The organism is Flavobacterium plantiphilum, from assembly GCF_046000495.1.
Classification (GTDB): Bacteria; Bacteroidota; Bacteroidia; order Flavobacteriales; family Flavobacteriaceae; genus Flavobacterium; species Flavobacterium plantiphilum.
Map to the genome: position 1 here is coordinate 274,540 of NZ_JBELQA010000003.1, position 57,671 is coordinate 332,210.

At 34.6% G+C, this 57,671-nt stretch carries 55 protein-coding genes and 2 tRNA genes (1 of these 57 running past the window's edge); 37 read left to right on the top strand and 20 right to left on the bottom strand.

Going from position 1 to position 57,671, the window contains the following annotated elements; translation table 11 throughout:
- The first annotated feature begins 1 nt into the window (after position 1).
- Positions 2-74, top strand: a tRNA-Gly gene (locus ABS764_RS06595).
- A gap of 34 nt (positions 75-108) precedes the next feature.
- On the opposite strand, the gene pepE is transcribed toward ABS764_RS06595, so the two are convergent.
- On the bottom strand, positions 109-816 hold the full coding sequence (pepE, locus tag ABS764_RS06600) for a dipeptidase PepE (RefSeq protein ID WP_408081006.1): 708 nt from the start codon (positions 814-816) through the stop codon (positions 109-111).
- A 133-nt stretch (positions 817-949) separates the two neighbouring features.
- Between pepE and ABS764_RS06605 the strand changes: the two genes are divergently transcribed.
- The 5 genes from ABS764_RS06605 (at position 950) to ABS764_RS06625 (ending at position 3,639) form a co-directional block, all read left to right on the top strand.
- Positions 950-1,123, top strand: a complete 174-nt coding sequence (locus ABS764_RS06605; RefSeq protein ID WP_408081007.1) for a hypothetical protein — start codon at positions 950-952, stop codon at positions 1,121-1,123.
- 47 nt (positions 1,124-1,170) lie between these two features.
- Positions 1,171-1,896: a carboxypeptidase-like regulatory domain-containing protein gene (locus ABS764_RS06610; protein WP_408081008.1), complete on the top strand. Its 726-nt coding sequence runs from the start codon at positions 1,171-1,173 to the stop codon at positions 1,894-1,896.
- Complete coding sequence (locus ABS764_RS06615) at positions 1,886-2,635, top strand: hypothetical protein (RefSeq protein ID WP_408081009.1); 750 nt, start codon at positions 1,886-1,888, stop codon at positions 2,633-2,635. The genes ABS764_RS06610 and ABS764_RS06615 overlap by 11 nt, the downstream gene beginning before the upstream one ends.
- Before the next feature lie 114 nt (positions 2,636-2,749).
- Positions 2,750-3,076: a Sec-independent protein translocase subunit TatA/TatB gene (locus ABS764_RS06620; RefSeq protein ID WP_408081010.1), complete on the top strand. Its 327-nt coding sequence runs from the start codon at positions 2,750-2,752 to the stop codon at positions 3,074-3,076.
- Complete coding sequence (locus tag ABS764_RS06625; RefSeq protein ID WP_408081011.1) at positions 3,076-3,639, top strand: phosphatase PAP2 family protein; 564 nt, start codon at positions 3,076-3,078, stop codon at positions 3,637-3,639. Before ABS764_RS06620 ends, ABS764_RS06625 begins: the two co-directional genes overlap by 1 nt.
- 69 nt (positions 3,640-3,708) lie before the next feature.
- On the opposite strand, the gene ABS764_RS06630 is transcribed toward ABS764_RS06625, so the two are convergent.
- A complete protein-coding gene (locus tag ABS764_RS06630; RefSeq protein ID WP_408081012.1) occupies positions 3,709-4,350 on the bottom strand; it encodes an O-methyltransferase in 642 nt (213 codons plus the stop codon).
- A gap of 80 nt (positions 4,351-4,430) precedes the next feature.
- Here ABS764_RS06630 and rlmN point away from each other — a divergent pair, with 80 nt between their 5' ends.
- The 3 genes from rlmN (at position 4,431) to dnaG (ending at position 8,700) form a co-directional block, all read left to right on the top strand.
- The gene (gene rlmN, locus ABS764_RS06635; protein ID WP_408081013.1) at positions 4,431-5,474 is read left to right on the top strand and encodes a 23S rRNA (adenine(2503)-C(2))-methyltransferase RlmN; all 1,044 of its coding nucleotides are present in this window, start codon (positions 4,431-4,433) and stop codon (positions 5,472-5,474) included.
- Positions 5,475-5,538: 64 nt separating this feature from the next.
- Entirely contained in the window at positions 5,539-6,516 is a 978-nt protein-coding gene (locus ABS764_RS06640) for a polyprenyl synthetase family protein (protein ID WP_408081189.1), read from the top strand.
- A 132-nt stretch (positions 6,517-6,648) separates the two neighbouring features.
- On the top strand, positions 6,649-8,700 hold the full coding sequence (dnaG, locus tag ABS764_RS06645; RefSeq protein ID WP_408081014.1) for a DNA primase: 2,052 nt from the start codon (positions 6,649-6,651) through the stop codon (positions 8,698-8,700).
- On the opposite strand, the gene ABS764_RS06650 is transcribed toward dnaG, so the two are convergent.
- Positions 8,701-9,330 (bottom strand): LuxR C-terminal-related transcriptional regulator, encoded by a 630-nt coding sequence (locus ABS764_RS06650; protein ID WP_408081015.1) that lies wholly within the window; start codon positions 9,328-9,330, stop codon positions 8,701-8,703.
- Positions 9,331-9,424: 94 nt separating this feature from the next.
- Positions 9,425-10,225 carry an NAD(+) synthase gene (gene nadE / locus ABS764_RS06655; RefSeq protein ID WP_408081016.1) on the bottom strand — a complete coding sequence of 267 codons (801 nt, stop codon included), beginning with the start codon at positions 10,223-10,225 and terminating at the stop codon, positions 9,425-9,427.
- Between the two features lie 101 nt (positions 10,226-10,326).
- Here nadE and gldB point away from each other — a divergent pair, with 101 nt between their 5' ends.
- A complete protein-coding gene (gldB, locus tag ABS764_RS06660; RefSeq protein ID WP_408081017.1) occupies positions 10,327-11,283 on the top strand; it encodes a gliding motility lipoprotein GldB in 957 nt (318 codons plus the stop codon).
- Positions 11,283-11,618: a gliding motility protein GldC gene (gldC, locus tag ABS764_RS06665; RefSeq protein ID WP_408081018.1), complete on the top strand. Its 336-nt coding sequence runs from the start codon at positions 11,283-11,285 to the stop codon at positions 11,616-11,618. The genes gldB and gldC overlap by 1 nt, the downstream gene beginning before the upstream one ends.
- 79 nt (positions 11,619-11,697) lie before the next feature.
- Here gldC and yihA read toward each other — a convergent pair whose 3' ends face one another.
- Positions 11,698-12,321: a ribosome biogenesis GTP-binding protein YihA/YsxC gene (gene yihA, locus ABS764_RS06670; protein WP_408081019.1), complete on the bottom strand. Its 624-nt coding sequence runs from the start codon at positions 12,319-12,321 to the stop codon at positions 11,698-11,700.
- Positions 12,322-12,344: 23 nt separating this feature from the next.
- Positions 12,345-13,127 carry an alpha/beta fold hydrolase gene (locus ABS764_RS06675; protein ID WP_408081020.1) on the bottom strand — a complete coding sequence of 261 codons (783 nt, stop codon included), beginning with the start codon at positions 13,125-13,127 and terminating at the stop codon, positions 12,345-12,347.
- A 381-nt stretch (positions 13,128-13,508) separates the two neighbouring features.
- On the opposite strand from ABS764_RS06675, the gene mraZ reads away from it, so the two are divergent.
- The 16 genes from mraZ (at position 13,509) to ABS764_RS06755 (ending at position 31,003) form a co-directional block, all read left to right on the top strand.
- Positions 13,509-13,979, top strand: coding sequence for a division/cell wall cluster transcriptional repressor MraZ (gene mraZ, locus ABS764_RS06680; RefSeq protein WP_408081021.1), 471 nt, complete (start codon positions 13,509-13,511; stop codon positions 13,977-13,979).
- The gene (rsmH, locus tag ABS764_RS06685; protein ID WP_408081022.1) at positions 13,954-14,862 is read left to right on the top strand and encodes a 16S rRNA (cytosine(1402)-N(4))-methyltransferase RsmH; all 909 of its coding nucleotides are present in this window, start codon (positions 13,954-13,956) and stop codon (positions 14,860-14,862) included. Before mraZ ends, rsmH begins: the two co-directional genes overlap by 26 nt.
- 6 nt (positions 14,863-14,868) lie before the next feature.
- Positions 14,869-15,216: an FtsL-like putative cell division protein gene (locus ABS764_RS06690; protein WP_408081023.1), complete on the top strand. Its 348-nt coding sequence runs from the start codon at positions 14,869-14,871 to the stop codon at positions 15,214-15,216.
- On the top strand, positions 15,207-17,210 hold the full coding sequence (locus ABS764_RS06695; protein ID WP_408081024.1) for a penicillin-binding protein: 2,004 nt from the start codon (positions 15,207-15,209) through the stop codon (positions 17,208-17,210). Before ABS764_RS06690 ends, ABS764_RS06695 begins: the two co-directional genes overlap by 10 nt.
- 37 nt (positions 17,211-17,247) lie before the next feature.
- Positions 17,248-18,714: a UDP-N-acetylmuramoyl-L-alanyl-D-glutamate--2,6-diaminopimelate ligase gene (locus ABS764_RS06700; RefSeq protein WP_408081025.1), complete on the top strand. Its 1,467-nt coding sequence runs from the start codon at positions 17,248-17,250 to the stop codon at positions 18,712-18,714.
- Between the two features lie 7 nt (positions 18,715-18,721).
- Positions 18,722-19,957, top strand: a complete 1,236-nt coding sequence (gene mraY / locus ABS764_RS06705) for a phospho-N-acetylmuramoyl-pentapeptide-transferase (protein ID WP_408081026.1) — start codon at positions 18,722-18,724, stop codon at positions 19,955-19,957.
- A gap of 1 nt (position 19,958) precedes the next feature.
- Positions 19,959-21,290: a UDP-N-acetylmuramoyl-L-alanine--D-glutamate ligase gene (murD, locus tag ABS764_RS06710; RefSeq protein ID WP_408081027.1), complete on the top strand. Its 1,332-nt coding sequence runs from the start codon at positions 19,959-19,961 to the stop codon at positions 21,288-21,290.
- 98 nt (positions 21,291-21,388) lie between these two features.
- Positions 21,389-22,678: an FtsW/RodA/SpoVE family cell cycle protein gene (locus ABS764_RS06715; protein WP_408081028.1), complete on the top strand. Its 1,290-nt coding sequence runs from the start codon at positions 21,389-21,391 to the stop codon at positions 22,676-22,678.
- A 10-nt stretch (positions 22,679-22,688) separates the two neighbouring features.
- The gene (murG, locus tag ABS764_RS06720) at positions 22,689-23,777 is read left to right on the top strand and encodes an undecaprenyldiphospho-muramoylpentapeptide beta-N-acetylglucosaminyltransferase (RefSeq protein ID WP_408081029.1); all 1,089 of its coding nucleotides are present in this window, start codon (positions 22,689-22,691) and stop codon (positions 23,775-23,777) included.
- 103 nt (positions 23,778-23,880) lie between these two features.
- Positions 23,881-25,233, top strand: a complete 1,353-nt coding sequence (gene murC, locus ABS764_RS06725; protein WP_408081030.1) for a UDP-N-acetylmuramate--L-alanine ligase — start codon at positions 23,881-23,883, stop codon at positions 25,231-25,233.
- Positions 25,217-25,942, top strand: a complete 726-nt coding sequence (locus tag ABS764_RS06730; protein ID WP_408081031.1) for a cell division protein FtsQ/DivIB — start codon at positions 25,217-25,219, stop codon at positions 25,940-25,942. The genes murC and ABS764_RS06730 overlap by 17 nt, the downstream gene beginning before the upstream one ends.
- Positions 25,943-25,948: 6 nt before the next feature.
- Entirely contained in the window at positions 25,949-27,328 is a 1,380-nt protein-coding gene (gene ftsA / locus ABS764_RS06735) for a cell division protein FtsA (RefSeq protein WP_408081032.1), read from the top strand.
- A gap of 52 nt (positions 27,329-27,380) precedes the next feature.
- On the top strand, positions 27,381-29,351 hold the full coding sequence (ftsZ, locus tag ABS764_RS06740; protein ID WP_408081033.1) for a cell division protein FtsZ: 1,971 nt from the start codon (positions 27,381-27,383) through the stop codon (positions 29,349-29,351).
- Positions 29,352-29,514: 163 nt separating this feature from the next.
- Positions 29,515-29,964 carry a GatB/YqeY domain-containing protein gene (locus ABS764_RS06745; RefSeq protein WP_408081190.1) on the top strand — a complete coding sequence of 150 codons (450 nt, stop codon included), beginning with the start codon at positions 29,515-29,517 and terminating at the stop codon, positions 29,962-29,964.
- Positions 29,965-30,031: 67 nt separating this feature from the next.
- A tRNA-Arg gene (locus ABS764_RS06750) sits at positions 30,032-30,105 on the top strand.
- A gap of 94 nt (positions 30,106-30,199) precedes the next feature.
- Positions 30,200-31,003, top strand: a complete 804-nt coding sequence (locus ABS764_RS06755; RefSeq protein WP_408081034.1) for a zinc-dependent peptidase — start codon at positions 30,200-30,202, stop codon at positions 31,001-31,003.
- 76 nt (positions 31,004-31,079) lie between these two features.
- On the opposite strand, the gene ABS764_RS06760 is transcribed toward ABS764_RS06755, so the two are convergent.
- The 7 genes from ABS764_RS06760 to ABS764_RS06790 all read right to left on the bottom strand — a co-directional run bounded on the left by ABS764_RS06760 (position 31,080) and on the right by ABS764_RS06790 (position 39,173).
- Positions 31,080-32,306 (bottom strand): PQQ-dependent sugar dehydrogenase, encoded by a 1,227-nt coding sequence (locus ABS764_RS06760; protein ID WP_408081035.1) that lies wholly within the window; start codon positions 32,304-32,306, stop codon positions 31,080-31,082.
- A 189-nt stretch (positions 32,307-32,495) separates the two neighbouring features.
- Positions 32,496-33,158, bottom strand: a complete 663-nt coding sequence (rpe, locus tag ABS764_RS06765; protein WP_408081036.1) for a ribulose-phosphate 3-epimerase — start codon at positions 33,156-33,158, stop codon at positions 32,496-32,498.
- A 265-nt stretch (positions 33,159-33,423) separates the two neighbouring features.
- Positions 33,424-34,287 (bottom strand): sigma-70 family RNA polymerase sigma factor, encoded by an 864-nt coding sequence (locus ABS764_RS06770; protein WP_026707723.1) that lies wholly within the window; start codon positions 34,285-34,287, stop codon positions 33,424-33,426.
- Between the two features lie 184 nt (positions 34,288-34,471).
- Entirely contained in the window at positions 34,472-36,616 is a 2,145-nt protein-coding gene (locus tag ABS764_RS06775; RefSeq protein ID WP_408081037.1) for a polyribonucleotide nucleotidyltransferase, read from the bottom strand.
- A 149-nt stretch (positions 36,617-36,765) separates the two neighbouring features.
- Entirely contained in the window at positions 36,766-37,035 is a 270-nt protein-coding gene (gene rpsO, locus ABS764_RS06780; RefSeq protein WP_408081038.1) for a 30S ribosomal protein S15, read from the bottom strand.
- A 159-nt stretch (positions 37,036-37,194) separates the two neighbouring features.
- Positions 37,195-38,208, bottom strand: coding sequence for an energy transducer TonB (locus ABS764_RS06785; protein WP_408081039.1), 1,014 nt, complete (start codon positions 38,206-38,208; stop codon positions 37,195-37,197).
- Positions 38,209-38,219: 11 nt separating this feature from the next.
- The gene (locus ABS764_RS06790; protein ID WP_408081040.1) at positions 38,220-39,173 is read right to left on the bottom strand and encodes an energy transducer TonB; all 954 of its coding nucleotides are present in this window, start codon (positions 39,171-39,173) and stop codon (positions 38,220-38,222) included.
- Between the two features lie 127 nt (positions 39,174-39,300).
- Here ABS764_RS06790 and xrtF point away from each other — a divergent pair, with 127 nt between their 5' ends.
- The 5 genes from xrtF (at position 39,301) to ABS764_RS06815 (ending at position 43,349) form a co-directional block, all read left to right on the top strand.
- A complete protein-coding gene (gene xrtF, locus ABS764_RS06795; protein WP_408081041.1) occupies positions 39,301-39,837 on the top strand; it encodes an exosortase family protein XrtF in 537 nt (178 codons plus the stop codon).
- On the top strand, positions 39,827-40,270 hold the full coding sequence (locus tag ABS764_RS06800) for an exosortase F system-associated membrane protein (protein ID WP_408081042.1): 444 nt from the start codon (positions 39,827-39,829) through the stop codon (positions 40,268-40,270). The genes xrtF and ABS764_RS06800 overlap by 11 nt, the downstream gene beginning before the upstream one ends.
- Before the next feature lie 50 nt (positions 40,271-40,320).
- Positions 40,321-41,151: a hypothetical protein gene (locus ABS764_RS06805; protein ID WP_408081043.1), complete on the top strand. Its 831-nt coding sequence runs from the start codon at positions 40,321-40,323 to the stop codon at positions 41,149-41,151.
- An 18-nt stretch (positions 41,152-41,169) separates the two neighbouring features.
- Positions 41,170-42,525: an MBL fold metallo-hydrolase gene (locus tag ABS764_RS06810; RefSeq protein ID WP_408081044.1), complete on the top strand. Its 1,356-nt coding sequence runs from the start codon at positions 41,170-41,172 to the stop codon at positions 42,523-42,525.
- Between the two features lie 140 nt (positions 42,526-42,665).
- Positions 42,666-43,349: a DedA family protein gene (locus tag ABS764_RS06815; protein WP_408081045.1), complete on the top strand. Its 684-nt coding sequence runs from the start codon at positions 42,666-42,668 to the stop codon at positions 43,347-43,349.
- Positions 43,350-43,435: 86 nt separating this feature from the next.
- Here the strand turns inward: ABS764_RS06815 and groL are convergent, their stop codons facing one another.
- The 7 genes from groL to miaB all read right to left on the bottom strand — a co-directional run bounded on the left by groL (position 43,436) and on the right by miaB (position 50,324).
- Positions 43,436-45,067, bottom strand: coding sequence for a chaperonin GroEL (groL, locus tag ABS764_RS06820; RefSeq protein ID WP_408081046.1), 1,632 nt, complete (start codon positions 45,065-45,067; stop codon positions 43,436-43,438).
- A 121-nt stretch (positions 45,068-45,188) separates the two neighbouring features.
- A complete protein-coding gene (locus ABS764_RS06825; protein WP_073241214.1) occupies positions 45,189-45,464 on the bottom strand; it encodes a co-chaperone GroES in 276 nt (91 codons plus the stop codon).
- Positions 45,465-45,605: 141 nt separating this feature from the next.
- Positions 45,606-45,941: a preprotein translocase subunit SecG gene (secG, locus tag ABS764_RS06830; RefSeq protein WP_408081047.1), complete on the bottom strand. Its 336-nt coding sequence runs from the start codon at positions 45,939-45,941 to the stop codon at positions 45,606-45,608.
- A 3-nt stretch (positions 45,942-45,944) separates the two neighbouring features.
- A complete protein-coding gene (locus ABS764_RS06835; RefSeq protein WP_408081048.1) occupies positions 45,945-46,766 on the bottom strand; it encodes a tetratricopeptide repeat protein in 822 nt (273 codons plus the stop codon).
- Positions 46,767-46,834: 68 nt separating this feature from the next.
- Complete coding sequence (locus ABS764_RS06840) at positions 46,835-47,338, bottom strand: LptE family protein (protein ID WP_408081049.1); 504 nt, start codon at positions 47,336-47,338, stop codon at positions 46,835-46,837.
- Positions 47,339-47,424: 86 nt separating this feature from the next.
- On the bottom strand, positions 47,425-48,681 hold the full coding sequence (locus ABS764_RS06845) for a sigma-54 interaction domain-containing protein (protein WP_408081050.1): 1,257 nt from the start codon (positions 48,679-48,681) through the stop codon (positions 47,425-47,427).
- Positions 48,682-48,878: 197 nt separating this feature from the next.
- The gene (gene miaB, locus ABS764_RS06850; RefSeq protein ID WP_408081051.1) at positions 48,879-50,324 is read right to left on the bottom strand and encodes a tRNA (N6-isopentenyl adenosine(37)-C2)-methylthiotransferase MiaB; all 1,446 of its coding nucleotides are present in this window, start codon (positions 50,322-50,324) and stop codon (positions 48,879-48,881) included.
- Between the two features lie 273 nt (positions 50,325-50,597).
- Here miaB and topA point away from each other — a divergent pair, with 273 nt between their 5' ends.
- The 5 genes from topA to porM form a co-directional block, all read left to right on the top strand.
- Positions 50,598-53,114, top strand: coding sequence for a type I DNA topoisomerase (gene topA / locus ABS764_RS06855; protein ID WP_408081052.1), 2,517 nt, complete (start codon positions 50,598-50,600; stop codon positions 53,112-53,114).
- 54 nt (positions 53,115-53,168) lie between these two features.
- A complete protein-coding gene (locus ABS764_RS06860; RefSeq protein ID WP_408081191.1) occupies positions 53,169-54,317 on the top strand; it encodes a formimidoylglutamase in 1,149 nt (382 codons plus the stop codon).
- Between the two features lie 225 nt (positions 54,318-54,542).
- The gene (gene porK, locus ABS764_RS06865) at positions 54,543-55,952 is read left to right on the top strand and encodes a T9SS ring complex lipoprotein PorK/GldK (protein ID WP_408081053.1); all 1,410 of its coding nucleotides are present in this window, start codon (positions 54,543-54,545) and stop codon (positions 55,950-55,952) included.
- Between the two features lie 63 nt (positions 55,953-56,015).
- A complete protein-coding gene (porL, locus tag ABS764_RS06870) occupies positions 56,016-56,666 on the top strand; it encodes a type IX secretion system motor protein PorL/GldL (protein ID WP_408081054.1) in 651 nt (216 codons plus the stop codon).
- A gap of 56 nt (positions 56,667-56,722) precedes the next feature.
- A protein-coding gene (gene porM, locus ABS764_RS06875) for a type IX secretion system motor protein PorM/GldM (RefSeq protein ID WP_408081055.1) crosses the window boundary here: on the top strand, positions 56,723-57,671 show its 5' portion. 587 nt of this gene lie beyond the right edge of the window; the window shows 949 of its 1,536 coding nt (coding positions 1-949); the start codon lies at positions 56,723-56,725; its stop codon lies off the right edge, out of view.

Consider the following 57,671-nt stretch of genomic DNA (forward strand, 5'->3'; position numbering starts at 1 on the left):
TGCGAAAGTAGCTCAGTTGGTAGAGCTCCAGCCTTCCAAGCTGGTTGTCGCGAGTTCGAGCCTCGTCTTTCGCTCTTTAAAACCGAAACCTTAAAAGTTTCGGTTTTTTTATTGGATAAAACTCAATTCTGATTCTGCTGCAATATCAATTGGTGTTTTGTTTTTTTGGAATAATTTTGCCGATAAATCTCCTTTTAAAACTATTTTATTGTTCTTTATTTCAAGCCAGCTTCCTTCTTTCAATCCTAAAACGGGAAAATTGTTAAACTGATGAAATTCATTGATTCTGGTTTCCCGGGATTCTCCCATGTGTTTTGATTGTGTATCAGCTTCCAGGAAATGCACATTCAAATTAAACGGAATCAGACCTAAGGTCTGAAAACTTGGAGGATAGACGATGGGCATATCATTAGTAGTCTGCATTGTTAAACCGCTAATATTACTTCCGGCACTGGTGCCTAAATAAGGGATTCCTTTTTGCAGAGTTTCCTTCAGCGGAATCATGATTTTATTTTTGTACAATTCGCTGACCAGTAAAAAGGTATTGCCTCCTCCGGTAAAAATGCCTTCAGCATTTTGAATGGCTTCCACTGGGTTTTCATATTCATGAATTCCGCGTATCAGGAGGTTGATTTTGGCGAAAGCCAAAGCTGTCTTTTCGGTATATTTTTCATATGAAATACCGCTGGGCCTTGCATAGGGAATAAAAAGTATTGTTTTACAATTTTTAAAATGATGTTTTAATTCAGGAAGAAGATATTCCAGATAATCACTTCCGTGCAAGGTAGAAGTGCTTGCTAAAAGCAGGTTTTTCATTGTTTTTTTTAGATAAAGATATAAAACAGGCTTCGTTATTGTTTTATTTATTAACAAATATTTACCAGCTTTTAGTATCAAATTGGGATAGGTCTGGTTTATTTTTACTCCTTGCGGGTTTTAGAAAAATGAAATGGAAGTGGAGAAGAACGAGTATTATATGGCAGTGTTAGAAAAAATGATTGATAGAGTTCATTTTATTGATACTTTGCATTTACCTTTGGATTATAAAAAGACTTTGAATATTGTATGGTGGAGAATGAGAAATTTGCAAAATATTAGAGTAGAAAATAAAACAAACAATTGAATTCTTATTAGGAGAGTTAGCTGAAAAACACAAACAGATTTTAGCCTGTGAAAACGAATAATACTTACTTTTTATTTTTACTTTTTTTCTGTCAGATAGTTTTTTGTCAAAACTCTGACAGGGAAGAAATTCATGGAATTGTCCAGGTCGATTCTGCTGCGGTTGAGCGTGTAAATATTGTAAATAAAACAACTCAGAAAGCAACTTCCAGCGATAAAAACGGAAATTTTACTCTTTTTCTAAAAGAAGGCGATCTCATTGTATTTTCTGCAGTAAATCTTGTAACTTTACAAAAAGTGATTGTTCAGTCTGATTTAGAAAAGACGATTTTACTCGTACAGTTGCAAACAGAAAGGATACCACTAAAAGAAGTTGTCATTAAAGAAGAATCTAAAATTACTGCCGAAAGTCTGGGGATTATCCCTTCTGATCAAAAAAAATATACTGTTGCCGAAAGAAGATTGTATACGGCCAGATCGGGTTTGTTAGACCGGCCGTTAAACTGGATCTCCGGAAGAACTGCTCAATTGAAAAAGGAATTAGCAGTATCCGAAAAAGAACAATTAATGGTAAAATTGGAGTATCTTTTTGAAGAAAATTTTTATATTGAGACTTTAAAAATTAAGAAAGATTATATAAGGGATTTTCAGTTGTATTGTATTGAAAATAATGATTTTGTCTCAGCGTTAAAATCTAAAAACAAAACTCTGTCAAAGTTTTATATTCTAACTTTGGCTCAAAATTATAACAAAATAATTGTGTATGAAAACTAAAGTAAGTGCCTTGTTTTTTCTTCTTTTGGCTCAGATTTCTTTTAGTCAGACTGACAGAAAACCATTAGAAGGTCAAGTTCGTAATGAGTTAGTTCCTGTGGAAAATGTTATTGTTTTCAATGCTAATTCAAATACAGGAGTATTGGTTAATCAATATGGTTCTTTTACAATTCAGGCAAAGGTTAATGATACTTTGGTTTTTTCCAGTTTAGCATTTAAATCTAAAAAGATTGTACTTACCGAGAAAGAATTTATTATTCCAAGGCTTATAGTACAGCTGGATGTTTTTACAAATGAATTAGCAGAAGTACTTATCCGTGCTAAAAAAGAATTAAATCCTTTAGGAGGGAATTCTCAAAAATATGTAGACATGAAGTTTTTTGATGATGAGAAATCTTCTCCTAAAAATAAAACAATGCCACCTGTGGGAGGGATTGAAAACGGAATGGATTTTGTCAGGATTTATAAAGATGTTGTTGGGGTTTTAAGAAAAGAAAATCCCAAGAAAAATGATTTTTATAAAGACACCAGTTTCTCTGAATTTGCTTTGCAAAAATTAAATTATTCTTTTTTTTCTAATACATTGCATCTAAAAGATGATGAGATCAAACTGTTTTTGATTTATTGCGAAAATGATTCTAAATCCCGTGAATTGATGCAGCCTGGAGAGGAGTTTAAGCTGATGGACTTTTTTATAAATAAAAATAAAGAATATAAGCGAATTACACATTCCAACTAATTGTTTTTGAAATAGGATAATTGAAAAAGCATTGCTGAGTTATTAGCTTTTTTATGAAAAAATTAGAAGAAGCTTTTTTTGAAATTTGGTATATTTGCGCTAAAATTATAGAATATGTTTGGTATAGGAGGAGGAGAATTAGTCTTTATCATGTTTATAGTCCTGTTGCTTTTTGGTTCTGATAAAATACCGGAAGTTGCAAGAACTATGGGAAAAGCTATGGCGCAGTTAAAGAATGCTACTAATGATATCAAGAGTGAAATTCAAAAAGGAGCAGAAGAAAATGGTTTAGATTCTAAATCATTAACTGAAATGACTGGTGGTTTTAATTCTCAGATAAATAAAGTTAAAGACGACCTGTTAGGAGATTCAGTTGCTCAGGCAGCTAAAATGAAAGAAGATATTGAAGATATCGCAGGTCCGGTAAAACGTAGTCGATAATGCTGGAACAACTTCTCTCCTTAGATGTTAAGCTATTTGTTTATTTAAACGGATTAGGTTCTGAATCTTATGACGGGCTATGGCTTTTTATAACCAAACAGTTTAACTGGATTCCGTTTTTCTTGTTCTTGTTTTATCTTATCTATAAAAAAATAGGTGTTAAGCAAACTCTTTGTGTTGTTTTATTTATTGCTGTACTTATTTTAATCACTGACCAGTTTACAAACCTTGTAAAGTACACTTTCCAGCGATTACGACCATGTAATAATCCTGAAATTCTTTCGGTAATCCGGGTTGTAAAAAGTTCCAAGTCATTTAGTTTTTTCTCCGGACATGCTTCAAATACGATGGCAGCTGCTATGTTTATATACCATTTACTTAAGCAGTATTTTAAATACACCTACTTGCTGTTTTTATGGCCTTTGGTTTTTGCTTACAGTCGTATTTATTTAGGATTGCATTATCCTCTGGATATTTTATGTGGTTATGTTTTTGGAGCGATGACAGGATTATTTGTTTTTAAAATTTATCAGTTTACACAAATAAAATATTTCCCGCTTTAGTAGGATAGAAACGATAAAGAAAAAGCGCAGATTCTAAAAAAATCTGCGCTTTTTCTTTAGATAATAAAATTAAAGTACTCTGCTGACGGTTAATCCGTCACGTATGGGAAGTAAAACGGTTTCAACTCTTGGATCTTCCTTTAATAATCGGTTGTATTCTAATAAGACTTTTGTGCTAATATCTTTTGGATTTAAAGGTTCTAAAACTTTTCCGCTCCAGAGTACATTGTCTGATAATATGATTCCGCCTTTATTCATTTTTGGAATTATTAATTCAAAATAATTCAGATAATTTTCCTTATCTGCGTCAATAAAAACCAAATCAAATTTTAAATCAAGTGTTGGAATGATGTCAATAGCTTCACCAAGATGCTGCACAATTTGTTTTCCCCAGAGAGATTTATCAAAATGTTTTCTTTGAAAATCTACTAACTCTTCTTTGATGTCAATCGTATGAAGTTGACCGTTTTCCTGCATTCCTTCACATAAACACAATGCCGAATACCCGGTGTAGGTGCCTATTTCAAGAATATTTACAGGACGGATTAGTTTAGACAACATGCTCAGAACACGTCCTTGAAAATGACCGCTTAGCATTCGGGGTAAAAGAATTTTTTGATAGGTTTCTTTATTTAATGCTGCTAATAATTCGGGTTCTTTTTCAGAATGCTGTTCGATGTAGTCTTCTAATTCGGGGGAGATGAAATGCATTTTTGATTTTTTTTCAATTTCGAACAAAGTTATCAAATTATCAAAACAACAAATCAACAAATAGTCATTAAATTTGCAGCATGCAAATCGAGAAAAAAGACATACGAGCCTTATCTAAAGAAGAATTACGCGATTTTTTTGTTAATAATCGCGATAAAGCATTTCGTGGGAATCAGGTTTATGAATGGTTGTGGAGTAAAGGAGCGCACAGTTTTGAGGACATGACGAATCTGTCCAAAGGAACGCGTGCCATGCTGGAAGATAATTTTGTTATTAACCATATTAAGGTTGATGCAATGCAGCGTTCAGAGGATGGAACTGTTAAGAATGCTGTGCGTTTGCATGACGGTTTGGTGGTAGAATCGGTTTTAATTCCTACTGAAACCCGTACCACTGCTTGTGTTTCCAGTCAGGTAGGCTGTAGCTTGGATTGTAATTTTTGCGCTACGGCTCGATTAAAAAGAATGCGAAACTTAGAACCTGCCGAAATTTACGATCAGGTACTGGCTATTGACAGAGAAAGTCGCCTGTATTATAATCATCCTTTGTCTAATATTGTGTTTATGGGAATGGGGGAACCGCTTATGAACTATAATAATGTGATTAAAGCCATTGATATGATTACTTCAGAAGAAGGATTAGGAATGTCTCCAAAACGGATTATTGTTTCTACTTCAGGGATTCCTAAGATGATTAAGAAAATGGCCGATGATGAGGTAAAATTCAAGTTAGCAGTTTCTCTCCATTCTGCCATGGATGAAATCAGAGCCCGGATTATGCCTTTTAGCAAAAATTTTCCTTTGGCTGATTTACGGGAAGCATTGGAATATTGGTATCGAAAAACTAAAAGTAAAGTTTCCTATGAATATGTAGTCTGGAAAGGTATCAATGACAATAAAGCTTCGGTAGATGCATTAGTGAAATTTTGTAAATATGTGCCTTGTAAAGTGAACCTGATTGAATACAACCCGATTGATGATGGTGAATTTCAACAAGCTTCAGAAGAATCGATAAATGCTTATATAAAAGGGCTTGAGTCTATTGGAGTTGTGGTAAAGGTAAGAAGAAGCCGCGGTAAGGATATTGATGCTGCCTGTGGTCAATTAGCTAATAAAGAAGCATAAAAAACGACTTTCAGTTGTGAAAATTCCTGTTTTTTTATTCGGAAAACAGTATATTTGGACTCGAATGAATGTTACTTCTCAAATAAAACAGCCCATATTAAAAGAAATGGAACTTTTTGAAAAAAAGTTCTACGAATCAATGTCTTCACAAGTGGCGTTGTTGAACAGGATTACCTATTACATAGTAAACAGGAAAGGGAAGCAAATGCGTCCGATGTTTGTTTTTCTGGTAGCCAAAATGGTTTCAGAAGGAACTGTTAATGAAAGAACATATCGTGGAGCATCGGTAATTGAATTAATTCATACGGCAACTTTAGTGCATGATGATGTAGTGGATGATAGTAACCGTCGTCGCGGATTTTTCTCTATCAATGCCCTTTGGAAAAATAAAATAGCGGTTCTTGTTGGTGATTATTTATTGTCAAAAGGATTATTACTTTCTATAGACAATGGCGATTTTGATTTGCTCCAGATTATTTCTGTCGCTGTACGCGAAATGAGTGAAGGGGAGTTACTCCAAATCGAAAAAGCCCGAAGACTCGATATCACCGAAGCAATTTACTACGAAATCATTCGAAAAAAAACAGCCACACTTATTGCTGCCTGTTGTGCTTTGGGTGCCAAATCGGTTTCGGAAGATGCTATTCAAGTGGAGAATATGCGAAAATTTGGAGAACTCATTGGGATGGCTTTTCAAATAAAAGATGATTTATTCGATTATACCGAAGAGGCTATTGGAAAACCAACAGGAATCGACATCAAAGAACAAAAAATGACGTTGCCTTTGATTCATGTTTTGAATACCTGTTCAAAAAAAGAAAAATCCTGGCTCATAAATTCCATAAAAAATCATAACAAAGACAAGAAACGCGTTAAAGAAGTGATTGCTTTTGTGAAAGATAATAATGGTTTGACTTATGCTGAAAATAAAATGGTCGAATTTCAGCAGGAAGCGCTTCATTTGTTAGAGGATTACCCCGATTCTGATTTTAAAACAGCATTAATCATTATGGTTAATTACGTTATCGAACGGAAAAAATAGACAATAAAATAAATTACAATAACAATTTTAACAAGATGTATTCTAATTAAAATTATCATTGCTATTTGATTGATTTTTGACATTGGAATTGATATTGTATCTTTGATACTTTCTAACTTTATACCTTAAAAATTGATTTCAAAAGCGACCATAGATACTGTTTTCGAAACTGCCCGTGTAGAGGAAGTTATTGGCGATTTTGTGCAATTAAAGCGCGCAGGAAGTAATTTCAAAGGCTTGAGTCCGTTTTCTGATGAGCGTTCACCATCCTTTATGGTGTCGCCTGCTAAAGGAATCTGGAAAGATTTTAGTTCTGGAAAAGGCGGAAATTCCGTGGCATTCCTGATGGAACATTCGCATTTTACGTATCCGGAAGCGATTCGGTACCTGGCTAAAAAATACAATATCGAAATTGAAGAAACCGAGCAAACGGATGCTGAAAAAGCCAACATGGATGCCCGTGAAAGTATGTATCTGGTTTCGGAATTTGCCAAAGATTATTTCCATAAAACACTTTTAAATACTGAAGAAGGGCAGGCTATTGGACTGTCTTATTTTAAAGAACGAGGATTTACTACCGAAACGATTAAGAAGTTTAGTTTAGGATATTCGCCGGAAACCTGGGATGCTTTGACTAAAGAGGCTTTAGGGAAAGGTTACAAGTTAGAATTTCTGGAAAGTACCGGTTTGACAATTCCCAGAGAAGATCGCCCTTTTGACCGATTTAAAGGTCGTGTGATGTTCCCGATTCAAAGTATGTCCGGGCGTATTTTAGGTTTTGGAGGGCGTATTCTGATAAATGATAAAAAAGCAGCAAAATACCTGAACTCACCAGAGAGTGAAATTTATCATAAGAGTAAAGTTTTATACGGAATTTTTCAGGCTAAGCAGTCTATTGCTAAGCTGAATAATTGTTTTTTGGTTGAAGGTTATACGGATGTGATTCAGTTTAATCAGGCCGGAATTGAAAATGTCGTGGCTTCCTCAGGAACAGCTTTAACTCCCGATCAAATCAGGCTCATCAACCGACTGACCAGAAATATTACGGTGCTTTTTGATGGTGATGCTGCCGGACTTCGGGCCTCTGTTCGGGGAATCGATTTGATTCTGGAGGAAGGTATGAATGTTAAAGTGTGTACTTTTCCGGAAGGTGATGATCCTGATAGTTTTGCTAAAAAAACTTCTCACGATGATTTAGTCGCTTATTTAGAAAATAACGCTAAAGATTTTATACAATTCAAAGCTTCTCTTTTGATGGATGAAGCTAAAAATGATCCCATCAAGAAAGCTGATTTGATTAGGGATATGGTGCAAAGTATTTCTAAAATTCCGGATCGTATTCAGCGAGAAGTTTATATTCAGGAATGCTCCCGGATTATGGATATTTCAGAGCAGGTTTTGGTGAGTACTTTAGCGCAATTGATTCAAAAAGATGTTGCTGAAATTGCTAAAAAGCAAAAGGAGCAAAAACCTTTTGAAGTCCATAGAAATCAAAATCCACAAAATACAGGATATTCAGGCGGAGATCCTGAAGATCCCAGATTTGGACCTCCGGAGGATTATCCTGGGGAAATGGGATATCCTGGCGAGACCACAGAAAAAGTAGATGTTTTGTATCGTTTAGAACGCAAAATAATTGAAATTTTACTTTTGTATGGAAATAAAGAAGAGGAGTTTGAAGATGTTCTGATGAAAACCAATGAAGATGGTGAGATAGTATATGTTTCAGAAATGAAATCATATAAAGTTTTTCAGCGTATTTACCTGAGTCTTCAGGAAGATGAAGTCGAATTGGCAAATCCTTTATTTCGGGATATTTTTAATGATTTGATTAATTATTACCTTCAGCACGATAGTTTTAGTTTAGAGCATTATTTGATGCATCTGCCTGCTGAATATGCTCAGGAAGTGACGGATATTTTAATGGAAGATGAACGATTAGTCATGCACAATTGGGAAGGGCAGAATATTTTTCCAAAAACAAAGCAGGACACAATAGGCCAAAATGTTTCCGAAACAATTTTGACTTTGAGATGGTATCTGGTTGGTAGGATAATTGAAGAATTAAAAAACTCCATATCACCTGATGCAGATAATATGGAGTCTTTGATGATGATTAGAGATTACAATGAACTTACTCGGGCTTTTTCAAAAAAACTTGGTAGGGTCATGTCCCGATTTTAATTAAACGATCTCTAAACTTTTAGCTTTGTTTACTAAATCAACTAAATTGGTAACATTTAATTTAGTTAATAAACGCAATTTGTAAGTACTGATTGTTTTTTCGTTAAGGCCTAAGATTTCAGCAATCTCATGGTTTTTCTTTCCACCGCTTAAGTAGCGTAATACTTCTACTTCACGATTAGAAAGTTTACGGTATAAACGTTCACTTTTACTTTGTTTTGCTATTAAAGCCAGGTTTTTCTTAACCGTTTCGTTCATGATAATTTTACCCTGATCTACTTTGATTATAGACTGACCTAAAGTCTCTAATTTTTCTTTTTTATGAACATATCCTGAAACTCCAGCTTTAATAGCATTGGGAGCATAGATTTGTTCAGATAGTCCGCTAAAAATAATAATTTTAGTTTTAGGGAAATTTTTTAAAAGTGCTTTTACTTCAAAAATACTCGAAAGACCTTCAAGTTCAAGGTCTAAGACCAGAACATCAACTTCTTTTGTTTGTAGAATATCCTGAATCATCGAAAAACTGCCCACATTGGCAACAATCGATATGTCTGAATGGTCTTTGAAGTACGATTTTACTCCAAAATGTACTACTGGAAAGTTATCAGCTAGACAAACTTTAATCATGATTTTATTTTTTTTAGGGTTGTTCTTGTGTGAATTATATATATAAAATTAGTAAAAAAATTGGAAATACAATTTTTTTATGGATAAAATCGTATTAAATCCGATTAATGACACAAACTGGTATCGGATTCATCTTGTGTTGGTTAATTTTGTTCAGTCTTTTATAAATTTCAAAGACTTCTTTTTGTCTGGTAGTGTAGTTGGTTTGAGGACTATTGTTCTCATCTTCAGTCATTGCCCATTCTAATTCGTCATAAGTGGCGCCTAATTGTTGCTCATCTGTTTTTTCATCGCCAAATAAACCATCGGATGGCTGGGCAATTAATATTGAATTAGGGACTTTTAAATAATCGGCTAATGCAAAGACATCTGATTTCATTAAATCGGCTATTGGACTTAAATCAACACCGCCATCACCATATTTAGTAAAGAAACCTACTCCAAAATCTTCTACTTTGTTTCCTGTTCCTGCTACTAACAGTCCGTGAACTCCGGCATAATAGTATAACGTAGTCATTCTTAGTCGCGCTCTTGTATTGGCTAATGTCAGGTTCAGTTTATTTTCTTCAAAATTTGCAGGAACTTCTTTTTTCAGAGTTTCAAATACCGAAGTTAAATCGCTTTGTACACTACTTACATTTGGAAAACGTTTTTTAAGTTGTTCAATATGTTCTTTACCCCGGCTCACATGACTTTCATGCTGATGGATTGGCATTTCAACACATAACACCTTAAGTCCGGTCTGAGCACATAATGTTGAGGTTACTGCTGAATCTACGCCGCCTGAAATTCCTACTACAAAACCATTTACTTTTGCAGTTTCGGCATAAGATTTTAACCAATTGACAATCTGAGTGTTTACCTGTTCAACTATGATAGTACTTTTTTTAGTCATAAATAGTTCAAATTTTAGTATTCAGGAATGTATCTTTGCGAACAAAATTCAGTAACATACTGGTTATCCTGATATAATCATGCAAATTTAAATAAAATAAAATGAAAACTTGTGTATTTTCCGTAGTTCTGTTATTCTTTTTTTTCTCCTGTAATACGACAACTAAGAAAGAAAAACAAATAGAGGCTGTACCTGTAGATTTAAAAGTGATTCGTTTTGATAAAATATTTTTCGAAACCAAACCTAATGATTTACCGAAAATTAAGAAACAATTTCCGTTTTTTTTCCCGGCAGGAAATGAAGATGCAGTTTGGTTAGAGAAAATGCAAAATCCGCTTTGGAGAGAACTTTATGCTGAGGTCCAAAAAAAGTTTTCTGATTTTGACATATATACATCGCAACTTAATACTGTTTTTAAACATGTAAAATATTATTTTCCAAAAACAAAAACACCTGCTGTTTATACTGTTATTTCTGAAATGGATTATAACAATAAAGTGATTTATGCAGATAGTTTATTGATTATTTCGCTCGAAATGTATTTAGGTAAAGAGCATAAGTTTTATCAGTTTCCAGATTATATTAAACAGAATTTTGAACCTAATCAAATGATGCCTGATGTAGTAGAAGCTTTATCGAAAAGAGTGATAAAAACTGATACAGAGAAAAATTTTATGGCAGCTATGATTCGGGCCGGAAAAATATTGTACCTAAAAGATGTGATGCTGCCGAAATATAATGACGAAGATAAAATAGGATATACCGCAGGTCAATTGCAATGGTGTCAGGAAAATGAAAGTTATATGTGGCGTTATTTTATTGAGAATCAACTGTTGTATGATGATGATCCTAAGTTGTTGCCACGTTTTGTGAATCCGGCTCCTTTTTCTAAATTTTATTTAGAAATAGATAATGAGTCGCCGGGTAAGGTGGGTGCCTGGACAGGATGGCAAATTGTTCGTTCTTATATGAAAAATAATGAAGTATCTTTGCCTCAGTTAATGCAGACTAATGCAAAAGAAATATTCGAAAAGTCAAATTATAAACCTAAAAAGTGATGTCAGATAAAAATAAATCAGAAATAAATTTTCTTGTAGAGTTAGATGAAAACCGTATTCCGGAAAAATTGTTCTGGACTGCAAAAGACGGCGGAATAGAATTGGAGGAATCTAAAGCAATTATGTTGTCTGTTTGGGACAGTAAAGCTAAAGAGAGCATGCGTATTGATTTGTGGACAAAAGATATGCCTGTTGATGAAATGAAAATTTTCTTTCATCAGACATTAGTAGCTATGTCGGATACCTTTCACCGGGCAACAGGTGATGAGAAAATGTCAGCAACGATGAAAGATTTCTGTGAATATTTTGCGGAGAAATTAGAGTTGACTAAATAAGTAAAAACAATAAAAAAATCCCAAATTTCAATTGTAAATATTGAAATTTGGGATTTTTTTATTGATAAGTTGGAATTGTTTAAAATCCGCCGCTGTTGTTCTTAAAGATCTCCTGATTTACTTCGTCAATATAGCTTAAAACTTCTTCTTTTCCTGTTCCTTCAGTTGAAGAAGTTACAAAATAAGGAGGCATTTCGGCCCAGTTGTTGGCAAACATCTGTTTCTTATAAGCCGCAACATGCGAGTCAATTTTTACTTTACTGATTTTATCAGCTTTGGTAAAAATAATACAAAAAGGAATTTCGCTTTCGCCCATATAGCTCATGAATTCAATATCGATGGCTTGGGCCTCATGGCGAATATCAATCAGAACAAAAGCACAGGCAAGTTGTTCTCTTTTTTCAAAATAATCGGTGATGAACTGCTGGAAAACAGATTTTGTCTTTTTGGAAACTTTAGCGTAACCATAACCCGGTAAATCTACCAGAAACCAATTATTGTTGATTAGGAAATGATTGATTAATTGTGTTTTTCCAGGTCTTCCTGATGTTTTTGCCAGTTTTTTATGGTTGGTCAGCATGTTAATTAATGATGACTTTCCCACATTTGATCTGCCTATAAAAGCATATTCGGGCAAAAAGTCTTTGGGACATTTGCTTACATCTGAGTTGCTAATTACGAATTCGGCGGTATTAATCTTCATATTTTTTAGGTAAAAAAGCTTTTTTATACTGATGAAGCAGCTTTTAAATTAGTTTTGTTAAGCCAGTCTTCCAGTAAATTGTTAAACTCATCCGGATGTTCCATCATGGCTGCATGTCCGCATTTGTCGATCCAGTATAAGGTTGAATTGGGTAGCAATTTGTTAAATTCAGTTGCTACTTCCGGTGGAGTAACCTTGTCGTTTTTTCCCCAGATAATACAGGTTTGCACATGCATTTTTGGTAAATCTTTAGCCATGTTGTGACGAATAGCACTCTTAGCGATGGTTAAAGTTTTTATTAATTTAATACGATCGTTTACGGTGGCATACACTTCGTCAATCAATTCAGGTGTAGCAATTTTGGGATCGTAAAATACATCTTCAGCTTTTTTTCGGATGTATTCGTAATCCCCTCTTTTTGGATAACTATCTCCCATGGCGCTTTCGTAAAGCCCTGAACTTCCTGTGATTACAAGTCCGGCTACTTTTTCAGGGTACATTTTAGTATGGTACAAAGCTATATGTCCGCCCAGAGAGTTTCCTAAAAGAATGACTCTGTCAAAACCTTTAAAAGTGATAAAGTCTTTTACATATTTAGCAAAGCTTTTTACATTGGTTTTTAAAAGACTTTGTGTGTATATGGGTAAGTCCGGAATAACAATTTTATATCCTTTGTCAGAAAAATAACGGGCTACTCCGTCAAAGTTGCTTAAGCCGCCCATCAGGCCATGCAAAATTACAATAGGATTTCCTTCTCCTGCTTCGTAATAGCTGTATCTGCCTTCTTTTTTATAGTTTTTGTCCATGCTCTTGGAATGCGAATTTCAATTTCGACAAATATAGGATATAATCAGTAAAAAAGAGTTTTTGAAAACTTTTTTTGAAGCTCTTCTTAAAGATTTACTTCAGTTTCTGAATAATAATTTTAGTTATGTTATTGATTATCTACTCTTTTTTTGTGAAATTTTTTGAATTGTAAGTTCGCAAAAATGATGCTTTTTTAGCTGCGTTTTTGGTTATTAAAACTTATTGTCTGTAAGAAAAGATGAGGAGGCTAATACATTGATTGTCCAAAAATTAAGGGTTTTTGTTCTAATGTGGTGAAACTTATCAACAAAGTGGTAAAAAGTGGTAAAAGGTGGTAAAATTTTTTATATTTTTGCTCTATATCATTTAAAGCGATTCTTTTGAATACAATTATAGGGACATATGAATGTAAAGTCGATGCTAAAGGGAGGGTTTTATTACCTGCGCCTTTAAAAAAGCAATTGGCTGCTTCACTTCAGGACGGTTTTGTTTTGAAGCGTTCGTTGTTTCAGCCGTGTTTAGAGTTGTATCCAATGGAAGAGTGGAATTTGATGATGCAAAAAATCAATAAACTCAATCGGTTTGTTAAGAAGAATAACGATTTCATTCGCAAGTTTACTGCCGGTGTTAAGGTGGTTGAAATTGATGCTTTAGGTCGTTTACTGGTTCCTAAGGATTTGGTCAATTTTGCCAGTATTGCTAAAGATGTGGTTTTTTCGTCTGCAGTGAATATTGTTGAAATCTGGGATAAGGATTTGTATGAACAATCGATTGATGACGGAGTTGATTTTGCAGATTTAGCAGAAGAGGTAATGGGTAATATAAATGACAACGACAATGGAATATCATAATCCGGTTTTGCTTAAAGAAACAGTTGATGGTTTAAATATTAAGCCTGACGGAATATATGTGGATGTTACTTTTGGTGGTGGCGGACATTCAAAAGAAATTTTAAAGCGTCTAGGGCCTAACGGAAAATTATTTGCTTTTGATCAGGATGAAGATGCTTTAGCAAATGCCCTTCCGGATGAACGATTTGTTCTGATCAATGAAAATTTCAGAAATATAAAACGATTTTTACGTTTTTACGGAGCAAGAAATGTAGATGGAATTTTAGCAGATTTAGGAGTTTCTTCTCATCAGTTCGATGTGCCGGAAAGAGGTTTTTCGACCCGTTTTGATGCCGAATTAGATATGAGAATGAGTCAGAAAAATGATTTGAATGCTTATAAAGTAGTTAATGAATATGATGATGCTAATCTGAGAAGAGTGTTCTTAGATTATGGTGAACTGAAAAATGCACCTGTTCTTTCAAGAACAATCATAGAGGCAAGAATGCGCAAGCCTGTAAAAACGACTGACGAATTAAAAGAAGTTTTAGTTAAATATTTACCGGAAAGAGTTCGTAATAAAGTATTGGCACAAATCTACCAGGCTATACGAATTGAGGTAAATCAGGAAATGGATGTTTTAAAAGAGTTTTTAGAACAATCACTTGAAGTATTAAATCCGGGGGGGCGATTAAGTGTAATCTCCTATCACTCTCTGGAAGATCGACTGGTAAAGCGTTTTATGAAAAACGGAATGTTTGAAGGAGAACCGGAACGAGACTTTTTTGGAAACTATTCGGTGCCCTTTAAATTAATTGGAAAACTGATTGTTCCTGATGAAGAGGAAATAAAAGTTAATAACAGAGCCAGAAGTGCTAAGTTAAGAATTGCCGAAAAGATTTAATAATTTATGAAAATGAGTATTTACAATCTGTTAAAAGCAAGATTTCTAATCGATGAAGATGCGGTTAAAAACTGGCGTTTTATTGTTTTTTTGATTGTTCTGGCAATTATAATGATTGCTAATACACAGCGCTACGAGCAAAAAGTATTTAAGATTGCAGAACTCACTGCTGAGGTAAAAGAATTGCGTTCAGAGTTTGTAGACAGACGTTCTGACTTGATGAAATTAAGAATGGAATCAACAGTTTCACAAAAAATGGTAGAAAAAGAAATTTTTCCGTCCACAGTACCTCCTGTAAAAATAAAAGTTAAAAAAGAAGAAGAAAAAAGTCTTTTGAAAAAAATATGGCAGTAGAAGATAAGTACATATCATATCGAATTTATCTGGTTGCTTTTGCTATTTTTTTAATGGCAATAGCAATTGCTGTTAAGCTGACCAATATTCAATGGGTTGAAGGTGATTATTATCGGGAACTAGCTAAGGAAAGAACGGTTAGGAATTTTGTTATTCCGGCTAATAAAGGAAATATTTATTCTTCTGATGGTAGTTTGTTAGCGACTTCAATTCCAAAATACAGTATCCGTTTTGATGCTTTAGCACCAAAAAAAGAAAATTTTGAAAAAAATGTTAATGCATTAGCGGATTCATTGGCTACTATTTTAAATAAACCAGCGACCTATTATAAAAACGAATTAAGAAAAGCGAGAGCCAATAATAACCGTTATTTTTTAATAGCACGTGATCTGAGTTATACCGATTATATAAAAATAAAGGGTTTTCCTTTGTTTAATCTGGGGGCTTATAAAGGCGGAATTATCATTGAACAGAAAACAGTTCGTGAACATCCGATAGGAAAAATCGCTGAGCGTACTATAGGTTATGAGAGACAATATCAGCAAGGGCATTCGGATGGAAAAGGAATTGAATGGGCATATAAGGATTATTTAAATGGTAAAGACGGAAAAATTTTAAAACAGAAAATTGCTAAAGGGCAGTGGAAACCTATTCGCGATTTAAATGAGGTAGATCCTCAGGACGGATACGATGTGATTTCGACAATTGATGTTTACATTCAGGACATTGCACATCACGCTTTGTTGAAGCAGCTGGAAGATTATGAGGCTGATCACGGCTGTGTTGTGGTAATGGAAACACATACCGGTCAGGTGAAAGCGATTGCTAATCTAGGAAGAGCTAGCGATGGAACTTATTATGAAACCACTAATTATGCGGTAGCTGAATCTCATGAACCAGGTTCTACTTTTAAATTAGTTGATTTGATGACTATTTTAGAAGACAAAGTAGCTGATACCAGTACGGTTTATGATACTCATGGCGGAATTATAAAATATTCAGGTAAATCTGTACGTGATTCACATACAGGAGGTTATGGTAAAATATCTTTAGCGAGAGGTTTTGAATTGTCGTCCAATACCGTTTTGGTTCAGGCGGTGTATGATAATTACAAAAACAATCCGTCAAAATTTGTAAACCGTGTTAATTCTTATGGTTTAAATAAAAAGCTCCACATGGATTTTAAAGGAGAAGGACGTCCTTTTATTCCGCAGCCTACAGATAAAAACTGGTCTAATATTTCATTGCCATGGATGGCTTTTGGGTATGGTGTTTCGGTTACGCCAATGCAGACTTTAGCGTATTACAATGCCGTTGCAAATAATGGAGTGATGGTAAAACCACAATTTGTTTCTGAAATAAAAGAATGGAACCGAACCATTAAGAAAATGGAGCCAGAAGTTATCAATCCTAAGATTTGTTCTGAAGAGACACTTTTGAAACTGAAAGAAGTTTTAAAGAATGTTGTTAAAAGAGGGACGGCATCTAAATTGTATTCTAAGGATTTTTCTATGGCTGGTAAAACAGGAACAGCTCAGGTGAATTATGGAAAAAGAGACGGTACTCCAATGCATTATGCTTCTTCTTTTGTGGGGTATTTTCCGGCAGATAAACCAAAATATTCCTGTATAGTAGTGGTTCATAAACCAAGTACAGCAAAAGGTGATTTTTACGGAGCTGGTGTTGCTGGTCCGGTTTTTAAGAGAATTGCCCAAAAGATTTTCACGGAAGTTCCATCGACAAATGAAATCAAAAAACTGGACAGAAAAGTTCCAAAACAGGAGAAAAACTATAATGAATATTTTGCTAAGCTTCAAAAATCACAACAACTGATTCCTAATGTTAAAGGGATGCCGGGAATGGATGCCATTGCTTTATTGGAAAATTTAGGAATGAATGTGAGGACAAAAGGAATTGGAAAAGTAAAAAAACAATCGCTTCAGGCGGGACAGAATATTATTAAAAATACAACTATAACATTAGAATTATTGTAGTCTTACCCGATTTTAAAGTCAGGGAAAAAATAAAAAAATGAATAGATTATTAAAAGACATATTATATAAAGTAGCAATTGAAGCCGTTCATGGTTCGACTGATATCGCTATAGGTAAATTGGATTTCGATTCCAGAAAAATCGAAGCCAATGATGTGTTTGTTGCCATTCGGGGTTCTGTTTCAGATGGACATGATTACATTCAAAAAGCCATTGATTTAGGTGCTAAAGCTATAATTTGCGATACTTTTCCGGAAAAATTCAGCAATGAGGTGACTTATATTCAGGTAAATGATACTAATAAGGCGCTTGCATTTATGGCAGCTAATTATTTTGAAAATCCATCTGAAAAATTAAAGCTGGTGGGAATAACAGGAACGAACGGAAAGACAACAATTGCTTCTTTATTATATCAATTATTTAAAAAAGCAGGATTTAAAGTTGGTTTGCTTTCTACTGTAAAAATTTTGGTGGATGATGAGGAGTTCAAAGCAACTCATACCACTCCTGATTCCATTACAATTAATCATTATCTAAACAAAATGATTGGTGCCGGTGTTGAGTATTGTTTTATGGAAGTAAGTTCACACGGTATTCATCAAAAACGTACCGAAGCATTGCATTTTACAGGAGGTGTTTTTACAAATTTGTCTCACGATCATTTAGATTATCATCCTACTTTCGCAGAATACAGGGATGTCAAGAAGTCTTTTTTTGATAATTTACCAAAATCTGCTTTCGTTATTTCTAACATTGATGATAAGAATGGAGCGGTAATGCTGCAAAATACAGTGGCTCAAAAAAGAACCTATGCTCTGAAATCGTATGCCGATTACAAAGCACAAATTTTAGAGAACTTATTGTCAGGTTCCTTGTTGAAAATTGAAGGGAATGAAGTTTGGGTAAAATTAATTGGTGTATTTAATGCGTATAATTTATTAGCTATTTATGCCACTGCAATCGAATTAGGCATGGATTCTTTAGAAGCGCTTCGTTTATTGTCTGAATTAGAAAGTGTTTCAGGCAGGTTTCAATACATCGTTTCGGATACTAACATTACTGCTATTGTAGATTATGCCCATACTCCCGATGCTTTAGAAAATGTTTTGAAAACCATTAATGAAGTGCGCACTAATAACGAACAATTGATAACGATTGTGGGCTGCGGAGGAAACAGAGATAAAGCAAAACGACCGCTTATGGCCGGAATAGCATCTGATTTGAGTAATAAAACCATCCTGACTTCAGATAATCCCCGCGATGAAGATCCGGATACTATTATCAGTGAGATGGAACAGGGCGTGCCGCCACAAAATCATAAAAAAGTTTTTGCTGTAACTGACAGAAAACAGGCTATAAAAATTGCGTGTCAATTGGCTCAGCCTAATGATATTATTTTAATTGCTGGAAAAGGACATGAAACGTATCAGGAAATCAAAGGAATACGAACTGATTTTGATGATATGAAAATTGTTAAAGAAATTTTAGACCAACTCCATAAATAGTAAAACTATGCTGTATTATTTATTTGATTATTTCAACAAAGTATTGAATCTTTCCGGTACAGGAGTGTTTCAATACATTACTTTCAGATCGGCGCTGGCCTTTATTCTTTCGTTGTTGTTATCTACAATTTATGGAAAAAGAGTCATTAGTTTTTTACAAAGACAGCAGGTAGGGGAAACTGTTCGTGAACTGGGTTTAGCGGGTCAAAATGAAAAGGCCGGTACACCTACAATGGGAGGTTTGATAATCATTTTTGCCACTTTAATTCCTGTTTTTCTGTTTGCCAAATTACATAACATTTATGTTGTTCTGTTAATTGTGACGACTTTATGGATGGGGACAATTGGTTTTGTAGATGATTATATCAAAATATTTAAAAAAGACAAACAGGGGCTAAAAGGAATTTTTAAAGTTTTTGGTCAGATAGGATTAGGATTGATTGTAGGAAGTGTATTGTATTTTAATCCGCAGGTAACCGTACGTACTGACACAGGGAAAACAGATGTATTTAAGGTGGCTACCACTACCGAAGCCGTTATTATGCCTGCTGCTGTAGAAGAAAAATCAACTGCTACTACGATTCCTTTTTTTAAAAATAACGAATTTGATTATGCCGAATTATTAGCCTGGACCGGTGAAGGATATGAAAAATGGGCCTGGATTATTTTTATTCCGGTAGTGATTTTTATTATTACTGCCGTTTCTAACGGAGCTAATTTAACCGATGGAATTGATGGACTAGCTGCCGGAACGTCGGCAATTTCGGTCTTGGCACTTGCCATTTTCACCTTCGTTTCAGGAAATATCATTTTTTCTAATTATCTCAATATTATGTATATCCCTAATTCAGGGGAAATGACGGTTTTTATTGCAGCTTTTGTGGGTTCATTAATTGGTTTTTTGTGGTATAACTCCTATCCGGCATCCGTGTTTATGGGGGATACAGGAAGTTTAACAATCGGAGGAATTATTGCTGTTCTAGCAATTGCAGTCCGAAAAGAATTATTGATTCCACTGTTATGCGGAATCTTTCTGGTAGAAAATTTGTCCGTGGTTTTGCAGGTGAGTTATTTTAAATATACTAAGAAGCGATTTGGCGAAGGCCGAAGAATTTTTCTAATGTCGCCATTGCATCATCATTATCAAAAGAAAGGCTATCACGAAAGTAAAATTGTAACCCGATTTTGGATTGTAGCCATCATGTTAGCGATACTTTCAATTGTCACCTTAAAATTGAGATAATATGAGATTAGTAGTTTTAGGTGGAGGCGAAAGTGGTGTGGGAACAGCCATATTAGGAAAGCAAAAAGGATATGATGTTTTTGTATCGGATTTTGCGAAAATAAAAGAAAGTTACAAAGAAGTTCTTATAAAAAACAGTATCGATTGGGAAGATGAGAAGCATACAGAATCTCTGATTTTGAATGCTGATGTAGTAATGAAAAGTCCCGGTATTCCGGAAAAGGCGCCCATTGTTAAGAAACTTATTGAGAAAGGAATTCCTGTAATTTCTGAAATTGAATTTGCAGCTTCTTTTACTAAAGCAGTTACAATTGGGATTACCGGAAGCAATGGGAAAACGACCACAACAATGCTAACTTATCATTTGCTTAAATCTGCGGGATTGAATGTGGGATTAGCAGGAAATATAGGGAAGAGCTTTGCGGAACAGGTTGCCGAAGATAAATACGATAGTTATGTGTTAGAATTGAGTAGTTTTCAGCTGGACGGAATTATAAATTATAAACCGCATATCGCTATTATAACGAATATCAGTCCGGATCATCTGGACCGTTACGATTATAAATATGAGAATTACATTGATTCGAAATTCAGAATCACGATGAATCAGACTGAAGAGGATTATCTCATTTATGATGCAGACGATGAAGCAATTTCAGACTGGTTACAAAAGAACAAAACAAGAGCAAAATTAATTCCTTTTTCATTGACAAAAACATTTGAACAAGGAGTCTTTATAAAAAATAATACAATGGAAGCAATAATCAATCAAGAGGAATTTACAATGGAAACAGAATCAATTGCCTTAGAAGGAAAACATAATTTAAAGAATGCAATGGCAGCAACTTCTGTAGCTAAATTGATGCAAATCAGAAAAGCAACAATTCGTGAAAGTTTATCAAACTTTCAGGGTGTAGAACACCGTCTTGAGAAAGTATTGAAAATCCAAAATGTACAATACATCAACGATTCGAAAGCAACCAATGTAAATGCAACTTTTTTTGCATTAGACAGTATGAATTCACCAACTGTCTGGATTGTAGGTGGTGTTGATAAAGGGAATGATTACAATGAATTAATGGCTTTAGTTCGTGAGAAAGTAAAAGCTATTATTTGCCTGGGTGTTGATAACAGAAAAATTATTGATGCTTTTGGGAATGTCGTGGACATTATGGTAGAGGTAAATAATATGAACGATGCTGTGAGAATGGCGCAACGTATTACTGAAAAAGGAGATACGGTTTTATTATCACCAGCTTGTGCCAGTTTTGATTTATTTGAAAATTACGAAGACAGAGGAAGACAATTTAAAGATGCTGTGCATAATTTATAAAAAGTTTGAAGTTAGGAGCTGGAAGTTAGAAGTATATAAGCCATTTAATTCATAACTCACAACTCATAACTCATAACTCACAATTTACAACTTGAAAAATGAAACAACTAATTAGCAGATTAAAAGGAGATAAAGGGATTTGGTCATTTGTGGCCTTATTGGCCCTGTTTTCCTTTATGCCTGTTTTTAGTGCTAGTAGTAATTTGGCGTATTTGGGGCATGGAACAGGAAATACTTTAGGGTATTTACTGAAACATCTGGCTCATATTGGCTGTGGTTTTGCTATTATTTATTACGTTCACAAAATACCTTATCATTATTTCCGTTCTATATCTAAATGGCTGTTGCCTGTTGTCTGGATAGTTTTAGCCATAACAATGATCAAAGGAACGGTAATTGGAGGAGCTAATGCCAGCAGATGGATTCAGATTCCATTTGTAGGGATTTCGTTTCAGCCTTCAGCATTTGCAGCATTGGTTTTATTTGTGTTTGTAGCGCGTTATTTGTCTAAAACAAGAACCGAACCGATTGATTTTGCAGCATCATTAAAGGAACTGTGGTTGCCTGTTTTTATTACGCTGATATTTATTCTCCCTTCCAATTTTTCTACTACAGCGTTAATTTTCTCAATGATATTAATGTTAGTTTTCATCGGGAAATATCCAATGAAATATATAGGTATTATAGTAGGTTCGGGAATTGTATTTCTTACTTTTTTTGTTTTGGTTTCCAAAGCCTTTCCGGATGCAAAATTCTTTAGCAGGGTCAGAACATGGGAAAGCAGAATTGAAAATTTCAGTACTGATAAACCGGATGAAGATGATTATCAGATAGAGAAAGCCAAAATTGCTATTGCATCAGGAAAAATATACGGATTAGGTCCGGGGAAAAGTGTTCAAAAGAACTTTTTACCCCAATCTTCTTCAGATTTTATTTATGCCATTATCGTAGAAGAATATGGATTAGTAGGCGGTTTAGGTGTGCTTTGTTTGTACCTGTTGTTGCTTTTCCGGTTTGTGGTTGCGTCGCATAAGGCTAATACTATATTTGGAAAATTAGTCGTCATAGGACTTGGTTTTCCTATGATTTTTCAGGCCATGATTAATATGGCGGTAGCAGTCGAATTATTGCCGGTTACAGGACAGACTTTGCCTTTGATAAGTAGTGGAGGGACATCTATCTGGATGACTTGTATTTCATTAGGAATTATTATTGGTGTAACCAAAAAAGAAGAAGAAATAGAGCTGGAACAGAAAGAAGCAGCTAAAAGAGAAGAAGCGCTTCAGCGATTGATTGATGCTGAATTGGCTTCTGAAGAAAAGGAAAAAGAGTCTTATTCGATAGAAGATAAAGTGGCAAATCCGATGAATGCTGTTTTAAATAAATAGATTGATAGTAATGAAACAATATAAATTCATATTAAGTGGCGGAGGAACCGGAGGACATATTTATCCTGCAGTGGCTATTGCTAATGAATTAAAATCACGATTTCCGGATGCTGAATTCCTCTTTGTGGGAGCTCAGGATAAAATGGAAATGCAAAAAGTACCGCAGGCAGGTTATGCTATCAAAGGCTTGTGGATTGCGGGATTGCAAAGAAAACTAACATTACAAAACGCGATGTTTCCGTTGAAATTAATGAGCAGCTTATGGAAATCCCGAAAAATAATTAAGCAATTTAAACCCGATGTGGTTATAGGAACCGGAGGTTTTGCCAGTGGTCCTTTGTTACAAATGGCAAATATGCTGGGAATTCCAACAGTAATTCAAGAACAAAATTCCTTTCCAGGAATTACAAATAAATTGTTGAGTAAAAAGGCTAATGCAATTTGTGTGGCTTATGAAAATCTGGAACGTTTTTTTCCAAAGGAGAAAATGATTTTGACAGGAAATCCTGTTCGCCAGGATTTGATTGCTATAGAAAGTAAGCGAACAGAAGCGATCGAATATTTTAAATTGGATTCCAAAAAGAAAACATTGTTGGTTCTTGGCGGTAGTTTAGGTGCCAGAAGAATTAATCAGCTGATAGAGAAAGAACTGAAGAATATTATTTCACAAGGGGTTCAGATTGTCTGGCAGTGTGGGAAGTTGTATTTCGAAGAATATAAAAAATACAATTCAGAAAATGTTCAGGTGGTAGCTTTTATTGAAAAAATGGATTTTGTTTATGCTGCAGCAGATATTATTATCTCTCGTGCAGGTGCTTCTTCGGTATCGGAATTATGCATTGTGGGGAAACCGGTTATTTTTATTCCATCACCCAATGTAGCCGAAGATCATCAGACTAAAAATGCAAAAGCTATCGTTGATAAAAAAGGAGCGCTATTGTTGAAAGAATCACAGTTGGACGCCGAATTTAGTTTGGTTTTTGAAGCTTTGTTAAAAGATACGGGAAAACAAACACAATTGAGTGAAAATATAAAAGAACTCGCATTGCCGGAAGCAACTAAGCAAATTGCAGATGAAATTGTGAAATTGATTAAATAGCATTTGACAATGACAATTTTATAAAGAATAAAATAAGAATAATTAATCCAATCATGATGTCAATTATTGAGTGTTGACATTGTAATTGATATTGACATTAAAAATGAATCTAAACCAAATACATAATGTTTATTTTATCGGTATCGGTGGTATCGGTATGAGTGCTTTGGCGCGTTATTTTAAGTATATTGGAAAGCAGGTTTCCGGTTATGACAAAACACCAACAATTTTAACAAATGAGTTAATCGAAAGTGGTATTGATATTCATTTTGAAGATGATATTAATTTGATTCCTAAGGATTATTTTGTGGAAAATACGCTGGTTATCATCACCCCGGCAGTTCCTAAAACACATGCACAATGGAATTATTTTTTAGAGCGTAATTATCAGGTCAAAAAAAGAGCCGAAGTTCTTGGGATTATAACCAAAGATACTTTTTGTTTTGCTGTAGCCGGAACACACGGAAAGACAACTACATCCAGTATTTTAGGACATATTTTGCACGAAAGCGGTGCTGATGTTACGGCTTTTATTGGTGGAATTGTAGAGAATTATAATTCAAATTTAATAGGAAGCGGAAAAACTGTAACGGTTGTTGAAGCCGACGAATTTGATCGTTCTTTCCTGCATTTGCACCCTAATATCGCTTGTGTGACTTCGATGGATGCGGATCACCTTGATATTTATGGAACAGATAAAGCAATTAAAGAATCTTTTACTGAGTTTGCGGATAAAGTAGAAGATAAATCTAATTTGTTTATTACTACTGATTTACCTCTTTCAGGAGTGACTGTAGGAGTAAATGAATCAGCAGCTTATAATGCTTTTAATATTAGAATAGAAAATAGCAGTTATGTATTTGATGTACAAACACCAACTACTCTTTTAAAAGATTTTCGGTTTGGATTACCGGGCAGGCATAATTTAATGAACGCTTTAATGGCTCTTGCAATGGCAGTAAATTTCGGCACCCCAACCGATGCCATTGCAAAAGCCTTAGCTTCATTTAAAGGAATAAGAAGGCGTTTCTCTTACCAGATCAGAACTGAAAATCTGGTTTATATTGATGATTATGCACATCATCCTACTGAGATTAATGCGGTGCATCAGGCGGTAAGAGAATTGTATCCGGGTAAAAAAGTACTGGCAGTTTTTCAACCGCATCTTTTTAGCAGAACTAAGGATTTTGCTGATGATTTTGCAAAAAGTCTTTCTCAGTTTGACGAAGTGTTATTGATGGATATTTATCCGGCTCGGGAGCTGCCTATGATAGGAATTACCTCAGAATGGTTGCTGTCGATGATAGAGAATCAGGATAAAAAAATAGTTTCTAAAGAAGGTTTAATACCAGCTATGCTGAAAAGTGATGCAACAATTCTGGTTACAATCGGGGCAGGGGATATTGGTGAAATGGTGGGAGCAATTAAAACAGCTTTAAATGAAAAAAATATTTAACTGGACAAACATCAGATTAATCCTAATGTTGGGATTAGTTGTTTTTCTTTTTTCATTCACTTCAAAGCGAAATGAAAAACGGAAAATAGTCGCAATCAAGGTCTTTTTTGTAGGAGAAAACAATCTTTTTGTTAAAGAGGAAACGGTTAATAAATTGTTAATAGAAAATACGAGTAACCCCTTAGCTATTGAAAAAGATAAATTAGATTTGAATAAGCTGGAAAGAAAGCTAAATTCAAATGCGATGATTGACGAATCTGATGTGTTTGTAAGTATTGATGGCGTGCTAAAAGCGGTTGTGAAGCAAAAGACTCCTGTAGCCAGAGTGGTGAATGATGTAGAATCTTTTTATATTGATTATAAGGGAGGTAAGATGCCATTATCGGATAATTTTACGGCTAGGGTTCCTCTGGTTTCAGGGAATATAAACAGCAGGAATGAAGCAGAATTAGCACAGTTATTTTGTGCAATTTATGAAGATGATTTTCTGAAAAAAAATATCATTGCTATTGAGGTAATGCCTAATGCCGGCTTAAAAATGTTCAATAGGAATTATGATTACCAGATAGATTTTGGTAGTATGGTGAATTTTGAAACAAAATTTAAGAACTATAAAGCTTTTTTTCAAAAAGCAGTTTTAGATAGTACATTGTATAAATATAAGAAGATTGACCTCAGGTTTACAAAACAAGTAGTTTGCACTAAATAATAGAAAATGGAAAAAGAGAATATTGCAGTAGGTCTAGATATAGGGACAACCAAAATAGTTGCCATGATTGGCAAAAAAAATGAGTATGGTAAGTTAGAAATTTTGGGTGTAGGAAAATCCAAAAGTCTGGGTGTTGCCAGAGGTGTGGTTAATAATATTACACAAACTATTCAGTCTATTCAGCAAGCAATAAATGAAGCGGAAACTAATTCAGGTTATAAAATAAAAGATGTCGTTGTAGGGATTGCCGGTCAGCACATTCGCAGTATTCAGCATACAGATTACATCAGCAGGAGTAATCCGGAGGAAGTAATAGGGGGTGATGATATTCAGTTACTGATTGATCAGGTGAATAAATTAGCCATGTTGCCAGGAGAAGAAATTATCCACGTATTACCTCAGGAATTTAAAATAGACGGACAATCGGAAATAAAAGAGCCTATCGGGATGTACGGCGGAAGACTGGAATCTAGTTTTCACGTTGTAGTAGGTCAGGCATCTTCAATACGCAACGTAGGACGTTGTATTCAAAGTTCCGGTATCGAATTGTCAGGATTGACTTTAGAGCCATTAGCTTCGTCTGATGCAGTTTTAAGCCAGGAAGAAAAAGAGGCTGGAGTTGCATTAATCGATATCGGTGGTGGAACAACTGATTTAGCCATTTTTAAAGATGGTATTATTCGTCATACCGCGGTAATTCCTTTTGGAGGGAATGTCATTACGGATGATATCAAAGAAGGCTGTTCTATTATAGAAAAACAGGCTGAATTATTGAAAGTGAAATTTGGTTCGGCATGGCCGGGAGAAAATAAAGACAACGAAATTGTATCTATTCCGGGATTAAGAGGCAGAGAGCCAAAGGAAATTTCGTTAAAAAACTTATCAAAAATTATTCATGCCCGTGTGGTGGAAATAATCGAACAAGTCTTTACAGAAGTAAAAGCCTATGGTCATGAAGATCCAAGAAAGAAACTAATTGCCGGAATTGTACTTACCGGTGGTGGTGCTCAATTAAAGCACATCAAACAGTTGGTGGAATATATCACTGGAATGGATACCAGAATAGGGTATCCTAATGAGCATTTAGCAGGAAATTCAGATGAAGAGTTTTCCAGTCCGCTATATGCCACTGCAGTGGGATTAGTGATGAACAGTATCTCGAATAATACACAGAGTGCAACCAGAAAAGAAGAGGTTGTTTCTCAAAGAAATGTTTTCTATCGGGAGCCGGTTGTTGAAACTGTAGAGCGTATTCAGCAGGAAGTAGAAGAGGTAGAAACGCAAAGTTATTCTAAAAAGGAAGAGTCTACAGGAGAAAAAATTAAGCGTTCTTTCTTTGATCGTTACGTGGATAAGATTAAAGATTTTTTGGATAACGCAGAGTAGAAAAATAAGAAGAATAAAGAGAAAATATATTAATATCAAAATACCAAATAATATGACGAGCAACTCAGAATTTGGAAGTATTTCATTTGATTTACCTAAAAATCAATCAAATGTAATAAAAGTAATAGGTGTAGGTGGAGGCGGTAGTAATGCTATCAATCATATGTTTAAGCAAGGAATCAAAGGTGTTGATTTCATTGTATGTAATACGGATTCACAGGCATTACAAAATAGTGGGGTTCCTAACAAAATTCAATTAGGTGTAAATTTAACAGAAGGTCTTGGTGCCGGAGCTAATCCGGATGTTGGGCAACAATCTGCTATCGAAAGTATTGCTGACATTGAAAAAATGTTAGACCGCAATACTAAGATGGTTTTTATCACTGCCGGAATGGGTGGTGGTACAGGTACCGGTGCGGCGCCGGTAATTGCTCAACTGGCTAAAGAAAGAGAGATTCTGACAGTAGGTATTGTAACTTTGCCTTTTACCTTTGAAGGAAAAGTGCGTCAGGAACAGGCACTTATCGGAATTGAAAAATTACGTAAACAAGTCGATTCCTTAATTGTTATCAATAATAACAAATTAAGAGAAGTATATGGAAATCTCGGTTTTAAAGCAGGATTCTCTAAAGCAGATGAAGTTTTGGCAACAGCCTCAAGAGGAATTGCTGAAGTAATTACGCATCACTATACTCAAAATATTGATTTACGTGATGCTAAAACGGTATTAGCAAACAGCGGAACTGCTATCATGGGTTCTTCTGTAGCTTCAGGCGAAAACAGAGCTAAAGAAGCAATTATTGCTGCTTTAGACTCTCCGTTGCTAAATGATAATAAAATTACAGGAGCCAAAAACGTATTGTTGCTCATCGTTTCTGGATCTAACGAAATTACCTTAGATGAAATAGGCGAAATTAATGACCATATTCAAAGTGAAGCCGGTTACAATGCTAATATCATCATGGGAGTTGGTGAAGATGAAACATTAGGTGATGCTGTCGCAGTAACTATTATTGCAACTGGATTTGATATTGAACAACAAAACGGAATTGTAAATACGGAGCCAAAAAAAATCATTCATACCTTGGAAGATGAACAAAAAAGTGTTCATAATCTAAGTAACAATACAGTTGCAGGTTTTGATTTAGATATTGATAAACCGGTAAGCAATGTTGAAGAAAGAGTTGTTTTTGACTTAATTGATGAAGAGGAAGTTGTTGCAGCTGCTCCAGTAGAAAAAGTTGTTCCTGTAGAGGGAAACGAGGAATTGATGGCAATGTCTGAATTTATTAAAAATATTGATGTTACTTTCGAAATTGTTTCTCCAATAAAAGAAGAAGAATTTACATTTTCTGCACCAAAAGCTGAAGAGGTAAAACAACCAACTATTGAAGAGCCTAAAGCAATCGAAAAACAAGAACAGACTTCTATTTCTTTTGATTTGCCTCTTTTTAAATCAGAGCCGGTTAAACCTGAACCAGTACAGGAAAAAGAAGAAAAGATTTTATTTGAACTGACAAATGAAACTAAAGATATTAAGGTAAACCAAGCTGTGCAGTTTGTTCCTGTAACTGAATTGTCAGACAAAGGAGTAATCAGATATTCTCTTGAAGAGTATATGGAAGCCGAAAACGAATTAATTTCGTCTAAACCGACGGAAAAAGTAGTTGAAGAAGTGATTCCTGAAGAACTGAATATTACTATGAAAAAAGTAGAAATGCCTTCAGAAGATTTTTCAAAAGCAGAAGATATTTCTCCTATCGAAATGACAATTGAAGAAACATTACGCTTAAGAGCTGATGAAAGAAGAAAAAAATTGAAAGAATTCAATTATAAGTTTCATAATAATGTTTCTAAGATTGATGAATATGAAAAAGAACCAGCTTATAAAAGATTAGGTATTGATATTTCAAATAATCAGACTAATAATAATGCGAATTCAAGAATTTCGGTTGGAACAGACAGTAATAATGATTTGCAATTGCGTTCTAATAATTCATATTTGCACGACAACGTAGATTAATCTATCCATTTTTGCATACAATAACCCGAAAGTTGCATTTAATTTTCGGGTTATTTTTTTTACCTTCGCAAAAAAAAACAGAGTTTCAGGATAAGTATTATCTCTTGAACTCTTTTTACAAAGAATGTCAAACACAGCATTATTGCTTAATAATAAGAAACCAATGAGTTTATCAGTACAGATCATGGAGGAGATCAAATCAGCCATGAGAGCCAAAGATACCGTAGCTTTAGAAGCCTTGAGAGCAATTAAGTCAGAATTGCTTTTAGCTCAGACTTCTTCAGGATCAAAAGAAGAAATTTCAGCAGATGAAGAAATCAAACTATTGCAACGTCTGGTGAAAACACGTAAAGAAAGTGCCCGGATTTTTACAGAGCAAAATCGTCCTGATTTAGCTGAACCGGAATTGGCTCAGGTTGCTGTAATTGAGAAGTTTTTACCAGCTCAGCTAAGTGAAGAAGAAATTGAAGCAGTCATTGCTAAAATTATTGCAGAAACAGGAGCATCCGGAATTGCATCAATGGGAAAAGTAATGGGATTAGCTTCTGCACAATTAGGAGGAACTGCTGAAGGAAAAACAGTTTCTACTATTGTAAAAAAATTATTAGTTTAAAATAATTTCAGTTTTAGACTTCGGATTTTAGATCTAAAATCTAAACTCTGCAATCTACAATTATAATGGCTGCGTAGTTCAACTGGATAGAATATCAGATTTCGGCTCTGAGGGTTGCAGGTTCGAACCCTGCCGCGGTCACATTCAAATAGCCTCAAAAATGATCTAATTTGAAAGATTGTTTTTGAGGTTTTATTTTAAAATCAATTGCATAATCCATTTAATGGAGATGAATATGGTGTTTCAATTTTTTGTTATTCTTGTTTTTGGTATACTCGCTTTTCAATTAATTGTGTTTAGAATTATAGAACCTGCTTATGTTCTGGCTTTTAAGAAACCCTTGTTTTTACATGTATATCATTTGCTGAAAAAATTGAATAACGAACAAAAAGCAATTTTAGAACATAATTTTCCTTTTTATAACCGACTTAGTTTGAAAAGGAAAAAGTATTTTGAACATCGGGTAAAGGAGTTTTTGTGTAAATATGAGTTTGTAGGCAAGGATATAGAAATTACCCAACTGATGCAAGTATTGATAGCAGGAACGTATGTAATGCTGACTTTTGGTTTCAGGAAATATTTGATTGAATTATTTTCAAGAGTTGTTATTTATCCTTCAAGTTATTATTCGTCTTCTAATGATGCGTATCATAAAGGAGAATTTAATCCCCGAATGAAATCTATTGTTTTTTCATGGGAAGATTTTGTTTTGGGTCATGAAACCTCCAATGATAATATTAATTTGGGATTACATGAATTTGCACATGCCTTGCATTTTCATTGTTTGAAGAGTAATGATCCAAGTGCTGTTATCTTTTATGATGAGTTTAATAAAAGTATGAATTATTATAAAGATGAATCGCTGAATGCGGAATTGCGTTCCAATGGGTATTTTAGATTATATGCTTATCAGAATCAATTTGAATTTTTAGCTGTCATTCTGGAACACTTTTTTGAAACACCGGCAATTTTTAAAAAACAGCATCCTGAGTTATTTACAATTATCGTTAAAATGATTAATTTTGAAGAAAAGGTTTAAATAAAAAGCTTCAAAAGCAATCAGATCTTAGGGATTGCTTTTGAAGCTTTTTTATTTTAAATAGAATCTTTTCATATTATTTCCTGTCAATTTTGTATAATCTACCCTGATCAGTAATAGCATATAAAGCGCCATCATTTCCCTGGGTAATGTCTCTGAATCTTTGATTTTCCTGAGCAAGAAGTCTTTCCTCTCCAATGATCCGATTTTCTTTAATGGCGAGACGAACAATATGCATACCACTTAAAGTTCCTATAAAAAGGTTATTTTGCCATTCCGGTACTTGATTTCCTGTATAAAAAGTCATTCCGCTTGGTGATACTACCGGATCCCAATAATAAGCGGGTTGCTCCATGCCCTCTTTTTGCTGAATTCCTTCACCAATAATTTCTCCACCGTATTCTATTCCATAAGTAATTACAGGCCAGCCATAGTTTTTACCTGCCTCTAAACGGTTGATTTCATCACCTCCGCGAGGTCCGTGTTCACTGAGCCAGATTTCGTTTGTAACAGGATGTATAGCTAATCCTTGAGGATTCCTATGTCCAATTGTGTACAATTCGGCTAATGATTGTGACTGATTAAAAGTTGGATTTCCAGGAGCTGCTTGTCCATTTTTTGTTATTCGGACGACTTTGCCCAAGCTTGTCGATGTAGATTGTGCTAATGGTCTTGTTTCAAGTACAGAGCGTTCTCCGGTACTGACTAAAAGGTTGCCTGTTTTGTCAAAAAGGATACGTCCTCCATAATGAAGCGTACTATTGTTTGCAGGAGTAGTTCGGTAAATAACAGTAGTATTTTCTATATTTTTTGAATCGCCGGATAGTTTGCCTTTAGCAACCGCTGTAATGTTTCCACCAGATACAGCTTCAGAAAATACCCAATACAGTAGTTTGTTGGATTCAAAATCTGGATCCAGGCAAAAACCTAATAAACCGCCCTGATTTGCAGCATTTACTGCAGGAATTCCGGAAATTGGGTCGCTTACTTCTCCTGCTGTGGTTACAATACGAAAAGCACCGTCTTTTTCAGCTATTAATAGTCTGTCATCCGGAAGACTTTTAATACTCCATGGTTTTGTCAGAGCGGTAGTAATTATTTTTGATTCATAATCCGTATTGGTTTGAATCCCATTTATACGGGTTTGCCCATTAAATGCCGGTTTGAAACTGGTGTTAGGGTTTTCGGTTTCTACCGGATTTGTAATTGTACCCGGGTTATTGGTTGAATCGTTATCATTTGAGCAACTGAGTATGCTAAATAATGCAGTGAATAAAATGGAGAGAGATTTAATTTTTATCATCTTATTGGAGAATTAAATTTGTAATTAAAGCTTATACAAAGCTCTGTAATTTAGATGATAAAGTTTTATAGAATTTGAGTGGGTTTTTATATAATTGTTTGTTTTATAGGTTTTTATAAGGCTGTGTGAATTGTTTTTGCATTTTCGAAATGTAAAAGCCTTCTCGTTTGAGAAGGCTTTGGTGGTTTTTTACAAATTGGTGATTTTTTTTAAATCTGCTACCGTTGCAATTGGATTGGAAGCGCTAAAAACATAGCTTCCGGCTACCAATACATCTGCTCCGGCTTCTGCTAATTGAGCAGCGTTTTTGTTGGTAACACCACCGTCAATTTCGATAATAGTTGAAGCTCCTTTTTTATTGATTAAAGCTTTTAACTTTCTGATTTTATCATAAGTATTTTCAATAAAGGATTGCCCGCCAAAACCAGGATTTACACTCATTATTAACACCATATCTATGTCGTTAATTACATCTTCGAGTAAATCAACATTGGTATGCGGATTCAGAGCAACTCCAGCTTTCATTCCTTCGGCTTTAATGGCTTGTAAAGTTCTGTGAAGATGGGTACAGGCTTCAAGATGAACTGTTAATATATCAGCTCCTAACTTTTTGAAAGTCGAAATGTAACGATCAGGATCAACGATCATCAAATGTACGTCGATAGTTTTTGTAGCATGTCTTTTAATAGCTTCTAAAACCGGCATTCCAAAAGAAATATTGGGTACAAAAACGCCGTCCATGATGTCGATGTGAAACCAATCTGCCTCACTGGTATTAATCATTTTGACGTCGCGTTCCAAATTAGCAAAATCAGCAGCTAATACTGATGGAGCAATAAGTGTGTTTTTCATTATGGTTGTGTTGTGTGTTGAATTTTTGCAAAGGTACAAAATCAAATTAGAAATTATGTTTTCCTGACAGAGCAGTTTTTGCGTGAGTGATAGGAGCACTCCGCCAAAGCGGAGCGGATAGCACGACAGCAGCTGGAAAAAAGAGCAAATACTCGCAAAGAGGCGTAGCTCTTTTTTTTCAGATGGTGGCACGCCCAAAATAAATGATTGTTGGTGTAAAAAAAAACTCCGGTCTGAGCCGGAGTTTAAGATAATAAAATTAGGATTAACCTAAATATGTTTTTAAGATTTTACTTCTGGAAGTATGCTTCAATCTGCGGATTGCTTTTTCTTTAATCTGACGAACACGCTCACGTGTCAGGTCAAAAGTTTCTCCAATTTCTTCTAAAGTCATAGGGTGCTGATCACCAAGACCAAAATACAAACGAACTACATCAGCCTCACGAGGAGTTAATGTTTCAAGAGAGCGCTCGATTTCAGTACGTAATGATTCATGGATTAATTCTCTGTCCGGATTAGGAGATTCACCTGAACGTAAAACGTCGTAAAGGTTAGAATCTTCTCCTTCCACAAGAGGCGCATCCATAGATAAATGACGACCGGAGTTTTTCATAGACTCTTTTACATCATTTACGGTCATATCCAGTTCTTTTGCAATTTCTTCTGCAGAAGGCGGACGCTCATTAGATTGCTCTAATAAAGCATACATTTTGTTGATTTTGTTTATAGAACCAATTTTATTTAATGGTAAACGAACGATACGGGATTGCTCAGCCAAAGCTTGCAAAATAGATTGACGAATCCACCAAACTGCATACGAAATGAATTTAAAACCACGTGTTTCATCAAAACGTTGTGCGGCTTTAATTAGTCCTAAGTTTCCTTCGTTAATTAAATCAGGAAGGGTTAATCCTTGATTTTGATATTGTTTTGCTACCGAAACAACGAAACGTAAATTGGCTTTTGTTAATTTTTCCAGAGCTCTTTGATCTCCGGCTTTAATTTTTTGTGCTAATTCTACTTCCTCATCAGCAGTAATAAGGTCAACTTTTCCAATTTCTTGTAAATATTTGTCTAATGAAGCAGTTTCACGATTGGTAACCTGCTTGGTAATTTTAAGTTGTCTCATGTTATTGTTGTCCCATTTTTTATAGTGTACAAATGGTTATACGTATGGAGTTATAAAAAAGTTACAAATCTTCAAAAGATTTTATTCTAATTTAATTTTATCGTTGTGAAAAACAAAAATCCCGTCTCGATTTTAGAACGAGGCGGGATTTTTTATAATTAACCTTTAGTAAACTAAGATCTGATTACTCTTGTTTTGTCTCACGGGGAGGTCTTGCGATAAGTGCTTTTCTGGACACTTTCTCTTTTTTAGTTTTAGGGTCAACTCCCAGGTATTTTATCTGGAATACATCACCCATATTTACTACATCAGTTACGTTTTCTGTACGTTCCCATGCTAATTCAGATACGTGTAATAAAACCTCATTTCCTGGTGCTTCAGTATATTCAACTACAGCTCCAAAATCCAACATTTTGATTACTTTTACTTCATAAGCTTCTCCAACCTGAGGTTTGAAAGTGATCGATTTAATTTTAGCTAATACTGCTTCAATTCCGGCAGGATCAGTTCCTAAAATTTCGATAACTCCTTGTTCGTCTACTTCGTTGATTACAATTGTAGTTCCGGTAGCTTTTTGTAATTCCTGAATTACTTTTCCACCAGGTCCAATTAATGCTCCAATAAAACTTCCAGGAATAGTTCTGGTGATAATTTTAGGAGAATGTGCTTTCACATCAGCTCTTGGAGCAGCGATAGTTTCAACTAATTTTCCTAAGATATGTAAACGTCCGTCACGAGCCTGAGATAAGGCTTGTTCCATGATGTCATAACGCAATCCGTCAATTTTGATATCCATTTGACAAGCAGTGATTCCGTCAGCAGTACCAGTTACTTTAAAGTCCATATCACCTAAGTGATCTTCGTCTCCTAAAATATCTGAAAGTACCGCAAATTTTTCACCATCTGTAATTAGTCCCATAGCGATTCCGGAAACCGGTTTCACCATTTGAACTCCTGCATCCATCAAAGCCATAGTTCCTGCACAAACAGTCGCCATAGATGATGAACCGTTAGATTCTAATACTTCTGAAACTACACGAATAGTGTAAGGACAATCAGCAGGAATCATATTTTTTAACGCACGTTGTGCTAAGTTTCCGTGACCTACTTCTCTTCTTGAAGTTCCTCTTAAAGGGCGAGCTTCACCGGTTGAGAAAGGAGGGAAGTTATAGTGTAAGTAGAATTTTTCTTCTCCTTGTTCTGATGGAGAATCGATTTGGTTCGCTTCTCTGGAAGTTCCTAAAGTTACTGTAGCTAATGCCTGAGTTTCTCCACGTGTAAATAATGAAGAACCGTGTACAGAAGGTAAATAATCAGTTTCACACCAGATAGGTCTGATTTCTGTTGTTTTTCTTCCGTCTAAACGAATTCCTTGTTCTAAAATTACGTTACGAACTGCTTCTTTGTTAGTTTTGTAGAAATATTTTCCAACTAAACCAGCTAAATCAGCATTTTCAGCGTATTCTTCTTCTGTAAATAAAGCTTTTGCTTCCTCTTTTACAGCAGCAAATTTTTCGCCTCTTTCGCTTTTTCCTGATGCTTCTGCTGCAATAGCATAACATTTGTCGTAAGCAGCAGCTTTTACTTTTGCATAAACCGCTTCATCTTCTACTTCACCTTCATAGGTTCTGTAGTCAGGATTTCCAACCGCCGCTCTTAAACGTTGTTGTGCTGCAATTTGTACTTTGATTGCTTCGTGAGCAAATTTAATTGCTTCAATCATTTCGGCTTCTGAAATTTCTTTCATCTCACCTTCCACCATAGCAACAGAATCCATAGAAGCGCCAATCATCATATCGATGTCTGATTTTTCCAATTCTTCTCTGCTTGGGTTGATCACTAATTTTCCATCCACACGTGCAACACGTACTTCGGAAATTAAGTTGTAAAAAGGAATATCAGAAACTGCTAAAGCGGCAGATGCTGCTAAACCGGCTAATGCGTCTGGCATAACGTTATCGTCATGAGACATTAACTGAATCATTACCTGAGTTTCAGCGTGGTAATCATCCGGGAAAAGCGGACGTAATACACGGTCAACTAAACGCATTGTTAATACCTCACTGTCGCTAGGACGTGCTTCTCTCTTGAAGAAACCTCCAGGGAAACGACCTGCAGCTGCAAATTTTTCACGGTAATCTACCGTCAATGGTAAAAAGTCAATACCTGGGTTTGAAGTTCTTGCAGATACTGCTGTTGCAAGCAACATACAGTTTCCTAAACGAACGACAACCGAACCATCGGCTTGTTTGGCTAATTTACCTGTTTCGATTGAGATGCTTCTTCCATCTCCTAAATCGATAATTTCTTGTTTTACTTGTGGAATCATAAGTTTTCCTTTAATTTGATTGTACAATGGGTTTTAGTTGTGTTGTTGTTGTGTAGTTGTTGTAATCTAAAACCAAATGAAAAACCAAACTTTTTTTTATGCAATACTATGTAAACAAAAAGAGGTACTTGCGCACCTCTTTTAATGTATTATTTTCTAATACCCAATTCTTTGATAATTTCACGATATCTGTTGATTTCTTTCTTTTTCAAGTAATCCAACAAAGATCTTCTTTTACCTACCAATTTTACCAGGGAACGCTCTGTATTATAATCGTGACGATTTTTTTTCAAGTGACCAGTTAAGTGGTTGATTCTAAATGTAAACAAAGCGATTTGCCCTTCAGCAGATCCAGTGTTTACTGCTTTTCCTCCGTGTTTTGCGAAGATTTCTTCTTTAACTTCTTTAGTTAAGTACATGCTAATATTATTTAATGATTATTATGTATGTCTCATCATTAGCTGATAGACGGCTGCAAAAGTAAAAAATAATTATCAATTATGACCCCAAAAAGTATTTTTTATTTTTTGAATCGGTAAAGCTATTATCAATTTTGAATTGTTTTGAGAATCTCTTTGTTATTTTGAAGCTTTTAATGTAATAGGTAGGCTATATAAAACTCTAACATATTGTCCTCTTTGTTTGGCAGGAATCCATTTTTCATAACTGCTTATAACTCTAATTGCTTCTTTGTCTAATGTTTCGTTTAATGATTTTATAATTTTAGGTTCCACTATTCTGCCTTCTTTATCTACAATAAACCGTATGTATATTTTACCGTTTAATGATTTGTATTCTTTTGGAATATTAAAGTTTTTTCCAATGAACTGATAAAAGTTTTGAATTCCTTTTATCGGTTCCGGTTTGCTTTCTAAAACAGTATAGTGATATTCATTTTTGTCTTTATCAGTACTTATGCCTGAAATTAGTTCTCCTTTTTGGTATTTTTCGATGTACGTATATTTCGTATTATATTTTCCTTGCCATACGCCATCTTTAAGACCGTTTTTTATATTACCTGTGTCAGAATGTTTTTCGCTTATTTCTTCATATTGACCATTTCCGTCGATAATAGTTTGTTGTCCGTCTTTATCCCAGAATTGAATGATTTTTTTGATGCTTTTTTTGTTCTTATCATCCCAGGTTATTTCTTTTTCTGATTTTTTTTGATTGTTTTCATACCATTCAATTTGCCACCCATTAAGTTTGTTGTCTATATAATTAGATTCTTGTTTTTTATTACCGTTTTTATGGTAATTAATACAACTACCATTAAGTTTGTTGTCTGTGTAGTTGGATTCTTGTTTTTTGTTTCCATTTTCGTAATAATCAATACGCAGTCCTTCAAATTTCAAGATGTCTTTGTCATTTGTGAAACCAGTCATGCTTAGTTTTCCGGATTTATAATATTCTAGGACGGTATACAAGTCTTTGTCGCTTTTATAATCTTCAATGATTCTAATGTAAGAATAGTTTTTGTCTGTAGTAACACTATGTAGAGAATCCAGTAGAATGGTTTTATTTCCTATATTCTGAGCAAAAAAAGATATCGAAATTAATAATAATGTGATGGTTAATAAGTTGGTTTTCATTGTTTACTATGTTAGTAGTTTGGGGTTTGGATTGTGATAGGTAAAGTATAGGATGCTTTAGCCGGGATGCCTCTGTATATTCCCGGAATCCAGTTTGGTGCTTTTTTTAATACCCTTATTGCTTCTTCTCCTGTACCAAGTCCAAGATCTTTTATTATTTTAATGTCTGTTAATTTCCCGTCAAGATCAACATTAAACTTTGCATATAGTTTTGGTTTAAGACCATTGGTACTAATGTTTTTTGGAAGCCTGAAATTTTTTCCTATAAATTGGTAAAAAGCCATCATTCCCTCTTTGTATTCCGGTTTTTTGAAAAGAATTTGATAAGGATGTTCCCTATTATTGTTATCAATACTGATTCCTGAAATCAATTCTCCATTTTCGTAAGTTTCTGTAAAAGTAGAATTTGTTAACTTGCTTTTTCCGGTCCATACTCCTTGTTTTTTGCCATTTTTTATTTCCCCTTTTTCGTATGTTCCTTCGATACTTTCTTCATAAAATCCATTGCCGTCAATAACTTTCTGTTCATTATTTTCGTTCCAGTATTGTAGTATTTGTGTTGATGTTTTCAGTGTTTTCAGATCTGTGTTGATTATTTTTTCCGATTTTTTATTCCCATTTTCGTACCATTCAGATTGTTTTCCATTTATTTGGTTTTTATGGTATTCGGTTTCTCTTTTTTTGTTTCCATTTTCATAATAATCAATGCGGGGTCCTTCAAGTTTAGGTTCTTCATTTTTTGTCGAAATGGCTTTCATGCTTATTTTTCCTGAACGATAATATTCAGTAAAAAGAAATAAATTGGATTGCTCTTTGTAGTTTTCTACTAGTCGGATGTATTTGTAATCATTTTTTGTAGTTGGGTAGTATAAAGAATCCAGATAGTATTTAGTTGGTTCCATAAGCTGCGAAGAGCAAGTTATAGAAGCTAGTAACAAAGTGGTGGTTAGTAAGTTGGTTTTCATACTGTAATTTTTTTTCAAATATAATGAAATGTACTACAGTATTATATTACAATTGTTGTTTTTTTTTAGTAAATCTTAATCTGGAAAGATTATTTTTATTTTCCATAAATTTGATAAAAATAAAAAGTTGAAAAAATATCTTATTCTGTATCGCCCTTTTTTAGTTTTTTTAGCAAAGTTTTTTTTGACTTATTTCATTTTAAGCCTTGTTTATCAGTTTTTTTTATCTGGTTTTGAGGGAAATAAAGTCGATTCAATAACGCAGTTAGTTGCTGAAAATACCATGCAGCTTCTTACTTTTTTTGGTGCCGATTTTTATATTAAAATAATTCCGAAAACTACTAACATTATTTTTTATTATAATCAGCAGGCCGCTGCCCGAATGATTGAGGGTTGCAATGCCGTAAGTGTGATTATTTTGTTTATTTCGTTTGTGGTTTCTTTTTCGGGAAAATTAAAACCGACTTTGTTTTTTATTTTTGGAGGGAGTATTTTTATTTATATTCTAAATGTAATCCGAATTGCTTTATTGTGTCTTGCTTTGTATTGGTTTCCGGAACATCAGTCATTGCTGCATGAAATTGTTTTTCCGCTGTTTATTTATGGAGTTGTTTTTATTTTATGGATAATCTGGGTCAATAAATTTTCATTATATGCTAAATAAAATTTATACTCATCGGCGGGAACTTTTGCTCGCTTGTGGGCTGTTACTTTGTTTTGTGTTCGTTCGTTTTTATGAAACTACATTGTTTTATGATCCGTTTTTGGCTTATTTTAAAAGTGATTTCAATAAAATGGATTTGCCGGAATTTGATGTTTTTCGTCTGATTTTTAATTTGCTTTTCCGGTATGGACTGAATATGATTATTTCTTTGGGACTGATTTATGTAATTTTCAAAGATAAAATGATGGTTCAGTTTTCATTCTTTCTATACCTCATTGCTTTTTTGGTTTTAATTATTTCCTTCTTTCTGGTTATCCGTTTTTACGGTTCTGACAATAATTTTTTATTGTTTTATATTCGAAGGTTTTTAATTCAGCCTTTATTTGTATTGCTTTTTATTCCCGGGTTTTATTTTCAAAAGCGAAATTCCTAATATTTTTTACGTAACTTTAAGTAAGTTGTTACAGTAAATAATTAGTAATTATGAAAGTAGTCAAACATTCCGGTGCTGTTGTTGATTTTAATCCTGATAAACTTAGACAATCTTTATTAAGGTCAGGAGCAGACACATTTACAGCAGATTTTATTTTAAAAGAAATCATTAAAGATGTTTATGAGGGAATTTCAACTAAAAGTATTTATAAAAAAGCTTTTACCTTATTAAAAAATCATACTAATTCTCACGCGGCACGATACAATCTTCGGGCAGCAATCCAAATGTTAGGTCCGGAAGGATTCTTTTTCGAAAAATACATAGCCCGTATTTTTGAATCCCAAAAATACCAGACGCAGACCAATGTTATTCTGCAGGGCAATTGTGTGCTCCATGAAATAGATGTTTTGATTAAAAAAAACAATGTAATTGCTATGGTGGAATGTAAATTTCACGGAGGTAAACAAGGGGTTTCGGATGTGAAAATTCCGTTATATGTATTTTCCAGGTTTAATGATTTACGGTTCAATAATTACACGCTTTTTTCGAATAAAGAGAAAATTTCTGATTGCTGGATAGTTACTAATACCCGTTTTACTGCTGATGCTATAGCTTTTGCAGAATGTTCCGGAATTCATTTACTAAGTTGGGATTATCCCGAAAAAGGGAATTTGAAATTGATGAATAATAACGATTGTTTGTATCCCGTAACCTGTCTGACCACCTTAACTAAGGCTGAAAAAGAAAAATTACTGCTGCTGGATGTTATTTTGGTAAAAGAATTGGTTGCTAACAGAATTAATTTAAAAGAAATAGGGATAAGCAATTTCAGAATCAAAAATGTGTTGAAAGAAGTAGCGGAACTCTGTAAATGCGGTTAAACTTTAAAAAATAATATCATGAAAATTAAATTTATAGGAGCAGCCGGAACAGTTACAGGATCAAAAACTTTAATAGAAACTAACGGAATCCGTATTTTAATTGATTGCGGACTGTTTCAGGGATTAAAGTCTTTGCGGGAATTCAATTGGGAACCTTTGCCCGTTTTGGCAGATACAATTGATTATGTTTTACTGACTCATGGGCATTTAGATCATTGTGGCTGGCTGCCAAGATTAGTAAGTCAGGGTTTTCAGGGAAAAATTTACTGTACCGGACCTACAATGGAAATTACAAAGTTAATATTAGTTGACAGTGCTAAAATTCAGGAGGAAGACGCTAAAAAAGCCATTCAGGAAAACAGTTCAAAACATGAAATAGTGAAGCCATTATATACTGTAGAAGAAGCTAAGAAAGTATTTCCGCTTTTTAATGTTGTTCCTCCTAACGTAAAAGTAAGTGTTGAGCCGGAAATTGAAGCTGTATTTACTACGGCAGGACATATTATAGGTGCCTGTAGTATAAGTCTGGAATTGGAAGGTAAAACTTTAGTTTTTTCGGGAGATTTAGGGAGAGATAATGATGTTTTATTGTATCCGCCGGTGAAACCTCAAAATGCTGATCTGGTTTTTTTAGAAAGTACTTATGGTGATCGTTTACATCCTGATAATGATCCAAAAACGGAATTAGAAAATAATATCAATGAAACTTTTAAAAAAGGAGGAACGGTTATCATTCCAAGTTTTGCTGTAGAACGGGCTCAGAGTATCATGTTTTTATTGTGGGAATTGAAAAAAGAAGGACGAATTCCTAATATTCCTTATATTCTTGATTCTCCAATGGGAATAGGAGCTTTTGAAGTTTTTTTTAATAATACTCAGTGGCATAAATTAAGTTTAGCCGATTGTCAGGCAATGAGTAAAATGTTTATTATTAATGCAGATTATGAAGAAACACTGGCTGCTATTACTAATAAAGGAGCTAAAGTGGTCATTGCTGCAAGCGGAATGATTACCGGAGGTCGTGTTTTGAGTTATTTAGAAAATTACATAGGGGTTTCTGAAACTACAATTATTATAGTAGGCTATCAGGCAGAGGGGACAAGAGGACGGAAATTAATTGAAGGAGCTAAGTCAATTAAGATATTTGGTAATTATTATAAAGTAAGAGCCAAAATAATAGAAATAAATGGTCTTTCGGCTCACGGGGATCAGGCTGATTTGTTGAATTGGCTTTCAGAACTGAAGAACAAGCCTCATAAAATATTTCTAGTTCATGGAGAGCATGCTGCAGCTGATGAATTACGAATAAAAATAAGAGAAAACTATGGTATAAATTGTTCTGTTCCACTGATGGGACAGGAGTTTTATTTTTGATGTTTATTAAACAGATGCATTTAGTAAATAAGAATTCATTTTTTATCGTTAATAAAACTTTAAAACAAATGAATAAATTGTGGTTAAACTAATTTATTCTTACTTTCACGCTCGAAATATTTTTGACTAAATCCTGACGAATGAATAGCTTTGATTGGAAAAACCTGATAGACCCGCTTTTTTATATTCATTTTGATATAAATGGAATTAAACTAGGTGTTTTTATTGTATTGTTTATTGTTTTTGCTGAAACAGGATTGTTTGCAGGTTTCTTTTTACCAGGAGATAGTCTTCTTTTTCTTGCGGGAATTTATAACAGAGAATTGATTGAAAATATCCTGTTTATTGAGAGTGATTTTATCAATGTCACCTTACTCTCGGTTATGGTAGCTTTTGCGGGTATTTTAGGCAATATTGTGGGCTATTGGTTCGGAGCTAAAAGCGGTTATTATTTGTATAATAAAGAGGATACTTTCTGGTTTAAGAAAAAATATCTGGTTCAGTCTAAAGCTTTCTTTGAAAGACACGGAGGAAGAGCTATTATTTTTGCCCGTTTTTTGCCTATTTTCAGAACTTTTGCTCCCATTGTTGCCGGTATTGTAATGATGGAGAAAAAAAAGTTTATGTTTTATAATGTAATAAGTTCCTTTTTATGGTCTTTTATATTAATATTTGCAGGACATTATTTGTATGGTTTTTTATTGAATAACTATCAAATAGATTTAAAAAATCATATTGAACTTATTATCATCGGATTGGTTATTGTGACTTTGTTGCCGGTAATATTAAAATTAGCTAAAAAATCAACAGAAACGAAAGAGTAAAAAAAAAAGTTACTGATTCTGAAAAATAAAAAAACCGTTCCGATAATAATCAGAACGGTTTTTTTATATCTGTGAGAATTTAGGAATTACATCATTCCCGGCATTCCACCGCCCATTGGCATTCCGCCACCGGCGTTTTCTTCTTTAATGTCGATTAAAGCACACTCGGTAGTTAAAATCATTCCTGAAACTGATGCCGCATTTTCTAATGCCACACGAGTCACTTTCTTAGGATCGATGATTCCTGCTTTTAGCATATCCACATATTCATTTGTTTTAGCATTGTATCCAAAATCACCGCTTCCTTCGCCAACTTTTGCAACTACAACAGAACCTTCAAGACCTGCATTTTCAACAATGGTTCTTAATGGTGCTTCAACAGCACGGGAAACAATCTGGATTCCGGTAGCCTCATCAGCATTTTCAGCTTTTAGATTTGCTAAAGCTTTTTTTGCTCTTAATAATGCTACACCACCACCGGCTACAATACCTTCTTCTACAGCTGCTCGGGTTGCATGAAGTGCATCGTCTACACGGTCTTTTTTCTCTTTCATTTCTACTTCAGAAGCAGCTCCTACATACAGTACTGCAACACCTCCAGCTAATTTAGCTAAACGCTCCTGCAATTTTTCTTTATCGTAATCAGAAGTCGTTACTTCCATCTGACCTTTAATCTGGTTCACACGGTTTTTAATCATTTCAGCTTCACCTGCACCGCTTACAATTGTAGTGTTGTCCTTATCGATAGCAACTCTTTTTGCAGTTCCTAACATTTCGATAGTTGTGTTTTCAAGAGTATAACCTCTTTCTTCAGAGATTACAGTTCCACCAGTTAAGATAGCAATATCTTCCAGCATTGCTTTTCTTCTGTCTCCGAAACCTGGTGCTTTTACAGCAGCAATTTTTAAAGCACCGCGTAATTTATTTACAACAAGAGTTGAAAGGGCTTCTCCGTCAACATCTTCTGCAATAATTAATAATGGTTTTCCGGATTGTGCAACCGGCTCAAGAACAGGCAATAATTCTTTTAAAGAAGACACTTTTTTGTCGTATAATAAAATGTATGGAGAATCTAGTTCTACTTCCATTTTCTCAGAATTGGTAACAAAATACGGAGAAAGGTATCCTCTGTCAAATTGCATTCCTTCTACAACATCAACAAAAGTATCAGTTCCTTTTGCTTCTTCAACAGTGATTACTCCTTCTTTACCTACTTTTGTGAAAGCAGTAGCAATTAATTCGCCAATAATTTCGTCATTATTTGCAGAGATAGAAGCAATTTGTTTGATTTTATCTGAATCACTTCCAACGACCTGAGATTGTTTAGCAAGGTCAGCAACGATAGTTTCGACTGCTTTGTCAATTCCTCTTTTTAAATCCATTGGGTTAGCTCCGGCAGCAACGTTTTTTAAACCTTCTTTTACAATAGCCTGTGCTAAAACAGTGGCAGTTGTAGTTCCGTCTCCTGCTAAATCATTAGTTTTAGAAGCTACTTCTTTAACCATTTGAGCTCCCATATTTTCTAATGGATCTTTTAATTCAATTTCTTTTGCAACAGAAACACCATCTTTAGTAACTGTTGGTCCTCCAAAAGTTTTTCCAATGATTACATTACGTCCTTTTGGTCCTAAAGTTACTTTTACTGCATTTGCTAATGCATCCACACCACGTTTTAATCCGTCACGTGCTTCGATATCAAATTTTATGTCTTTTGCCATTTCGTTAATTTTTTCCTCACCCCAGCTCTCTCCAAAGGAGAGGGAGCCGAGGTGGTTTTTGTTTGTAAATACTTTTATTTATTCAAATCTCCTCCCCTTCGGGAAGGTTGGGTGGGGATTTTTAAATTATTGCAAGAATATCGTCTTCTCGCATTATTAAATAGTCCGTACCTTCTAGTTTTAATTCGGTACCGGCATATTTTCCATACAATACGGTGTCTCCAATTTTTACTGTCATTGTGTGGTCTTTTGTTCCGTTTCCTACAGCAACAACAGTTCCTTTTTGAGGTTTTTCCTTTGCAGTGTCAGGGATGAAAATTCCTGAAGCAGTCTTCGTCTCGGCTGCAACTGGTTCGATAAGAACTCTGTCTGAAAGTGGTTTAATGTTTAATGCCATGTTTTTATATTTTAAATTATAATTTTTATTGATGCTGTTCTATTTTCAGAAATTGTGCCATTCCATTTTGACTGCCATTTTTTCTTAAAGAAAATGCCAGCTTTGACAGGCTGGCATTTTTTAATCTATATTAGAGACTAATTATTTTGCAGGAGCTGCAGGAACTACTGGAGTAGCAGGAGCAGGCTGTGTAACAGGAGCAGCAGCTTCAGTAGTATCAATAATTTTAGAATCGGTGTCGCTTAATGAACCCGTGAAACTTAAGCTTGATAATAAAATCAAAGCAATCAAAACGATGGCTAAAGTCCAGGTACTTTTATCCAAAAAGTCAGTGGTTTTTTGTACACCACCTAACATTTGTGATCCGCCAATAGTAGAAGATAATCCTCCTCCTTTAGGGTTTTGAACCATAATTACTACAATCAGTAGGAAACAAACTATTGTTATTAAAACTAAAAAAATTGAAAATGTGCTCATTACTTAATTATTATTGTTTTGTTGTAAAATCTTAATATCCGATATGCGGTCTGCAAAGAAACTACTTTTTTCCGGATATTTCAAAATTAATATTTCATATGCCTGAATTGCTTTTTGATATTTTTTTTGTTCTAAATACACCTTGGCCAAAGTTTCTGTCATTAATGAGCTGGTGTCCTCTTTATTGATATCTATGTTTATTGACGGTGTTCCGTGTTTTACTGCTGAAATCTTTGGATTACTTTCGATAAATTTATTAATAATAGACTCTTTTTTCTTTCTGAGCGCTTCTTCTTCTGAGTTAAATTGTGTGCTTTTTTCGGTTTCAGTTGCTCTGACTATAGGCTGTATTCTGGAGAGTTGCAGCCATTCCTGAAAAGAATGTGTCTCATTTTTAGAAAACTCTAATGGTTTTCCTAATTCTAATTTTTCTTCAGTCGTATTTGCAGTTTTTTCAGCATTGTCGGGTTCAGCATTGTTTATAACAGATGCTGTTTTTTGATCAGCACTAATTTCGATGCTGTCAACCACATCTATAGATAATAACGCATTATTTTTCTTTTCGAAGAAATCATTCTGAATAGCATTAAAATCATCCGAACTTATAAAATCAAATAATACGGCCCTGTCAGTAGTGTGAGCCGCCGTAACTTTTAATGCTGAATTATACTGGTAACTGTTTGCGTTATAAAGTCCTTTTAATCGCAGAGCTCTGGCACTTTGAAAATACGGAAACTCCTCCAGTACTTTTTCTAAAGCAAGTGTTTGCTTTTGCGTAATGGTATGAGGTTTATTGATTAAATAGGTATAATCGGTTACGTTCATAAGTTTTATTTGGTTATTTGGTTATTTGGTATCGAATATTCGAATCAACAAATAACCGAATCAACATTTTACCATTTAGCTAATGATTCATTAAAAATATCCTGGGTAATTCTTTCAAAAATTTCATCTAATGCTGTCGTTAAAACTGCGCCTTGTAACTGAGAGGTAGCCGGATAATCATAATAAAATTCAAAAGTTTTTTCAAAATCGTCAGACTCTTTATTTCTATTGGTAAATCGGACATTTACTCTGATTTTTAAACGGTTTTGGGCAGCTTGCTGATCAGCAGTGGCAGTCATTGGGCTAATTCGGTAATCTACTATTTCTCCTTCATAAATTAAATCCGCACCATTACTTATCATGTTCAGATTGGTTTGATTTTGTATCAGATCCTGCAATTCTCTGGTAAATCGTAGATCAAGTCCGGGTTCCACTAAGTCTGCGTTATTTTGAAAGAAATTAACCTGAAAAGTTTTTGCATCAATTTTTCCGGTTCCGGTAAAGTTATAAATACCACAACTGCTCAACATAAAGAGACTAATCAAAGCAAAAAAAGAAATTGTTTTTTTCATATTATTTATTGGTAAAATCCCAATGTCTAAATTCCAATTGGGTTCAAATATAATAATTGGAATTTGGAATCTGAGTTTTTATTTTTTTATAAATCGAATTGTTTAATTTTTCTATACAGTGTACGTTCAGAAATTCCTAATTCATCGGCCGCAGCTTTTCTTTTTCCTTTGTTTTTTTCTAATGATTTTTTAATCATTTCGATTTCCTTTTGCTCTAAGCGTAATACTTCTTCTTCTTCAATGGTCTCTGCAAAGAGGTAATTGTCTTCAGTATTATTATAATTTTCATTGTGATTTGGAGTCATCACAGCGGTTACGGGTTGCTCTTCAAATTCTATTTCGCTGTCTTCATTTTTAGAACCATATATTTTCTGAATTAAATTCGGATTGATGTCCTGAGTTTTGGCAGCGCCACTTTTCATCAGTTCCAGAGTCAGTTTTTTGAGGTCATTCAAATCGCTTTTCATGTCAAAAAGCACTTTGTATAAAATATCTCTTTCGGTACTAAAATCGCTTTCGCTTTTATTGCTTTTAATTACCGATGGAAGATTGCTGCCTTCTGTAGGCGGTAAATAGGATTGTAAAGTGGCACCCGAAATATCGCGATTGGTTTCTAAAACCGAAATTTGTTCGGCAACGTTTCTTAGCTGACGAATGTTTCCGCTCCAACGGTATTTTTGCAATAATTGTACTGCATTGTCATCGAGTTTTAATGGTGGCATTTTGTATTTATGAGCAAAATCGGCAGCAAATTTCCGAAACAATAAATGGATGTCGTCTTTTCGGTCTCTTAAAGGAGGTAATGTAATGTCTACTGTACTTAAGCGATAATACAAATCTTCCCGAAACTTTCCTTTTTCGATTGCACTAAATAAGTTGACATTGGTAGCAGCTACAATTCGAACATCGGTTTTTTGCACTTGTGAAGAACCTACTTTTAAGAATTCTCCGTTTTCAAGGATTCTTAATAAACGTACTTGAGTTGTTAAAGGTAATTCACCTACTTCGTCCAGAAAAATTGTTCCGCCATTAGCTACTTCAAAATAACCTTCACGTGTACTGGTTGCACCTGTGAAAGCTCCTTTTTCGTGTCCAAAAAGTTCACTGTCAATAGTTCCTTCAGGAATAGCACCACAGTTTACAGCAATGTATTTTCCGTGTTTTCTATGAGAAAGTGAATGGATGATTCTGGGAATGTTTTCTTTCCCCACACCACTTTCTCCGGTAACCAGTACCGAAATGTCTGTTGGAGCTACCTGAATGGCTTTTTCTATCGCACGATTAAGCTTTGGGTCATTCCCAATAATCTCAAATCGTTGTTTTATGTTTTGAACTGTTTCCATTTTTTTGTAGCGAGGTTTTTGTTAAACGTAGATTCGCAGATTATTCTTTATTACTAGTCAAAGTATCTTTGACGGTATTTGTTTTTTCTACTTTCTGTTTAGGAAAGTACGTTCTAATAATATAGAAAGTAGCTCCAAATCCAATGATGAAAGTGAGTATAACGATGAGTATTTGTTTTTTTGTCATTTTTCTAAACTTAATTCATTTCGCTCAAACCAACAGCTTCTCCTTTTAAAGTTCCGCTGGTGCAGGAATTAATTTTTACATTGACGAAATCACCTATTTTATAATTCTCTTTTGGGAAAACCACCGTGATACTTTGTGAATTTCTACCTGAGAATTCTTCCTTAGATTTTTTAGAAACTTTTTCAATTAATACTTCCACGGTTTTTCCAATGAATTCTTCCGATCGATACCAGGCGTGTTTTTGTTGCAAATCGACAATTTCCTGTAATCGCCTTGCTTTAGTTTCTTCAGGAACATCGTCTTGCATTTTTCTTCCTGCCAAAGTTCCCGGACGTTCTGAATAGGAATACATGTATCCAAAATTATATTTTACATACTCCATTAAACTCATAGTATCCTGATGATCTTCTTCAGTTTCGGTTGGGAAACCCGCAATCATATCCTGTGAGATGGCTGCTTCTGGAATAATGGTTTTTATTTTATCAATCAAAGTCATGTATTCTTCGCGAGTGTGCAAACGGTTCATTTCCTTTAGAATTCTGTTGCTTCCTGATTGTACCGGCAGGTGAATGTGTTTGCAGATATTAGGATATTTTGCAATAATATGCAATACACTTTCGTGCATGTCCTGTGGGTTCGAAGTCGAAAAACGAATACGCATTTTAGGAAAAGTAACCGCTACCATTTCTAATAATTGGTCAAAATTGACAGCAGTTGCTTTTTGCATTTCGCTGGCGTTTTCAAAATCTTTTTTCAGTCCGCCACCATACCATAAATAACTGTCTACATTTTGTCCTAAAAGCGTGATTTCTTTAAAACCTTTATCCCATAAATCTTGTATTTCAGTCATGATACTTTGAGGCTCACGGCTGCGTTCACGTCCGCGGGTAAAAGGAACTACGCAAAACGTACACATATTGTCGCAGCCACGGGTGATAGAAACTAAAGCAGTAATTCCGTTACTCATTAATCGTACAGGAGAAATATCACCATAAGTTTCTTCTTTAGATAAAATGACATTGATGGCATCACGACCTTCTTCGACCTCGCTTAACAGATTGGGTAAATCCTTATAAGCATCCGGACCAACAACTAAATCGACAATCTTTTCTTCTTCCAGAAATTGACTTTTCAAACGTTCGGCCATACAGCCTAAAACGCCGACTTTCATTTTTGAATTAATGCGTTTAACCGCATTGTATTTTTCTAAACGCTTACGGATAGTTTGTTCTGCTTTGTCACGAATTGAGCAGGTGTTTACCAAAACCAGATCAGCTTCTTCCAGAACTGTTGTGGTATTGTACCCGTTACCGGATAATATAGAAGCAACTATTTCACTGTCCGAAAAATTCATCGCACAACCGTAACTTTCAATATATAATTTTTTAGTATTCTCTGGTTTGTTTTCCAGTACAAGATTTTCACCTTGTTTGCTCTCTTCAATAATCTTTTCCATTGGAGTTGTTTCAAAGCACAAAGATAAGAGAAATCAAACGGATATGACAAGATGTCAGATGAAGAATTAACAAAATTTAAGGCTTTTGAATCCAAAAGGTTTTGTGGATATCTCAAAAATGAAAATCTAAAGTGAGGTTTTGAATTTTTGAATTTAAAATTAAATTGGAAAGGAATATATAATTTAGTGATAGTGACTAATTCTTTCAAAAAAAAAATCTAAAGCCGTTGTATTTAAAAAAAATAGATACTTTTGTTCCAGAAAAATATAGCAATGGCAAAGAATTTAGTAATAGTTGAGTCACCTGCAAAGGCAAAAACAATCGAGAAATTTTTAGGAAGTGATTACCAAGTAGAGTCAAGTTACGGGCACATTGCCGACTTGCCTTCGAAGGAAATTGGAGTAGATGTAGAACATGGATTTAAACCTAAATACGAAGTTTCTCCGGATAAAAAAGCTCTTGTTACTAAATTGAAATCTTTGTCCAAGAAAGCCGAAACGGTTTGGCTGGCTTCCGATGAGGACCGCGAGGGAGAGGCTATTTCATGGCACTTGGCGGAAGAATTAAAATTAGATAAAAACAAAACAAAACGTATTGTTTTTCATGAGATTACTAAGAATGCTATTTTAAAAGCAATTGATAATCCCCGTGAGATAGATTATAATTTAGTGAATGCGCAACAGGCACGCAGGGTGTTAGACCGTTTGGTGGGTTATGAATTGTCACCAGTACTTTGGAGAAAAATTAAAGGCGGACTTTCGGCTGGTCGTGTTCAATCGGTTTCTGTTCGTTTGATTGTAGAACGCGAGCGTGAAATTCAGGATTTTAATGCAGTAGCTTCCTATTCGGTTGTAGCAGAATTTACAAATGAAGCAGGGAAATCATTCAAAGCTAAGTTGCCTAAAAATTTCAACACCAAAAAAGAAGCCGAAGATTTTTTAAATAAAAATATCGGTTCTGCTTATAAAGTTTCAGATTTAGAAACGAAACCAACAAAAAAATCACCTACAGCACCATTTACCACTTCTACTTTACAACAGGAAGCAGCGCGTAAATTGTATTTGCCTGTTGGAATTACCATGCAATTAGCACAACGTTTGTATGAAGCGGGATTGATTACTTATATGAGAACCGATAGTGTAAACTTGTCTAAAGAAGCAATGGAAGCTGCCGAAGCTGAAATCATAAAATCTTACGGGAAGGAGTTTTCTAATCCCAGGACATTTGCTAATAAAAGCAAAGGAGCTCAGGAGGCTCACGAGGCTATTCGTCCTACTGATATGTCACGTCACACCGTGAATATTGATAGAGACCAGGCACGTTTGTATGATTTGATTTGGAAACGAACTTTAGCTTCGCAAATGAGTGATGCTAAATTAGAACGTACCAATGTGAAAATTGAAGCTAATAATCATTCGGAAATATTTACTGCTTCCGGAGAAGTATTGCTTTTTGAAGGTTTCCTGAAAGTATATTTAGAAGGTCATGATGACGATGAAGAAGAACAGGAAGGAATGTTGCCTGCAATGAAAGTGAATGAGAGATTAGAAAATAATTTTATTACCGCTACGGAGCGATATTCCCGTCCGCCAGCTCGTTATACTGAAGCTTCTTTAGTGAAAAAATTAGAAGAATTAGGTATTGGTCGTCCATCCACTTATGCGCCAACAATTTCTACTATTATTAATAGAAATTACGTGGAGAAAGGAACTTTGGAAGGAAGTGAGCGTAATTATACTCAATTAACTTTACAATCTGGTAAATTAGCAGAAAAGCTGCTGAAAGAAAACACAGGTTCAGATAAAGGAAAACTAGTTCCTACTGATATTGGAACTATTGTGACTGATTTTCTAGTGAAAAATTTCGGAAATATTTTAGATTATAATTTTACGGCTAAAGTAGAACAGGATTTTGATGAAATTGCCGAAGGAAATATTGAATGGGCAACCATGATGCAGGAGTTCTATGATCAATTTCATCCAACGGTAAAAGATGTTGAAGCTAATGCGGACAGAGAAAGTGGAGAGCGAATTTTAGGAAAGGATCCGGCAACAGGAAAACCGGTATCAGTTCGTTTGGGGAAATTTGGTCCAATGGCTCAAATTGGTGATGCAGAAGATGAAGATAAGAAGTTTGCCAGCTTAATGAAAGAGCAAAATATTGGAAATATCACTTTAGAGGAAGCTTTGAATTTATTTTTGTTACCAAAAGCTTTAGGGACTTATAAAGAGGAAGAAGTAGAGGTAAATAATGGCCGTTTTGGTCCTTATGTACGTCATGGTAGTGTTTTTATTTCTTTGCCAAAAGGAGAAGATCCACTAGCGGTTACTAAAGAGAGAGCACAGGAATTAATTGATGAGAAAATAAAAGCCGATGCTCCAATTGCTACTTATAAAGGTGAAGGAGTGCAAAAAGGAACAGGGCGTTTTGGACCGTTTATCAAATGGGGTGGTATGTTTATCAATGTGAGTAAGAAATACGATTTTGATAATTTATCACAAGCTGATATTGAGGCTTTGATAGAAGATAAAATTCAGAAAAATATTGATAAGGTTATTCATAATTGGGAAGAAGAAGGAATTGTAGTTGAAAAAGCAAGATGGGGACGTTCAGTAATTCTGAAAGGAAAAATCAAGATTGAACTGAGTAAAGATGTTGATGCTTCAAAAATGACTTTGGAAGAAGTACAGGCTTTGATTGCTGAAAAAACTCCTGCTAAAAAGACGCCGGCTAAGAAAACAACGGCTAAAAAACCTGCAGCTAAAAAAACGACAACTAAAAAGAAATAACCTTAGCTTTCCTGTTATTCTTAGGAAGTAAAAAGTTAAGCATAAATTATTATGATGGGATTTGATTTTCTGGAGCCAATAAATGATAATATACTTCGATGGATACAATCGTTAAGTTCTCAACAACTGGGCAGTAAAGTGGTTTTTCATACTAAAGATGAATTTCCGGATTTAGATACAATAAAAATAGCTTTAATAGCTGTTGCTGAAAACAGAGGTGGTAATGCTGAGAATTTTGTTGATTCATCAGTTTTCAGAAAGGAATTTTATAGTATGTTTCCGGGTAACTGGCATGCCGGTATTGCTGATTTGGGTGATATTTTACCGGGAAATTCTAAAGAAGATACTTATTTTGCTTTACGAAAAGTAGCTTCTGATCTGATTAAAAGAAAAATCATACCTGTTATTATCGGAGGTAGTCAGGATTTGACATACAGTATGTATCGTGCTTATGATGAACTGGAACAAATGGTAAATTTAGTCGCTATTGACAGTAAATTTGATTTTGGCAAAGAAGAGGAACTCATGTCTGCTAATTCCTATTTGTCTCAAATGATTATTGATGAGCCTAATAACCTGTTTAATTTTTGTAATATTGGTTATCAGACCTACTATAACTCTCAGGAGGAAATTGATTTAATTGAAAAATTATTTTTTGATGCCTATCGTTTAGGGGAAGTTTCAAATAATATTGCAATTGCAGAACCTGTTTTCAGAGATGCCGATATTGTTAGTTTGGATTTGAATGCCGTAAAATCATCAGATTCAGGAAATTTTACCTCTTTTGCTCCTAATGGATTTAACGGAAAAGAAATATGTGCCTTAGCAAGATATGCAGGAATCAGTGATAAGGTTTCTGTATTTGGGGTATTTAATCACCACAATTCACCTCAGGAATCTGTTTTAATTACACAAATTATCTGGTATTTTATTGAAGGATTTCATTATCGTTCTCATGAGTATCCTTTTGGGAGCAGAGAAAATTATATAAAATACAGCGTGCCTATTGAGGAGGAGACTTTAGTGTTTTACAAAAGTGATAAAACCGACCGTTGGTGGATAGAAATCCCTTTTGTTACTGATGGTAATAATAAATTAAAACGAAATACGTTATTACCTTGTTCCTATGAAGAATATTTAGGAGCCTGTAATCAGGAATTGCCGGAAAGATGGTGGAAGGCGCAGAGAAAAAATGTGCTTTAAAAAGGTTTTTTCTGTGTTTTTTGCAATTAAAAAGATACGTTTCGTCGGACAAATGTGTTTTTAATCGTATTTTTTTGCGTTTTGTCGATAAAATATTTTTTTTATAATTTATTTAACTTTACTTTTGGTTAAGGATTTAATTAAAGAAAAAAAATATTGTTTTATTAATAAATAATAAATACGTTTACACACTTAAAAAATAAAGAATATATAACCCGAATTTATATGAAGAAGTTCATTGCGTTTATGGCAATTTTGTCACTTTTAGTAAGCTGTGGTAAATCTAGTGATAAAGGAGAATTAGTCGGTGTTAAAGGTGCAAAATGGCATCCGGAGAAACCTTACGGTATGGCTTTGGTTCCAGGTGGAGCCTATATCATGGGTAAATCTGATGAGGATATAGCAGGTGTACAGGATGCTCAGACAAAGACAGTTACTGTTCGTTCCTTTTATATGGATGAAACTGAAATTACAAATAGTGAATACCGTCAGTTTGTAGAATGGGTAAAAGATTCTACTATACGAATGAAATTAGCCATTTTAGCCGATGATACCGGGGCTAAACCTGGTGATGGTAAGGGAAAAAGAGCAGGAAGCATTGGAGACTTTGCATTTAATGATGCAGATCCGGAGAAGATGACAGCCTATGATAAATATATGTATGATAATTATTATAGTATAGGGACTGATGAAGATCCGTATGCCGGTAGAAGACTGAACAGAAATATCAAACTAATTAAGGATCCCAAGTTGTATCCTGATGAATATTACACTGAGGTTATGGATTCGATGTATATTCCAATTGAAGAAGCATATAACGGTGAACGACCTATTGATGTTGATAAACTGAAATTCCGTTACTCTTGGATGGATATTCAGGCTGCTGCAAAAGCGAAAGTGGGTAAAAGAAAAGATTTTATAAGAAATGAAGAAGTAAAAGTATATCCGGATACCACAGTTTGGATTAAAGATTTTACTTATTCGTACAATGAGCCAATGCATAATGAATATTTCTGGCATAAAGCGTATGGCGATTATCCTGTAGTAGGAGTAAAATGGACACAGGCTAAAGCTTTTTGTGCCTGGAGAACTCTAAATAAAAACACCTATATTAAATCTAAAAAGAGTGGTCGCGACCTGATTAATTCTTTTAGATTACCAACAGAGGCTGAATGGGAATATGCTGCAAGAGGTGGTCTGGAATCAGCTACTTATCCTTGGGGAGGTCCTTATACTAAAAATGACAGAGGTTGTTTCTTAGCTAACTTTAAGCCTAACAGAGGAGATTATGCAGCAGATCAGGCTTTGTATACTGTTGAAGCTAAATCTTATGAACCTAATGGTTATAATCTTTACAACATGGCAGGGAATGTGTCGGAATGGACGGACTCTTCTTATGACCCAAATGCATACGAATATGTTTCTACTATGAACCCAAATGTTTTGGATGCTTCAAATAAACGAAAAGTAGTCCGTGGTGGTTCGTGGAAAGATGTTGCTTATTTCCTTCAGGTAGGTACCAGAGATTTTGAATATGCTGATTCAGCCAGAAGTTTTATTGGCTTTAGAACAGTTCAGGATTATATGGGAGTTCAGACTACAGGAACTGGCAGCGGCGCAGGAAAAACAAGATAATTAGAATACCCCTTTAATTTATTAATAAATAACACCTACACTAACTAAAAAAAACTTAAGATTATGGCATTATTAGGTAAAAAAGCAATGAATTTTGCTTACGGAATGGGAGCAGCAGTTGTAATTGTTGGAGCTCTTTTTAAAATTACACATTTCGAAATAGGACCATTAACAGGTACGTTAATGCTTTCTATCGGTTTATTAACTGAGGCATTTATTTTTGCACTTTCTGCTTTTGAACCTGTAGATGATGAATTGGATTGGACTTTAGTTTATCCTGAATTAGCGAATGGAACACCGAATGCCAATAAAAGACAAAAAACAGAATCTCCATCTGAAGCTCAGGGATTATTATCTCAAAAATTAGATAATTTACTAAAAGATGCTAAAATCGATGGTGAATTAATGGCAAGTTTAGGAAATAGTATCAAAAATTTCGAATCGGCTGCTAAAGGTATTGCTCCTGCTGCTGACGGAATTGCTGCTACAAAAAAATACAGTGATGAATTGTCTATGGCTGCTGCACAAATGGAAGCTTTAAACAGTTTGTACAAAGTACAATTAGAAAGTGCATCCCGAAATGCCGAGGCTAATAAAGAAATTGCTGAAAATGCATCTAAATTAAAAGAACAAATGCAATCGATGACAGCTAACATTTCTTCATTGAATAATGTTTATGGAGGTATGCTTTCTGCAATGAATAATAAAGGATAATAATTAGTCAGAAAATAGATATTGAAAAAAATTACTACACCTAATTATTAGAAAATATGGCAGGAGGAAAACTAACCCCTAGACAGAAGATGATTAACCTGATGTATTTGGTTTTCATCGCTATGTTGGCAATGAATGTTTCAAAAGAAGTAATATCAGGTTTTGGATTAATGAACGAAAAATTTGAAAGTTCTAATCAAAACTCAAAACTGTCTAACGAACAAATGTTAGGCGCATTGGATGCTAAAGCAGCTGAAGCTAAAGGAGAATTTGCTGCAGCATCAGTAACAGCTCACAAAGTAAAAGCAATAACAGATAATTTTTATAATTACATTGCTTCTTTAAAAGAGCAGGCAACTAAAGGTTATGAAGTAGATCCTGAAACCGGAAAACTGCCTTATGAAGAAATGGATAAAGGCGATAATATCGCAGATTGGTTTACCGGAGAAGGTTATGATAAAAAAGGTAATGAGATTATAGCCGCCATCAATCAATATAAAGTAGATATGAAAGCAGCTTTAGCTGATAAAAAGTATGCTGCTATTGTGAATGAAATTGAAACAAAATTTGATGTTTCTGATGTTAAAAACAAAGAAGGTATTGCTATAAAATTTTTATCGTACCATTTTAAAGATTTTCCTGCCATTGCTACGGTTGCAAAATTATCAGCATGGCAAAATGATATCAATAAAGCAGAATCTGATGTGTATAGTGCAGCTTTAGGAAAAGCGGCAGTAGCGGCGGCTTCTTATAGCAATTATCAGGCTATTGTTGTTTTGGATAAGAATGCTTATTTTCAGGGAGAAGCGGTTACTGGAAAAGTAGTTTTAGGGCGTTATGACGAAAATACTAAGCCAACCTCTTTTTCAGGACCTGGTAAAATTGTTAATGGTCAGGCAGTTATTTCTTTGACAGCTGGTGGAGTTGGTGAGCAGACTATTGGAGGTCAATTTACTTTTGTGGAAGATGGAAAAACAGTTCCATTAAAATTCTCCGGAAAGTATG

Excerpts from the sequence above, each read along its gene's own strand:
- pepE (WP_408081006.1), bottom strand. The coding sequence starts at position 816 with ATGAAAAACCTGCTTTTAGCAAGCACTTCTACCTTGCACGGAAGTGAT.
- ABS764_RS06605 (WP_408081007.1), top strand. The coding sequence starts at position 950 with ATGGAAGTGGAGAAGAACGAGTATTATATGGCAGTGTTAGAAAAAATG.
- ABS764_RS06615 (WP_408081009.1), top strand. The coding sequence starts at position 1,886 with ATGAAAACTAAAGTAAGTGCCTTGTTTTTTCTTCTTTTGGCTCAGATT.
- ABS764_RS06620 (WP_408081010.1), top strand. The coding sequence starts at position 2,750 with ATGTTTGGTATAGGAGGAGGAGAATTAGTCTTTATCATGTTTATAGTC.
- ABS764_RS06625 (WP_408081011.1), top strand. The coding sequence starts at position 3,076 with ATGCTGGAACAACTTCTCTCCTTAGATGTTAAGCTATTTGTTTATTTA.
- ABS764_RS06630 (WP_408081012.1), bottom strand. The coding sequence starts at position 4,350 with ATGCATTTCATCTCCCCCGAATTAGAAGACTACATCGAACAGCATTCT.
- rlmN (WP_408081013.1), top strand. The coding sequence starts at position 4,431 with ATGCAAATCGAGAAAAAAGACATACGAGCCTTATCTAAAGAAGAATTA.
- ABS764_RS06640 (WP_408081189.1), top strand. The coding sequence starts at position 5,539 with ATGAATGTTACTTCTCAAATAAAACAGCCCATATTAAAAGAAATGGAA.
- ABS764_RS06650 (WP_408081015.1), bottom strand. The coding sequence starts at position 9,330 with ATGATTAAAGTTTGTCTAGCTGATAACTTTCCAGTAGTACATTTTGGA.
- nadE (WP_408081016.1), bottom strand. The coding sequence starts at position 10,225 with ATGACTAAAAAAAGTACTATCATAGTTGAACAGGTAAACACTCAGATT.
- gldB (WP_408081017.1), top strand. The coding sequence starts at position 10,327 with ATGAAAACTTGTGTATTTTCCGTAGTTCTGTTATTCTTTTTTTTCTCC.
- gldC (WP_408081018.1), top strand. The coding sequence starts at position 11,283 with ATGTCAGATAAAAATAAATCAGAAATAAATTTTCTTGTAGAGTTAGAT.
- yihA (WP_408081019.1), bottom strand. The coding sequence starts at position 12,321 with ATGAAGATTAATACCGCCGAATTCGTAATTAGCAACTCAGATGTAAGC.
- ABS764_RS06675 (WP_408081020.1), bottom strand. The coding sequence starts at position 13,127 with ATGGACAAAAACTATAAAAAAGAAGGCAGATACAGCTATTACGAAGCA.
- rsmH (WP_408081022.1), top strand. The coding sequence starts at position 13,954 with ATGACAACGACAATGGAATATCATAATCCGGTTTTGCTTAAAGAAACA.
- ABS764_RS06690 (WP_408081023.1), top strand. The coding sequence starts at position 14,869 with ATGAAAATGAGTATTTACAATCTGTTAAAAGCAAGATTTCTAATCGAT.
- ABS764_RS06695 (WP_408081024.1), top strand. The coding sequence starts at position 15,207 with ATGGCAGTAGAAGATAAGTACATATCATATCGAATTTATCTGGTTGCT.
- ABS764_RS06700 (WP_408081025.1), top strand. The coding sequence starts at position 17,248 with ATGAATAGATTATTAAAAGACATATTATATAAAGTAGCAATTGAAGCC.
- mraY (WP_408081026.1), top strand. The coding sequence starts at position 18,722 with ATGCTGTATTATTTATTTGATTATTTCAACAAAGTATTGAATCTTTCC.
- murD (WP_408081027.1), top strand. The coding sequence starts at position 19,959 with ATGAGATTAGTAGTTTTAGGTGGAGGCGAAAGTGGTGTGGGAACAGCC.
- ABS764_RS06715 (WP_408081028.1), top strand. The coding sequence starts at position 21,389 with ATGAAACAACTAATTAGCAGATTAAAAGGAGATAAAGGGATTTGGTCA.
- murG (WP_408081029.1), top strand. The coding sequence starts at position 22,689 with ATGAAACAATATAAATTCATATTAAGTGGCGGAGGAACCGGAGGACAT.
- murC (WP_408081030.1), top strand. The coding sequence starts at position 23,881 with ATGAATCTAAACCAAATACATAATGTTTATTTTATCGGTATCGGTGGT.
- ABS764_RS06730 (WP_408081031.1), top strand. The coding sequence starts at position 25,217 with ATGAAAAAAATATTTAACTGGACAAACATCAGATTAATCCTAATGTTG.
- ftsA (WP_408081032.1), top strand. The coding sequence starts at position 25,949 with ATGGAAAAAGAGAATATTGCAGTAGGTCTAGATATAGGGACAACCAAA.
- ftsZ (WP_408081033.1), top strand. The coding sequence starts at position 27,381 with ATGACGAGCAACTCAGAATTTGGAAGTATTTCATTTGATTTACCTAAA.
- ABS764_RS06745 (WP_408081190.1), top strand. The coding sequence starts at position 29,515 with ATGAGTTTATCAGTACAGATCATGGAGGAGATCAAATCAGCCATGAGA.
- ABS764_RS06755 (WP_408081034.1), top strand. The coding sequence starts at position 30,200 with ATGGTGTTTCAATTTTTTGTTATTCTTGTTTTTGGTATACTCGCTTTT.
- ABS764_RS06760 (WP_408081035.1), bottom strand. The coding sequence starts at position 32,306 with ATGATAAAAATTAAATCTCTCTCCATTTTATTCACTGCATTATTTAGC.
- rpe (WP_408081036.1), bottom strand. The coding sequence starts at position 33,158 with ATGAAAAACACACTTATTGCTCCATCAGTATTAGCTGCTGATTTTGCT.
- ABS764_RS06770 (WP_026707723.1), bottom strand. The coding sequence starts at position 34,287 with ATGAGACAACTTAAAATTACCAAGCAGGTTACCAATCGTGAAACTGCT.
- ABS764_RS06775 (WP_408081037.1), bottom strand. The coding sequence starts at position 36,616 with ATGATTCCACAAGTAAAACAAGAAATTATCGATTTAGGAGATGGAAGA.
- rpsO (WP_408081038.1), bottom strand. The coding sequence starts at position 37,035 with ATGTACTTAACTAAAGAAGTTAAAGAAGAAATCTTCGCAAAACACGGA.
- ABS764_RS06785 (WP_408081039.1), bottom strand. The coding sequence starts at position 38,208 with ATGAAAACCAACTTATTAACCATCACATTATTATTAATTTCGATATCT.
- ABS764_RS06790 (WP_408081040.1), bottom strand. The coding sequence starts at position 39,173 with ATGAAAACCAACTTACTAACCACCACTTTGTTACTAGCTTCTATAACT.
- ABS764_RS06800 (WP_408081042.1), top strand. The coding sequence starts at position 39,827 with ATGCTAAATAAAATTTATACTCATCGGCGGGAACTTTTGCTCGCTTGT.
- ABS764_RS06805 (WP_408081043.1), top strand. The coding sequence starts at position 40,321 with ATGAAAGTAGTCAAACATTCCGGTGCTGTTGTTGATTTTAATCCTGAT.
- ABS764_RS06810 (WP_408081044.1), top strand. The coding sequence starts at position 41,170 with ATGAAAATTAAATTTATAGGAGCAGCCGGAACAGTTACAGGATCAAAA.
- ABS764_RS06815 (WP_408081045.1), top strand. The coding sequence starts at position 42,666 with ATGAATAGCTTTGATTGGAAAAACCTGATAGACCCGCTTTTTTATATT.
- groL (WP_408081046.1), bottom strand. The coding sequence starts at position 45,067 with ATGGCAAAAGACATAAAATTTGATATCGAAGCACGTGACGGATTAAAA.
- ABS764_RS06825 (WP_073241214.1), bottom strand. The coding sequence starts at position 45,464 with ATGGCATTAAACATTAAACCACTTTCAGACAGAGTTCTTATCGAACCA.
- secG (WP_408081047.1), bottom strand. The coding sequence starts at position 45,941 with ATGAGCACATTTTCAATTTTTTTAGTTTTAATAACAATAGTTTGTTTC.
- ABS764_RS06835 (WP_408081048.1), bottom strand. The coding sequence starts at position 46,766 with ATGAACGTAACCGATTATACCTATTTAATCAATAAACCTCATACCATT.
- ABS764_RS06840 (WP_408081049.1), bottom strand. The coding sequence starts at position 47,338 with ATGAAAAAAACAATTTCTTTTTTTGCTTTGATTAGTCTCTTTATGTTG.
- ABS764_RS06845 (WP_408081050.1), bottom strand. The coding sequence starts at position 48,681 with ATGGAAACAGTTCAAAACATAAAACAACGATTTGAGATTATTGGGAAT.
- miaB (WP_408081051.1), bottom strand. The coding sequence starts at position 50,324 with ATGGAAAAGATTATTGAAGAGAGCAAACAAGGTGAAAATCTTGTACTG.
- topA (WP_408081052.1), top strand. The coding sequence starts at position 50,598 with ATGGCAAAGAATTTAGTAATAGTTGAGTCACCTGCAAAGGCAAAAACA.
- ABS764_RS06860 (WP_408081191.1), top strand. The coding sequence starts at position 53,169 with ATGGGATTTGATTTTCTGGAGCCAATAAATGATAATATACTTCGATGG.
- porK (WP_408081053.1), top strand. The coding sequence starts at position 54,543 with ATGAAGAAGTTCATTGCGTTTATGGCAATTTTGTCACTTTTAGTAAGC.
- porL (WP_408081054.1), top strand. The coding sequence starts at position 56,016 with ATGGCATTATTAGGTAAAAAAGCAATGAATTTTGCTTACGGAATGGGA.